The sequence below is a fragment of the Nocardia sp. NPDC058633 genome, assembly GCF_042717045.1.
Taxonomy (GTDB): domain Bacteria; phylum Actinomycetota; class Actinomycetes; order Mycobacteriales; family Mycobacteriaceae; genus Nocardia.
Genome location: NZ_JBHXRA010000011.1, coordinates 1 through 56247, shown reverse-complemented (window position 1 = coordinate 56247; position 56247 = coordinate 1). Strand labels below are relative to the sequence as shown.

57 protein-coding genes are annotated in these 56247 nt (G+C 68.3%); 31 read left to right on the top strand and 26 right to left on the bottom strand.

Features of this window, described 5'->3' with window-relative positions; genetic code table 11:
- Positions 1–111 precede the first annotated feature (111 nt).
- Complete coding sequence (gene glgC, locus ACFWUR_RS16310; RefSeq protein ID WP_378907621.1) at positions 112–1329, top strand: glucose-1-phosphate adenylyltransferase; 1218 nt, start codon at positions 112–114, stop codon at positions 1327–1329.
- 45 nt (positions 1330–1374) lie between these two features.
- Here the strand turns inward: glgC and ACFWUR_RS16305 are convergent, their stop codons facing one another.
- Positions 1375–2007, bottom strand: coding sequence for an O-methyltransferase (locus tag ACFWUR_RS16305; RefSeq protein ID WP_378907618.1), 633 nt, complete (start codon positions 2005–2007; stop codon positions 1375–1377).
- 376 nt (positions 2008–2383) lie between these two features.
- Here ACFWUR_RS16305 and sigE point away from each other — a divergent pair, with 376 nt between their 5' ends.
- The 7 genes from sigE to ACFWUR_RS16270 all read left to right on the top strand — a co-directional run bounded on the left by sigE (position 2384) and on the right by ACFWUR_RS16270 (position 8458).
- A complete protein-coding gene (sigE, locus tag ACFWUR_RS16300) occupies positions 2384–3046 on the top strand; it encodes an RNA polymerase sigma factor SigE (protein WP_378907616.1) in 663 nt (220 codons plus the stop codon).
- Between the two features lie 138 nt (positions 3047–3184).
- Positions 3185–3553, top strand: a complete 369-nt coding sequence (locus ACFWUR_RS16295) for a hypothetical protein (RefSeq protein WP_378907614.1) — start codon at positions 3185–3187, stop codon at positions 3551–3553.
- A 10-nt stretch (positions 3554–3563) separates the two neighbouring features.
- The gene (locus ACFWUR_RS16290) at positions 3564–5114 is read left to right on the top strand and encodes a S1C family serine protease (RefSeq protein WP_378907613.1); all 1551 of its coding nucleotides are present in this window, start codon (positions 3564–3566) and stop codon (positions 5112–5114) included.
- A 33-nt stretch (positions 5115–5147) separates the two neighbouring features.
- Entirely contained in the window at positions 5148–5567 is a 420-nt protein-coding gene (gene tatB, locus ACFWUR_RS16285; protein WP_378907611.1) for a Sec-independent protein translocase protein TatB, read from the top strand.
- Positions 5568–5748: 181 nt separating this feature from the next.
- Complete coding sequence (locus ACFWUR_RS16280; RefSeq protein ID WP_378907608.1) at positions 5749–6606, top strand: hypothetical protein; 858 nt, start codon at positions 5749–5751, stop codon at positions 6604–6606.
- Positions 6607–6722: 116 nt separating this feature from the next.
- Complete coding sequence (locus ACFWUR_RS16275; protein WP_378907605.1) at positions 6723–7289, top strand: hypothetical protein; 567 nt, start codon at positions 6723–6725, stop codon at positions 7287–7289.
- A 95-nt stretch (positions 7290–7384) separates the two neighbouring features.
- Entirely contained in the window at positions 7385–8458 is a 1074-nt protein-coding gene (locus ACFWUR_RS16270) for an XdhC family protein (RefSeq protein ID WP_378908002.1), read from the top strand.
- A 228-nt stretch (positions 8459–8686) separates the two neighbouring features.
- Here ACFWUR_RS16270 and ACFWUR_RS16265 read toward each other — a convergent pair whose 3' ends face one another.
- Genes ACFWUR_RS16265 through ACFWUR_RS16245 form a run of 5 tightly spaced genes read right to left on the bottom strand, consistent with a single transcriptional unit; the run spans position 8687 to position 13631 of the window.
- Entirely contained in the window at positions 8687–9625 is a 939-nt protein-coding gene (locus ACFWUR_RS16265; RefSeq protein WP_378907602.1) for a glucosyl-3-phosphoglycerate synthase, read from the bottom strand.
- Positions 9622–10482, bottom strand: a complete 861-nt coding sequence (gene folP / locus ACFWUR_RS16260) for a dihydropteroate synthase (RefSeq protein ID WP_378907600.1) — start codon at positions 10480–10482, stop codon at positions 9622–9624. Before folP ends, ACFWUR_RS16265 begins: the two co-directional genes overlap by 4 nt.
- Before the next feature lie 22 nt (positions 10483–10504).
- Positions 10505–12271 carry a long-chain-acyl-CoA synthetase gene (locus tag ACFWUR_RS16255; protein WP_378907597.1) on the bottom strand — a complete coding sequence of 589 codons (1767 nt, stop codon included), beginning with the start codon at positions 12269–12271 and terminating at the stop codon, positions 10505–10507.
- Positions 12272–12282: 11 nt separating this feature from the next.
- Positions 12283–12834: a TIGR00730 family Rossman fold protein gene (locus ACFWUR_RS16250; RefSeq protein ID WP_378907595.1), complete on the bottom strand. Its 552-nt coding sequence runs from the start codon at positions 12832–12834 to the stop codon at positions 12283–12285.
- Positions 12831–13631 (bottom strand): TIGR00730 family Rossman fold protein, encoded by an 801-nt coding sequence (locus ACFWUR_RS16245; protein WP_378907593.1) that lies wholly within the window; start codon positions 13629–13631, stop codon positions 12831–12833. The genes ACFWUR_RS16250 and ACFWUR_RS16245 overlap by 4 nt, the downstream gene beginning before the upstream one ends.
- 102 nt (positions 13632–13733) lie before the next feature.
- On the opposite strand from ACFWUR_RS16245, the gene ACFWUR_RS16240 reads away from it, so the two are divergent.
- Positions 13734–14546, top strand: a complete 813-nt coding sequence (locus ACFWUR_RS16240) for a hypothetical protein (RefSeq protein WP_378907591.1) — start codon at positions 13734–13736, stop codon at positions 14544–14546.
- Positions 14547–14571: 25 nt separating this feature from the next.
- Here ACFWUR_RS16240 and dapE read toward each other — a convergent pair whose 3' ends face one another.
- Positions 14572–15666, bottom strand: coding sequence for a succinyl-diaminopimelate desuccinylase (gene dapE, locus ACFWUR_RS16235; RefSeq protein WP_378907589.1), 1095 nt, complete (start codon positions 15664–15666; stop codon positions 14572–14574).
- Positions 15667–15787: 121 nt separating this feature from the next.
- On the opposite strand from dapE, the gene dapD reads away from it, so the two are divergent.
- The 5 genes from dapD to ACFWUR_RS16210 all read left to right on the top strand — a co-directional run bounded on the left by dapD (position 15788) and on the right by ACFWUR_RS16210 (position 20418).
- Positions 15788–16738 (top strand): 2,3,4,5-tetrahydropyridine-2,6-dicarboxylate N-succinyltransferase, encoded by a 951-nt coding sequence (gene dapD, locus ACFWUR_RS16230; protein WP_378907586.1) that lies wholly within the window; start codon positions 15788–15790, stop codon positions 16736–16738.
- 171 nt (positions 16739–16909) lie between these two features.
- Positions 16910–17527: a hypothetical protein gene (locus ACFWUR_RS16225; RefSeq protein ID WP_378907584.1), complete on the top strand. Its 618-nt coding sequence runs from the start codon at positions 16910–16912 to the stop codon at positions 17525–17527.
- Positions 17528–17667: 140 nt separating this feature from the next.
- A complete protein-coding gene (locus tag ACFWUR_RS16220; RefSeq protein ID WP_378907581.1) occupies positions 17668–18747 on the top strand; it encodes an NAD(P)/FAD-dependent oxidoreductase in 1080 nt (359 codons plus the stop codon).
- Positions 18744–19622, top strand: coding sequence for an RNA polymerase sigma-70 factor (locus ACFWUR_RS16215; RefSeq protein ID WP_378907578.1), 879 nt, complete (start codon positions 18744–18746; stop codon positions 19620–19622). Before ACFWUR_RS16220 ends, ACFWUR_RS16215 begins: the two co-directional genes overlap by 4 nt.
- 124 nt (positions 19623–19746) lie before the next feature.
- The gene (locus tag ACFWUR_RS16210; protein WP_378907575.1) at positions 19747–20418 is read left to right on the top strand and encodes a molybdopterin-dependent oxidoreductase; all 672 of its coding nucleotides are present in this window, start codon (positions 19747–19749) and stop codon (positions 20416–20418) included.
- Between the two features lie 34 nt (positions 20419–20452).
- Here the strand turns inward: ACFWUR_RS16210 and ACFWUR_RS16205 are convergent, their stop codons facing one another.
- Positions 20453–21883, bottom strand: a complete 1431-nt coding sequence (locus ACFWUR_RS16205) for an acyl-CoA synthetase (protein ID WP_378907573.1) — start codon at positions 21881–21883, stop codon at positions 20453–20455.
- Between the two features lie 124 nt (positions 21884–22007).
- Between ACFWUR_RS16205 and ACFWUR_RS16200 the strand changes: the two genes are divergently transcribed.
- On the top strand, positions 22008–22865 hold the full coding sequence (locus ACFWUR_RS16200; protein ID WP_378907571.1) for an oxygenase MpaB family protein: 858 nt from the start codon (positions 22008–22010) through the stop codon (positions 22863–22865).
- Positions 22866–22886: 21 nt separating this feature from the next.
- Here ACFWUR_RS16200 and ACFWUR_RS16195 read toward each other — a convergent pair whose 3' ends face one another.
- The 3 genes from ACFWUR_RS16195 to fdxA form a co-directional block, all read right to left on the bottom strand.
- Positions 22887–24608, bottom strand: a complete 1722-nt coding sequence (locus ACFWUR_RS16195) for a protein kinase (protein ID WP_378907999.1) — start codon at positions 24606–24608, stop codon at positions 22887–22889.
- 62 nt (positions 24609–24670) lie between these two features.
- Positions 24671–25756: a succinyldiaminopimelate transaminase gene (dapC, locus tag ACFWUR_RS16190; protein WP_378907568.1), complete on the bottom strand. Its 1086-nt coding sequence runs from the start codon at positions 25754–25756 to the stop codon at positions 24671–24673.
- A gap of 26 nt (positions 25757–25782) precedes the next feature.
- Positions 25783–26106 carry a ferredoxin gene (gene fdxA, locus ACFWUR_RS16185; RefSeq protein ID WP_378907566.1) on the bottom strand — a complete coding sequence of 108 codons (324 nt, stop codon included), beginning with the start codon at positions 26104–26106 and terminating at the stop codon, positions 25783–25785.
- A 293-nt stretch (positions 26107–26399) separates the two neighbouring features.
- On the opposite strand from fdxA, the gene ACFWUR_RS16180 reads away from it, so the two are divergent.
- Genes ACFWUR_RS16180 through ACFWUR_RS16170 form a run of 3 tightly spaced genes read left to right on the top strand, consistent with a single transcriptional unit; the run spans position 26400 to position 28332 of the window.
- Positions 26400–27272 carry an SH3-like domain-containing protein gene (locus ACFWUR_RS16180; RefSeq protein ID WP_378907563.1) on the top strand — a complete coding sequence of 291 codons (873 nt, stop codon included), beginning with the start codon at positions 26400–26402 and terminating at the stop codon, positions 27270–27272.
- The gene (gene scnC / locus ACFWUR_RS16175) at positions 27269–27976 is read left to right on the top strand and encodes a thiocyanate hydrolase subunit gamma (protein ID WP_378907561.1); all 708 of its coding nucleotides are present in this window, start codon (positions 27269–27271) and stop codon (positions 27974–27976) included. The genes ACFWUR_RS16180 and scnC overlap by 4 nt, the downstream gene beginning before the upstream one ends.
- Before the next feature lie 11 nt (positions 27977–27987).
- On the top strand, positions 27988–28332 hold the full coding sequence (locus tag ACFWUR_RS16170; protein WP_378907559.1) for a thiocyanate hydrolase: 345 nt from the start codon (positions 27988–27990) through the stop codon (positions 28330–28332).
- A 2-nt stretch (positions 28333–28334) separates the two neighbouring features.
- Here the strand turns inward: ACFWUR_RS16170 and ACFWUR_RS16165 are convergent, their stop codons facing one another.
- A complete protein-coding gene (locus ACFWUR_RS16165; RefSeq protein ID WP_378907557.1) occupies positions 28335–30935 on the bottom strand; it encodes a bifunctional FO biosynthesis protein CofGH in 2601 nt (866 codons plus the stop codon).
- Positions 30936–31085: 150 nt separating this feature from the next.
- Between ACFWUR_RS16165 and ACFWUR_RS16160 the strand changes: the two genes are divergently transcribed.
- Together ACFWUR_RS16160 and ACFWUR_RS16155 are read left to right on the top strand one after the other, a co-directional pair.
- Complete coding sequence (locus ACFWUR_RS16160; RefSeq protein WP_378907554.1) at positions 31086–31586, top strand: PH domain-containing protein; 501 nt, start codon at positions 31086–31088, stop codon at positions 31584–31586.
- A 38-nt stretch (positions 31587–31624) separates the two neighbouring features.
- Entirely contained in the window at positions 31625–33298 is a 1674-nt protein-coding gene (locus ACFWUR_RS16155) for a PH domain-containing protein (RefSeq protein ID WP_378907996.1), read from the top strand.
- 21 nt (positions 33299–33319) lie between these two features.
- On the opposite strand, the gene ACFWUR_RS16150 is transcribed toward ACFWUR_RS16155, so the two are convergent.
- From ACFWUR_RS16150 to typA, 4 genes are all read right to left on the bottom strand, one after another.
- A complete protein-coding gene (locus tag ACFWUR_RS16150) occupies positions 33320–33739 on the bottom strand; it encodes a hypothetical protein (RefSeq protein WP_378907552.1) in 420 nt (139 codons plus the stop codon).
- Positions 33740–33774: 35 nt separating this feature from the next.
- On the bottom strand, positions 33775–34656 hold the full coding sequence (gene mshB / locus ACFWUR_RS16145) for an N-acetyl-1-D-myo-inositol-2-amino-2-deoxy-alpha-D-glucopyranoside deacetylase (RefSeq protein WP_378907550.1): 882 nt from the start codon (positions 34654–34656) through the stop codon (positions 33775–33777).
- Positions 34657–34711: 55 nt separating this feature from the next.
- Positions 34712–36445 (bottom strand): ABC transporter family substrate-binding protein, encoded by a 1734-nt coding sequence (locus ACFWUR_RS16140; protein WP_378907993.1) that lies wholly within the window; start codon positions 36443–36445, stop codon positions 34712–34714.
- A gap of 416 nt (positions 36446–36861) precedes the next feature.
- Positions 36862–38763 (bottom strand): translational GTPase TypA, encoded by a 1902-nt coding sequence (gene typA, locus ACFWUR_RS16135; RefSeq protein WP_378907548.1) that lies wholly within the window; start codon positions 38761–38763, stop codon positions 36862–36864.
- Between the two features lie 125 nt (positions 38764–38888).
- On the opposite strand from typA, the gene ACFWUR_RS16130 reads away from it, so the two are divergent.
- Both ACFWUR_RS16130 and ACFWUR_RS16125 read left to right on the top strand, forming a co-directional pair.
- Positions 38889–39065 (top strand): hypothetical protein, encoded by a 177-nt coding sequence (locus ACFWUR_RS16130; protein ID WP_378907545.1) that lies wholly within the window; start codon positions 38889–38891, stop codon positions 39063–39065.
- A gap of 73 nt (positions 39066–39138) precedes the next feature.
- A complete protein-coding gene (locus ACFWUR_RS16125) occupies positions 39139–39426 on the top strand; it encodes a 4a-hydroxytetrahydrobiopterin dehydratase (RefSeq protein WP_378907543.1) in 288 nt (95 codons plus the stop codon).
- 3 nt (positions 39427–39429) lie between these two features.
- Here the strand turns inward: ACFWUR_RS16125 and ACFWUR_RS16120 are convergent, their stop codons facing one another.
- On the bottom strand, positions 39430–40686 hold the full coding sequence (locus tag ACFWUR_RS16120; protein WP_378907540.1) for a mannosyltransferase: 1257 nt from the start codon (positions 40684–40686) through the stop codon (positions 39430–39432).
- Between the two features lie 263 nt (positions 40687–40949).
- Between ACFWUR_RS16120 and ACFWUR_RS16115 the strand changes: the two genes are divergently transcribed.
- Complete coding sequence (locus tag ACFWUR_RS16115; RefSeq protein WP_378907538.1) at positions 40950–41729, top strand: hypothetical protein; 780 nt, start codon at positions 40950–40952, stop codon at positions 41727–41729.
- A gap of 99 nt (positions 41730–41828) precedes the next feature.
- Positions 41829–42179, top strand: a complete 351-nt coding sequence (locus ACFWUR_RS16110) for a hypothetical protein (RefSeq protein ID WP_378907536.1) — start codon at positions 41829–41831, stop codon at positions 42177–42179.
- Position 42180: 1 nt separating this feature from the next.
- Here the strand turns inward: ACFWUR_RS16110 and ACFWUR_RS16105 are convergent, their stop codons facing one another.
- The 3 genes from ACFWUR_RS16105 to ACFWUR_RS16095 all read right to left on the bottom strand — a co-directional run bounded on the left by ACFWUR_RS16105 (position 42181) and on the right by ACFWUR_RS16095 (position 44973).
- Entirely contained in the window at positions 42181–42888 is a 708-nt protein-coding gene (locus ACFWUR_RS16105) for a DUF1906 domain-containing protein (RefSeq protein ID WP_378907533.1), read from the bottom strand.
- 163 nt (positions 42889–43051) lie between these two features.
- Positions 43052–44200, bottom strand: coding sequence for a hypothetical protein (locus tag ACFWUR_RS16100; protein ID WP_378907530.1), 1149 nt, complete (start codon positions 44198–44200; stop codon positions 43052–43054).
- A 188-nt stretch (positions 44201–44388) separates the two neighbouring features.
- Positions 44389–44973: a CHAP domain-containing protein gene (locus ACFWUR_RS16095; protein ID WP_378907527.1), complete on the bottom strand. Its 585-nt coding sequence runs from the start codon at positions 44971–44973 to the stop codon at positions 44389–44391.
- 392 nt (positions 44974–45365) lie between these two features.
- Between ACFWUR_RS16095 and ACFWUR_RS16090 the strand changes: the two genes are divergently transcribed.
- The gene (locus ACFWUR_RS16090) at positions 45366–46091 is read left to right on the top strand and encodes a helix-turn-helix domain-containing protein (protein ID WP_378907524.1); all 726 of its coding nucleotides are present in this window, start codon (positions 45366–45368) and stop codon (positions 46089–46091) included.
- Between the two features lies 1 nt (position 46092).
- Here ACFWUR_RS16090 and ACFWUR_RS16085 read toward each other — a convergent pair whose 3' ends face one another.
- Complete coding sequence (locus tag ACFWUR_RS16085; protein ID WP_378907522.1) at positions 46093–47520, bottom strand: MFS transporter; 1428 nt, start codon at positions 47518–47520, stop codon at positions 46093–46095.
- A 74-nt stretch (positions 47521–47594) separates the two neighbouring features.
- Here ACFWUR_RS16085 and ACFWUR_RS16080 point away from each other — a divergent pair, with 74 nt between their 5' ends.
- Together ACFWUR_RS16080 and ACFWUR_RS16075 are read left to right on the top strand one after the other, a co-directional pair.
- The gene (locus tag ACFWUR_RS16080; protein ID WP_378907520.1) at positions 47595–48080 is read left to right on the top strand and encodes a MarR family winged helix-turn-helix transcriptional regulator; all 486 of its coding nucleotides are present in this window, start codon (positions 47595–47597) and stop codon (positions 48078–48080) included.
- A gap of 19 nt (positions 48081–48099) precedes the next feature.
- The gene (locus ACFWUR_RS16075) at positions 48100–48423 is read left to right on the top strand and encodes a hypothetical protein (RefSeq protein ID WP_378907518.1); all 324 of its coding nucleotides are present in this window, start codon (positions 48100–48102) and stop codon (positions 48421–48423) included.
- On the opposite strand, the gene ACFWUR_RS16070 is transcribed toward ACFWUR_RS16075, so the two are convergent.
- Both ACFWUR_RS16070 and ACFWUR_RS16065 read right to left on the bottom strand, forming a co-directional pair.
- Positions 48420–48710, bottom strand: coding sequence for a hypothetical protein (locus ACFWUR_RS16070; RefSeq protein WP_378907516.1), 291 nt, complete (start codon positions 48708–48710; stop codon positions 48420–48422). The genes ACFWUR_RS16075 and ACFWUR_RS16070 overlap by 4 nt on opposite strands.
- A gap of 307 nt (positions 48711–49017) precedes the next feature.
- Complete coding sequence (locus ACFWUR_RS16065; protein ID WP_378907514.1) at positions 49018–49971, bottom strand: DoxX family protein; 954 nt, start codon at positions 49969–49971, stop codon at positions 49018–49020.
- Between the two features lie 121 nt (positions 49972–50092).
- Between ACFWUR_RS16065 and ACFWUR_RS16060 the strand changes: the two genes are divergently transcribed.
- Positions 50093–50692, top strand: coding sequence for a class I SAM-dependent methyltransferase (locus ACFWUR_RS16060; protein ID WP_378907512.1), 600 nt, complete (start codon positions 50093–50095; stop codon positions 50690–50692).
- Positions 50693–50787: 95 nt separating this feature from the next.
- On the opposite strand, the gene ACFWUR_RS16055 is transcribed toward ACFWUR_RS16060, so the two are convergent.
- Positions 50788–51744 carry an alpha/beta fold hydrolase gene (locus ACFWUR_RS16055; protein ID WP_378907510.1) on the bottom strand — a complete coding sequence of 319 codons (957 nt, stop codon included), beginning with the start codon at positions 51742–51744 and terminating at the stop codon, positions 50788–50790.
- Between the two features lie 299 nt (positions 51745–52043).
- Between ACFWUR_RS16055 and ACFWUR_RS16050 the strand changes: the two genes are divergently transcribed.
- Complete coding sequence (locus ACFWUR_RS16050; protein WP_378907508.1) at positions 52044–52511, top strand: hypothetical protein; 468 nt, start codon at positions 52044–52046, stop codon at positions 52509–52511.
- 24 nt (positions 52512–52535) lie between these two features.
- Here ACFWUR_RS16050 and ychF read toward each other — a convergent pair whose 3' ends face one another.
- The gene (gene ychF, locus ACFWUR_RS16045; RefSeq protein WP_378907990.1) at positions 52536–53615 is read right to left on the bottom strand and encodes a redox-regulated ATPase YchF; all 1080 of its coding nucleotides are present in this window, start codon (positions 53613–53615) and stop codon (positions 52536–52538) included.
- 103 nt (positions 53616–53718) lie between these two features.
- A complete protein-coding gene (locus ACFWUR_RS16040) occupies positions 53719–54639 on the bottom strand; it encodes a zinc-binding alcohol dehydrogenase family protein (protein ID WP_378907506.1) in 921 nt (306 codons plus the stop codon).
- 233 nt (positions 54640–54872) lie between these two features.
- On the opposite strand from ACFWUR_RS16040, the gene ACFWUR_RS16035 reads away from it, so the two are divergent.
- Entirely contained in the window at positions 54873–55715 is an 843-nt protein-coding gene (locus ACFWUR_RS16035) for a helix-turn-helix domain-containing protein (protein ID WP_378907504.1), read from the top strand.
- Between the two features lie 4 nt (positions 55716–55719).
- Complete coding sequence (locus tag ACFWUR_RS16030) at positions 55720–56130, top strand: VOC family protein (protein WP_378907502.1); 411 nt, start codon at positions 55720–55722, stop codon at positions 56128–56130.
- Positions 56131–56247: the final 117 nt, after the last annotated feature.

Sequence of the window (56247 nt, the reverse complement as noted above, 5' to 3'; positions counted from 1 at the left end):
GCGGTCGCGCCGGCGTCTGCTCGCTGTCGGTGCCATCACTCACTGGTCCAAATTAGACCCTCGGGTCGACATGGGCCACCGCGACGTCGCTGGCCCTGTACTTTGAGCAGGGTGAGGAGCCAGCCGCACGTACTCGGGATCGTGCTCGCCGGTGGCGAGGGCAAACGACTGTTTCCGCTCACGGCCGACCGCGCCAAGCCCGCGGTTCCGTTCGGTGGCGCGTACCGACTGATCGATTTCGTGTTGAGCAACCTCGTGAACGCGGGATACCTGCGTCTGTGCGTGCTCACCCAGTACAAGTCGCATTCGCTGGATCGCCACATCTCCCAGACCTGGCGACTGTCCGGTTTCACCGGCGAATACATCACCCCGGTGCCCGCCCAGCAGCGCCTCGGACCGCGCTGGTACACCGGCAGCGCCGACGCGATCATGCAGTCGCTCAACCTGATCTACGACGAGGACCCCGACTACATCGTGGTGTTCGGCGCCGACCACGTGTACCGGATGGACCCGGAGCAGATGGTGGCCAGCCATATCGCTTCCGGCGCCGGCGTCACCGTCGCCGGGATCCGGGTGCCGCGGGCCGAAGCGAGCGCGTTCGGCTGCATCGACACCGACGAGTCCGGCAAGATCACCCAGTTCCTGGAGAAGCCCGCGCATCCGCCGGGCACTCCCGACGACCCGAACGTGACCTTCGCGTCGATGGGCAACTACGTGTTCACCACGCGCGTGCTGGTCGACGCCATCCGCGCCGACGCCGCGAACTCCGACTCCGACCACGACATGGGCGGCGACATCATCCCGGCGCTGGTCGCCGACGGCAAGGCCGCCGTGTACGACTTCGCCGACAACGATGTCCCCGGCGCCACCGAACGCGACCGCGGGTACTGGCGCGACGTCGGCACCATCGACGCCTTCTACGAGGCGCACATGGACCTGGTTTCGGTGCACCCCGTGTTCAACCTCTACAACAGGCACTGGCAGATCCGCGGCGCCGCCGAGAACCTGCCGCCCGCGAAATTCGCCCAGGGCGGGCTCGCCCAGGAATCGATCGTCGGAGCCGGGTCGATCCTGTCGGCGGCCACGGTCCGCAATTCGGTACTGAGTTCGAACGTGGTGATCGAGGACGGTGCCACGGTCGAGGGCAGTGTGCTGATGCCAGGGGTGCGGATCGGACGTGGCGCGGTGGTGCGCCACGCGATCCTGGACAAGAACGTGGTGGTGGGCGAGGGCGAGATCATCGGCCTCGACCTCGACCGTGACCGGGAGCGTTTCGCGGTCAGCAACGGCGGTGTGGTGACCGTCGGCAAGGGCATCTGGGTCGGCTGAGTCTTCTGCGGCCGGTGCCGCGGGGTTCTCGGCCTGTTGCCTCGATCAGCAGCGCGACGCGCAGAGCAGCCCGTCGCCGATCGGGATCAGCACACTGGTGAGCTCGGGGTTCTCCGCGATCGCACGGGTCGCCGCGCGCACTGCCTGCGTGGCCGGGTCGCGCTGGGCCGGATCGGGGACTCGCCCGCCGAGGAGCGCGTTGTTGAGGATGAACGCACCGCCCTCGCGCAGCAACCGCACACCCTGTTCGACGTAGTTGGGGTGTTCCATCGGTGCCGCGTCGATGAAGACCAGGTCGTAGGAGCCGTCGGCGAGCCGGGGCAACACGTCCAGTGCTCGCCCGTTGATCAATCTGGTGCGCGACGGCGCGATCTCGGCGGCCCGGAAGGCCTCCTTGGCCGCACGCTGATGCTCGGGCTCGGAGTCGATCGTCGTCAACGTGCCGTCCTCGCGCATCCCGTCGAGCAGCCACAACCCACTGACGCCTGCCCCGGTGCCCACCTCGACGACCGAGCGGGCGCCCAGCATCTGCGCGTACATGCTCAGCAGCGCACCGACGGCCGCGGGTACCGGTGCGGCGCCCAATTCGGTGGCCCGCTCACGCGCTTCGAGAAGGACCTCGTCCTCTACGACGGACTCCTCCACATAGGCCAGGTTCCGCTCCACGTTCGATGCCACAGCTATGAGGCTAAGCCACCGAGCGGGTCTGTGTATTCAGCAAAGGGACGGATCAGGCACTGTGTCGCACAGATCTCGAACAATTGCCGAAAGTTTGCGGATCGGTCACAATGGGCCCCGAACTGCTGGTTCTCCGTTGCCGACGAGACCGGTATCGAATCCGATCAGGATTCTCAGGTCACACTCAGGATCTCCACACCTGACCCATATCAGGGCAGGAAATAGTTGGCCTACGCAAGGCCAGCCGATCGCGGCGGGTACGAGGCTCGGGAACAACCGCACACAGTTGCTGGTTGATTGTCGATAAGCAAGGTTCGCTGACCCGGACCGGCCAGGTTTCGTGCCAGCGGTCCCGAGTAGGAGGTGTCCCATCCCGATGGTAGACACGGCGCGTCCAGACGCCACCGACCAGACTCTGCCCGCCGACCTCATCGCGGCAGACGCCGCAGAACTCGACGCCGATCTCACCGGCACCGCCGCATTCGACGCGACCGGTGATCGCGCCACCATGCCCTCCTGGGACGAACTGGTCCGCGAACACGCCGACCGCGTCTACCGCCTGGCCTACCGCCTCTCCGGCGACGCCCAGGACGCCGAAGACCTCACCCAGGACACCTTCATCCGGGTGTTCCGCTCGCTGCAGAACTACCAGCCCGGCACCTTCGAAGGCTGGCTGCACCGCATCACCACCAACCTGTTCCTCGACATGGTCCGCCGCCGCAACCGCATCCGCATGGAAGCGCTGCCGGAGGACTACGACCGGGTGCCCGCCGAAGGGCCTACCCCCGAAGACGCCTACCACGACTCCCGCCTCGACCCCGACCTGCAGAAAGCACTCGATTCGCTGGCGCCGGAATTTCGCGCCGCCGTGGTCCTGTGCGACATCGAGGGTCTGTCCTACGAGGAGATCGGCGCCACGCTCGGCGTGAAACTGGGCACGGTGCGCAGCCGGATTCATCGCGGGCGTCAGGCACTGCGCGAGTACCTTGCGCATAATGGAAGTGAGCAGCGGTACTCCGCTGAAGCCCACACAGTGTGACGGGTCATCGACGTCACCGGGCGACTCGGTTGACGTCGGTCGGAAGGAAGAACTCCGCGTGAGCGAGCGAAGCGAGCGGCAGATGCGTCCAGCCGTGACCACGGTCATGCCGGAACCGAGCGTCGGCGAGGTGCGAGCATGAGCGTGGACCCCCATGCCGCGGGTCGCCCGCCGCGCTTTCAGCCCACCGAGCACCTGGCCAGCGAGGCGGTCGCGGCGTTCGTCGACGGCGAACTACGCATGAACGCCTATCTGCGTGCCGCCCAGCATCTTTCGGTCTGCCCCGAATGCGCGGCCGAGGTCGACGCCCAGCAGCAGGCGCGCATCGCGCTGCGCCGGGCCGCCGAGGTCGCGATTCCGCGCAGCCTGCACGACAGCCTCTCGCGTATCCCGCTGGCCGACCTCCCCGGCAACGCACCCGAGCCGCAGCGCCGTAACGAGGCTTTTCTCGGGTTCATCACAGATTCCTTCACCGCGACCCGGTGGACAACGTGGCGGCGCAAGTAGAGTCTGCGACGTGACAGGCGAATCGACGAATTCCGGATCGGCCGAGCACTCGGATTCGGGGGCTGAATCACCGAAGAACACGCCGGGGGGCACCCTGCGCCCTTCCGACGCACCCAGCCTCGGGCCGCGCCCGGTCTACCGGCCGCACATCGACAGCCACACCGCGCGCGCGTTCCGCCGCCCGAACGGCCAAGCCGGTTCGTTCGCACCGCACGATCCGCAGCGCGCGGCTGCCAAGGGCGCCGGCGACGGAATCGTCCAGCGGCCGCCGGACGGTGTACTCGCCGAGGCGTTCGCCCGGCCCGAAGGCTCTTCGGATCTGCTCCAACGGGAACCCGGCTCCGACCGGGCCGAGACAGTCGTCGCGGGCCCGGTGGATCCGTGGCGTGATCCCGACGCGGCGGCCCGCCTCGGGGCGCCCGCCGTCGACACTCCCCCGCCCGCCCGGCTGCCTGTCGCCGACAAGCTGAGCGCTCGCGAGGTGCTGTTCGGTTCGCGGGTGGCGCCCAAGGCACTGGCGATGCTGGCCGTGCTGGCACTCGGCATCGCCGTCGTGGGCGGACTTGTCGGGCGCGTCACCGCCGAGACAGCGTCCACGCTCACCTCACGCAAGGTGACCCTGGATCAGAGCGCCGGGCTGGAGACGCCCCGCAGCCAGATCGCCGCCGTCGCCAATGCCGTACTGCCCTCGGTGGTCTCGATCCGGGTCACCGTCGGCGACAACGGCGCGACCGGTTCGGGCGTGGTGATCGACGGCGGCGGTTACGTCGTCACCAACAACCACGTGATCTCGATGGCCGCGACCGACAAGTCCGACCGGGCCGCCATCCAGGTGCAGTTCTCCGACGGCACCCGGGTCCCGTCGGAGATCGTCGGGCGCGACCCCAAGACCGACCTGGCGGTGCTCAAGGTCGACGCGAAGAACCTCACCGTGGCCAATCTCGGCAAGTCCGCCGACGTGCAGGTCGGCGACGACGTCCTGGCGGTCGGTTCGCCTCTCGGCCTGAGCAAGACCGTCACCTCCGGCATCGTCAGCGCCCTGCACCGCCCCGTGAAGCTGGCGGGCGAGGGCAGCGATACCAACGCGGTCATCGACGCCGTCCAGACCGACGCCGCGATCAACCCGGGCAACTCCGGTGGCGCGCTGGTCGACATGCAGGGCCGGGTGATCGGCATCAACACCGCCATCCGCAGCGAGACCGGCGGTTCGGTCGGCCTCGGCTTCGCCATCCCGGTCGACGTGATGACCACCGTCACCCAGACCCTGATCCGCGACGGCCAGATGCACCACCCGGTGATCGGCCTGAGCGCGCGCACCAAGACCGTGGCCAACGAGGTGATGAGCGGTGCCGCCGTGGCCGATGTGACGCCGGGCAGCCCCGCCGCCAAGGCGGGCATCGTCGAGGGCGACGTCATCGTGAGGATCGGCGACCGGGAGGTCACCGGGCCCGACGAGTTGGTCGTCGCCGTGCAGGCCCGCAAGATCGGCGAGACGGTGAACGTGCAGTTGATCCGCGATGGCAGGCAGGTGGACGTACCGGTCACCCTGGAATCCGACTGACCTGTGGGCGCGTACGCCGGGTAGCCTGGATCCGTGTTCAGCAGCATCGGGTGGAGCGAGATGATGATCCTGCTCGTCGCCGCCCTCGTGATCCTCGGTCCGGAGCGTCTGCCCGGAGCCGTCCGCTGGACCACGGGCGCGCTGCGCCAGGCGCGCGACTACGCCAGTGGGGCCACCTCGCAGCTGAAGCAGGAACTCGGACCGGACTTCGACGACCTGCGCAAGCCGCTGGCCGAGCTGAACGAGTTGCGCGGCATGAGCCCGCGGGCCGTGGTCACCAAGCACCTGCTCGGCGGTGACGATTCGGTGCTGCGCGATCTGGAGAGCGCGGTACCCGACAAGAAGCAACTGTTCGGCACCAACAGCGGCATGCCCGGCACCCCGTCGGCACCGGCGCCGCAGAAGTCGCTGGAGCGCAACGAGCGCCCACCGGTCGACTACGACGCGACCTAGACCGCCGAACACACCGCACGGTCGGCATTTGCTACGAGATCGCGCGCACCCGGCACTGCGGCAGCGACCTCGCGCCTCTGTGATTTGCCGACAATCCACGTCCGAGATCGTTGTCTCACAAGACAGTTCGATGTCAACTGTTATAGACACGAAATGGTGTCGAGCTGTCTAGACTTCGCACATGTCGGCCGATGACGTGGCACGAGTTTTCGCGATCGAGGACAAGGTCGAGAGACTCAAAGCAGCCACCGACGGGGTGGCGGCTGCTCAGCAGACCATCAACGAACTAACCAGGATCCGGCGAGCCGTGATCCGCGAACTCCATGCCGACGGCTGGACGTTCGCCCGGATCGGCGCCGCCGCCGGATTGTCGCGTGCGCGCATTCACCAGGTGAGCACCCAGGGCCCCGTTCCCGAAGGACTGTTCTTCGGCCACGGCACACTGACCGTACTCGCCCCCGAGGTCCGTTCGGGTCGGCTGCTCGGCGCACCCGATCCCCAGGCCGCCCAGCGCTTGGCCGAGCTGCTCCGCCAGCTCGGCTTCGCGGCGAACGTCGAGACGTTCATGCCCGGTCGGCCGATCGACCTCAATCGCGACGGGCTGGTGATCCTCGGCGGCCCCGAGCTGTCCCCCAGCCTGCGTCAGCTGGTGGTGGCCGATCCGCGCCTGCGCCGGACCGTCACCAGAGCGGGCGATACCCGGCGCGGTATCGAGGACAGAGCCGCGCGCCGCGTCTACCGGCCCGGTGGCACCGAACCGCACGACATCGCCTACCTGGCCCGGCTGCCCCGGCCCGACCGCCGCGGCACCCTCTTGCTGATCGACGGCCTGCATCCGCCCGGCTCACTGGGTGCGATCCGATTGCTGGCGACTCGATTGGCGACCCTGCACGAGCGCGCGAGCAGCCATTTGTTCTCGGTTCTCATCGCGGTCCGGTACGACCGCGCCACCGGCGAACCGGTCGACGCGGATTTACTCACCCCGGTATACCGCCATGAAACCGACCCCAAGTTGGTTACGACCCGGGTTCGTCCGTAAGTAGATCTAAACTTGCACTACTTCGTGATCTGCATCACTGTACTGTTATGGATCACAAGTCGTCCGCGATGGTTAGATTGCTAGCGAGTAACCGAGTGTGAGTAGGTGAGCATCACATGTTCTCGTCTCCTGAGGCCAGCGCATGCCGGGTTCTGCCCGTGCACGCGGCAGGCCATCCCCGGCCTGTTCCGCCCGCCGATGCGGAGCCGACCACCGGCGACGTCATCGTCACAACCCATCGCGTGACCTACAGCGATCGCCTGAAGGTCTTCATCGGGCCACACGAGGACGTGGACAGCTTCCTGCGCCCTTTGCGCCGGATGGACGGTCACCAGCGCTACGCGCTCGATCTGACCGTGTTACCCGAACCGGTGCCCGCCACCGAGGTCACCACGACGGTGAGTTCCACGCGCGGCGATCTCTCACTCGGCTGCGCCGGTTCCGCCGACGCGATGACGCTGCAACTGCGCACGACCGTCGATCACGTCACCCGACGCTTCACCCTCGGCCTCCCCGGTGGACGGCTCGGGCTGCCGACGGTCTACCTCCCGCACGGCGACGACGAGACCTACATCTATCCCGAAGAGGTGTTCACCGCCGACAGCGCGGCGGCGATCTTCCGGGACTTCTTCCATACCGGTGCCTTGCGCACCGGACTGCAGCAGCGCGAGATCCTCGACTGAGCACTCCCGCTCGACGCCCGGACATGCTCGAAGATAGCTAGGCTGGCAACACGATCACAGCGCCTCGACGGTGATCGTGGAGAGGCCGGTGCGTGATGCGTGATCTGCTCGGGCAGATGCTCGAACTGCTCCCCGACCGAGCTCTCGCGCTGGCCAGAATCGTCGACCGGACCGGGGCGGGTCCGCGCGAGACCGGTGCCGCGATGGCGGTGACCGCCCACGGGCGGGTGCTCGGTTCGCTGTCCGGCGGCTGCGTCGAATCGGCGGTGCTCACCACCGCCGGTCAGGTTCTGCTCGACGGCCACGCGCACCTCGAGCGTTTCGCCGCCGCCGACGACCTCGCCGTCGGCCTACCGTGCGGGGGCGAGATCGAGGTGTTCGTCGAACGACTCGACCACAGCGACCTCCCCGCCCTGCGCGCGCTCGACAGCGCACTCCGAGCCCACCACCCGGTCGCCTACGCCACCACCCTAGAGTCCACCCCCGACCGAAAACTGTTGCGTCCTGGCGACTGTCGGCCATGGCGCGGCCTCGATCGCGACGCCGCCGCCCTGCTCGACGCAGGCCACAGCGGTCTCATCGGCGCCCAGGAGTGCACCCCGGCCCAGGCCGACCGCCCCCGGACCTTCGTGCAGGTCTTCCGCTCCCCCGCCCGCATGATCCTGGCCGGCGCCAACGACTACACCCGAGCCGTGACCGTGGCCGCGGCGAACCTCGGCTACCACGTCACCGTCGTCGATGCCCGCGAAACCTTCACCACCCCGGCCCGTTTCCCGGTCGCCGACGAGGTGGTGGTCGATTGGCCCCACCGCTACCTCGACTCCGAACACACCGCAGGCCGCATCGACGATCGCACGGTCGTCTGCGTCCTCACCCACGACCCCAAATTCGATGTCCCCCTGCTGGTCTCGGCCCTCCGCCTGACCGCGGTCGGTTTCCTCGGCGCCCTCGGCTCGCGCCGGGCACACGCCGACCGCACCCGCCGCCTCCGCGAAGCGGGCCTCACCGACCGCGAAATCGCCCGCATCCGAAGCCCACTCGGCCTCGATCTCGCCGCCCACACCCCCGAGGAAACCGCGATTTCGATCCTGGCCCAAGTCCTCGCCGACCGCGCGAACGCCTCGGCCCGCCCCTTGTCCACCCTGTCGGGCCCCATCCACCCCCGGTAGCGCACGCCGACTTCGGCACCGACCGCGCAGCGGGGGGATCGACTCATGCGTAGCTGCGGTCGAGCGCCGACCTGCTGACCGAGCCGACTGCTGTCCGGGCGATGCCGCACGAACCGGCGACGGCCGGTCGGTGCTGCTGGTCCGCGCCGTTTCGCTCAGCGCGACACCAGGAAGGACGGAGCGGGCGCCGCACCGGTCGAGGGACCGAGGCGGCGCCCTGTGCGATGTCTAGGCCGCGACTTGTTCCGGCCGCAGGGTTTTCATCGGGGGGCGGTCCTCGAGCGAGACAGTGGTCGTATGGGCGATGAATTCGCCTTCGATCAAAGGGAACTGGGTGAGGGGTGCACCCGAGTCCGGGACACCGCTGCGTCGCAGGGCGGTGCCCAGGATCTGGCGGCTCATGACGCCGAGGTCGGCGAGGGGGCGGTTGCGGTGGGTGCGCACGCCGAGGTTGACCTGGGCGATGGCGTCCAGGCCCATCGCGTCGTAGGTGTCGAGAAGCAGCCCGATCTCGACGCCGTAGCCGGGAGCGAAGGGGACCGAGGTGAGCAGTTGCCGCGTGCCCGCGTATTCGCCGCCGAGGGGCTGCAGGACCTGCGCCAGTTCGGGGCGAAGGGCGGCCAGCAGGGGCCGGGCGACGAGTTCGGTGACGCGCCCGCCTCCGTTGGCGTCGACGGACTCGCCCTGACGGAGCGGGCGACGGTAGTAGGCCTTGGACAGGTGGGTGCCCTGCATCATCAGCAGTGGCCCGAGCAGCTTGGGCACGAAGTCGGGGTCGGGGTCGATCAGGTCGGAGTCGACGAAGGCGATCAGGTCGCCGGTGGTGGCCGCCAGCGATCGCCACAGCACTTCGCCCTTGCCGGGAACCGGCTCCAGTTCGGGGACGGCGTCCTCGCGCGAGACCACCTCGGCGCCGGCCGCGCGTGCGCGTTCGGCGGTGGCGTCGGTGGACCCGGAGTCCAGCACGACCAGTTCGTCGACGAGCGTGCCGAGCAGCGGCCGGATACTGGCCACGACATCGGCGACGGTGTCCTGTTCGTTCAGCGCGGGCAGCACCACCGAAACGGTGCGGCCCGCCTTGGCGGCGACGAGTTCGCCGACCGTCCAGTCAGGGGTGTCCCATGTGTGGGTGGTGGCCCAGGCGGGCTCGCGGTGTTGGATTTTCATGCCAGACCTCGCAGAGTTCGTGCGGGGGGCCGGATGCCCTGGATCGCGGCGATCATGTCCACGACCCGCCGGGTTTCGGCGACTTCGTGGACCCGGAAGATCCGAGCGCCTCTGGCTGCCGACCACGCGGTTGCCGCCAGTGTGCCCTCGACCCTTTCGGTAAGACCGACACCTAGAGTCTCCCCGATAAAATCCTTGTTACTCAGTGCCATCAGTACTGGCCATCCGGTTTTTACAAGACCGTCGATTCCGCGCAACAACTCGAGCCCGTGATAGGTGTTTTTTCCGAAATCGTGAGTGGGATCGATCACGATGCCATCGGCTCGCACGCCCGCGGCCGCGGCGTTATCGGCCGCGGCGACGACGGTGGCGGTCACCTCGGCCACCACGTCGGCGTAGCGAACCCGGTGCGGACGGGTGCGCGGTACGGCGCCGCCGGTGTGGCTACAGACGATGCCCGCTCCCGTTTCGGCGGCGACGTGCACGAGGTCGGGGTCGGCGCCTGCCCAGGTGTCGTTGATCAGGTCGGCCCCGACCGCGACCGCCGCCCGCGCCACCTCGCCCCGCCAGGTGTCCACACTGATCAACAGGTCCGGATACTTCGCCCGGATCGCCGCGACGAACGGCACCACCCGGCGCGTTTCCTCGGCCGCGTCGACGGTGCTGCCCGGCCCCGCCTTCACCCCGCCGATGTCGACCAGGTCGGCGCCCTCGTCGACCGCGCGCGTCACCCGTGCCATCGCGGCCTCGTCGCTGAACGTGGCGCCGCGATCGTAGAACGAGTCCGGCGTGCGATTGACGATGGCCATCACCAACGCGCGATCGGTCGCCACCTCGCGCCCACACAGAGTCCTCATACGAATTCAGACATTACGGGTGCTACCTCGGCGCCTTACCGGCGGCAACGTCAGCCGCGTAGTCGTCGTAGGCGGGAACATAGCCCTCCGTCGGACCGGACAGCACATACAGTCGGCTGTCGGGATCGGGCGCGTAACCCTGCTTGCGCAATTCCACCTTCCGGCTCTTGAACGTGGACGTCTGCTCGAGCTCGCGCACCACCCGCACGAACAGCGGGACCGCGTACAACGGCAGCCGCTCGTAGGCGTTCGCGGCCAACGCTTTCCCGTCGAACGAAGCCTCGGCGGCCAACGTGATCGCCGCCATGCCCGCTTTACCGTCGGTGCCGGGAATATCGACACCGTAGACAACGGCCTGCTCGACGCGCTCATCGTGTCCGAGCGCGCCTTCGACCTGCGTGGTCGCCACGTTCTCGCCCTTCCACCGGAAGGTGTCGCCGAGTCGGTCGACGAACGCGATGTGCCAGAAATGCTGGTCGCGGACGAGGTCGCCGGTGTCGAACCAGCAGTCGCCCTTCTTGAAGCCGTCGCGCACCAGCTTGGATTCGGAGGCCTTCGCGTCGGTGTAGCCGTCGAAGGGCTGGCGGTTGTTCACCTTCGCCAGCAGCAGCCCGACCCCGCCGGAGCGCACCCGGCGCAGCTTCCCGTCGCGACCGCGCCGGGCGTGGCCGGTCTCGTCGTCGTATTCGACGACCGCGTACGGCAGCGGGCACAGCCCGGCGGTCCGGTCGACACCGAAGGCGTTGACGAATGCCAGCGGCGCCTCGCTGGACCCGTAGAACTCGACCACCCGACCGATCCCGAACCGGCGACGGAACTCGTCCCACAGCTCGGGCCGCAGCCCGTTGCCGACGGCCAGCCGGACCCGATTGCCCTGCTCCGCGGGCCGCACCGGCTGGTTGATCAGGTAGCGGCACAGCTCACCGATGTAGATGAACGCGGTGGCCCGTTCGCGCGCGATCTCGTCCCAGAACCCCGACGCCGAGAACTTGCGGCCGAGCACATAGGTGGACTCGCCGGCGAGCACCGCCGACAGCGCGACCGTCAACGCGTTGTTGTGATAGAGCGGCAGGCAGCAGTACAGGGCGTCGTCGGCGCGCAGCCGCACGCCGAGTCCGCCGAGCCCGGACATGCTCTTTGTCCAGCGCTGGTGGGTCATCACACTGGCCTTGGGCAGGCCGGTGGTGCCGGAGGTGAAGATCAAGAAGGCGCGCTCGCCTGCCCGCACCCGCGCGCACACGGCGGGATCGGCATCGGGTGCGGTGCGGGCGGATTCGGCCAGTTCCTCGGCGGTGAGCACGTCGCGCGCGGGCTCGGGCAGCGATCGCAGCGCTTCGTCGCATTCCTCGCCGACGATGTTGAGCACGCTGTCGAGCAGGCCGATGCTGTGGGCGAGCACCTGATCGCGCTGGTTGTAGTTGAGCAGTCCGACCGTGGCGCCGAGCTTGAGCACGGCCAACACCGTGAACAGGGTTTCGGGCCGGTTGGTCATCAGCACACCGACAACGTCACCGCGCGACACCCCGCGCGCGGACAACACCGCGGCGTACCGGTTCACCTCGCTGTTGGCGGCCCGGTAGGTGTAGGAGCGGCCTTCGAAACGCAGGAAAACCCGGTCGGGTCGGCGGTGCGCGACCCGTTGGAAGTACAGCCCGATCGAGGCTTTGTCCTTGGGCCCCACCAGCATTCCGCGCGCGTTGCGCAGCATGCCGGGGGCATCGAGTGCCATTCCGGGCAGGGCTTTGGCCAGGTCGAACACACTGACCGTGTCACGGGCGTCTCTACTCACGTCGATCTCTCCTACTGTGCGGCCGGGGCCGGTTCCAGCGCGGCGAACGCGGCGGGCAGGTCGGCGGCCACGATGAGTCGCTCGCGTGCTCGTCGCGGCACAATTGTGCGCTCGGACAGTTCATCGATCCAGCGGAACAGGCCGTCGTAGAAGCCGTTCGCGTTCAGCAGCACAACGGGTTTGGCGTGTTCGCCGAGGTAGCCGCCGGTCCAGGTCTCGAACAGTTCCTCTAGCGTCCCGATGCCGCCGGGCAGGGTGAGGAACGCGTCGGCCCGCGCTTCCATCAGTTGCTTGCGCTGGCGCATGGTGTCGGTGACGAGCAGTTCGTCGGCGTCGACATCGGCGACTTCCTTGTGCACCAGGTGTTTCGGGATCACCCCGATCGTATGGGCGCCGCCCGCCCTGGCTGCGGTGGCGACCGCGCCCATCATCGACACATGACCACCACCGGAGACCAATTGCCACCCGCGCCGGGCGATTTCGGTGCCCACGCGCGCGGCGAGGCTGATCAGGTCGGGATCGGTGGTGCTGGCGGAGCAGTACACGCACACGGAGTAGCTCACCACTGGTCCTCGGTGCCGAGGCGCTCGATGTTCGCGTGGTCGCCGGTTTCGCCCTGGATGATCCGCACGACGTCTTCGACGCTGTCGGTGAGCTGGATCAGGTCGAGATCTTCGGGCGAGATCTTGCCCGAGCCCGCCAGGGAGCTGCGCATCCAGTCGACCAGGCCCGACCAGTATTCGGTGCCGAACAAGATGATCGGGAAGCGGGTGATCTTGCGGGTCTGCACCAGGGTGAGTGCCTCGAACAGTTCGTCGAGCGTGCCGAAACCGCCGGGTAGGCAGACGAAGGCCTGGGAGTACTTCACGAACATCGTCTTGCGCACGAAGAAGTACCGGAAGTTGATCCCCAGGTCCACCCACTCGTTGAGCCCCTGCTCGAACGGCAGCTCGATCCCGAGCCCGATGGAGTAGCCGCCCACCTCCGAGCACCCGCGATTGGCGGCTTCCATCGCACCGGGCCCGCCGCCGGTGATCACCGCGAAACCGGCCTCGCTGAGCGCGGCGCCGATCGCCCGGCCCGCCTCGTACTCGGGATGGTCGGGGCCCGTGCGCGCCGAGCCGAAAACTGTCACCGCGGGTGGGATCTCGGCGAGCGCGCCGAAGCCCTCGACGAACTCGGCCTGGATCCGCAGCACCCGCCACGGATCGGTGTGCACCCAGTCGCTGTCCTGCCGCGTGTCGAGCAGGTTCCGGTCGGCGGTTCGCACTCCGGGCTTACGTTCCCGGCGGAACATCACCGGTCCACGAAACTTCGGTTTGACCTTCCCAACCTGTTCATCAGCGGAATCGGTAGACATGCCCCCAACCTACTGTGTTGGATTCCGAGGACGGGCGCGCACTTGGGGGATCGGCTGAGCCACGGCCGTCGCGAGGCACCCGATCGAGCCGAAGGAGTTCTGGTGTCCACTGCGGTCGCACCACGTTCCGGTCGCGTTCTCGGCGCGCTCGTCGCCCTGGCCGGTGCGCTGGTCATCGCGTTCGTTGTCGCGCCGCGCCCGCTGGCGAACCGGGTGGGCGCCCACTTCCGCGACGAGGACGATCTCGCGCAAGCGTTTCGCACGGCCTTCATCGAGTATTGGCAGACCGGGAGTCGAGAATTCACCTCCGACCTGGCGGAGGTGGTCGACTACTGGTTTCGCTACCACCTCGTCAAAGCGGTGCTCGCCGCCATCCTGCTGCTGGTGCTCCTCGCGCTGGCCGTGCTGCTCTGGCGGGCGTTGCTAGCAGCGGGTGAGGCCGGGCTCGGCGCACGGGTGGCTCTCGCGGTGTCCGGGAGCGTAGCCACTGTGCTGGCACTGGGCTCCTCGGTGGCGGTGCTCGCCAACGTGCAGGGCACGGTGGCGCCCTTCGCCTCGCTGCTGCCGATGGTGACGGGCGACGACTCCGCCGGGGTCCGTGCCGAGGTGGACCAGAGGGTGACCGACGGCACCCGGACACCACCCCTGGATGTGATGGTCGACGACTTCGCTCGGTACCACGTCGCGATGGCCGTGCTCGCCGCTGTCACGACCGTCTGCCTACTCGGAGCGTGCGTCCTGCTGTGGCGCGCGTCCGTGCGGGCCCGCGACCGCCGCTCCCGCCGCGTGCTCGTTTCCGCGAGCGTTCTCGTGGGGGTGCCGGCGCTGTTGTCGATCGTTGTCGCCGTCGCGAACACCACCAACGCCGCCGACCCGGTCCCCGGCCTGGCGGCCCTGTTCACCGGCGGTTGGTGAGCGCGAACGCTCGACGGCGTCGGATCTACGGCAGCGACAGATAGGTCCGCAGCATCGCGGTGACGGCGGTGATCTGACTCAGCGGGACGTGCTCGTCGCGTTTGTGGGCGAGGTTGGGATCGCCGGGCCCGAAGTTGACGGCGGGGATGCCGCGGGCGGCGAAGCGGGAGACATCGGTCCAGCCGTACTTGGCGCGCACTCCACCGCCGCCGTGGGCGTTGACCGAGTCGATGAGGGTGCGGGCGGCGGGGGCGGTCAGGCCGGGCAGGGCGCCGGGCGAGGAGTCGGTGACCTCGATGGCGATGTCGAGTCCGTCGAAGACCTCGCGCACGTGCGCGATCGCCTGCTCCACACTGCGGTCGGGCGCGAAACGGAAGTTCACATCCACCTCGGCCACATCGGGCACCACATTGCCGGCGACTCCCCCCGAGACCCGCACGGCCGACAGGCCCTCGCGGTACACGCACCCGTCGATATCGACCTCGCGGGCCTCGTACTCCGACAATCGCGCCAACAGCGGGGCCAGTCCGTGAATCGCGTTCTCCCCCAGCCATGCTCGCGCCGAGTGCGCCCGCACACCCGAGGTGGTCACCCGCACCCGCAGGGTGCCCTGACACCCCGCCTCGATCCAACCCGCCGACGGTTCACCGAGAATGGCCAGATCACCCTCTAGCCATTCCGGCAATTCCCGCTCGATCCGCCCGAGTCCGTTGAACTCCGCGGCGATCTCCTCGCCGTCGTAGAAGATCAGCGTCAGATCGTGAGCCGGATCGGTGATCGTGGCGGCCAGATGTAGGAATACCGCGTCACCGGATTTCATATCGACTGTGCCACAACCGAAAAGCACCGCTTCGCCATCTACTTCGTCGGGTCGGCTCGGCACATTGTTCGCGATCGGCACGGTATCGAGATGTCCCGCCAGAATTACCCGCGTCGGCAGTCCTCGCCGCGTCCGCGCCAGCACCACATTGCCGTACCGCACCACTTCGAACCCGGTGGTCTGCTCTCGGAGCGCCTGCTCGACCAGATCCGCGATCGCGGCCTCGTCGCGCGAGACACTCGGCACGTCGACCAGGGCAGCGGTCAACTGGATGGGATCGGCACGCAAATCGAGAGTCACATCTCGACACTAGTACGGCCGGACCCTCGATCCCGGAGATCCGGGGGCGAAGCAGGGCGCGTGGTCGAACGCACAGGGCCCGCGGAACAACACAACAGCCCGAACGGGCAAAATGGCCTCCGTGAGTATTCAGGGAGCAACTGCAGTCGGAATCGCCAACGTGACCTCGGACGGGACCGTCCTCGATACCTGGTACCCCAGCCCCGCGCTGGGCGAGTTCACCGAGACCGGCTCCCAGCGGCTCGACGCCGCCGATGTGCCCGAGTTCGCCGCGCTCCTCGGCGTGGACGCGGCGCGTGGGGTCGAGGTCGTCGCGGTGCGCACCACGATCGCCGACCTCGCGGCCGCCCCGGTCGACGCGCACGAGGTGTACCTGCGCCTGCACCTGCTCTCGCACCGTCTCGTCCAGCCGCACGGCCTGAACCTCGACGGCCAGTTCGGCCTGCTCAGCAATGTCGTGTGGACCAACCACGGCCCGTGCGCGGTCGACGGCTTCGAGCAGACCCGCCTGAAGCTGCGCGCCCGCGGCCCGGTGACGGTGCTCAGCGTCGACAAGTTCCCGCGCCTGGTCGACTACGTGGTCCCCTCCGGTGTGCGCATCGGTGACGCCGACCGGGTCCGGCTCGGCGCGCACCTCGCCGCCGGTACCACCGTCATGCACGAGGGCTTCGTCAACTTCAACGCGGGCACCCTCGGCAACTCGATGGTCGAGGGTCGCATCTCGGCCGGCGTCGTGGTCGGCGACGGCTCCGATGTCGGTGGCGGCGCCTCCATCATGGGCACCCTGTCCGGCGGCGGCACCCAGGTCATCTCGGTCGGCGAGCGTTCGCTGCTCGGCGCGAACTCCGGGCTCGGCATCTCCCTCGGCAACGACTGCGTGATCGAGGCCGGGCTCTACGTCACCGCGGGTACCAAGGTCACCGGACCCGACGGCACGGTGGTCAAGGCCGCGAGCCTTTCGGGTCAGAACAATCTGCTGTTCCGTCGCAATTCCACCACCGGCGCGGTCGAGGTCGTTTCGCGCAAGGGCACCGGCGTCGAACTCAACGCCGCACTGCACGCCAACGATTGATATCGGCGAATTGCCGGGCCGCGCGGCCCGGCAATTCCCGCCGCTGGAAACAGTTCAGCAAATATTGCGGTTTTATGACATTGAACCCTGATGTGCGACAGCTGAATTCGCACGCTACCGTTCCTATTGCCGTCCGATCCGGGCGGTAATGCACACGGAGGGGTTCGAAGAATGAAGTTCGGAAAGATCACTACTGCTGTTTTCATGGCGGTCGCCGCGGTGGGGATTACCGCGGCCACCGCTCACGGTGGGCCCGCGGTGGCCACCGAGCAGCCCGGCGTAGTGGCTTCGGGGGGCGTGACTTCTGGCGTGACGCACGGGATCAACTACCAGACCACAGTGTCGCCGGCGGACAAGTCCGTCACCTGGGCCGTGGACAGCGGCAAGTTCGCGCTCTCGGCCGACGGCGCCTCGGTGCTGCTGCAGACCGCCGACGGCGTGACGGTCGACCAGGCGCCGCTGCGCTCGGAGGTCGCGGGCCTGCCGATCGCCGTGAACCAGCAGATCAGCGCGGACGGCCGTACCGTCACGCTGACCTCGACCATGACGCCCGAGGATTCCGCGAAGTTGCGCAATGTCGCGGACCTGAAGGACATCAGCTCCTACGACCGGCTCATGGAGCAGGTCAACAAGAACCTGCCGGGCATCGTCATCGGCGGCATCATCGGCGCGTTCTTCCCGTTCCTGTGGCTGTTCACCATCCCGGCCGGAATGGTCATCGGCGGTTATGTGATGGGTGGCCAGGCATTCCTGGACGCCGTGATCGCGTTCGCGACCGGTCAGCCCTGATCTGACATCGCGGTAGGGAAAGGCCTCGTACTTCTGCGGAGTGCGGGGCCTTTCGCTCCGTGACGCACGTCACTGTCACACACGGGCTCCCTGTCGCATCCCATGGTCGTACGCAACGGTCCATGGCACAGGAGGCTCAGATGAACATCGTGGTTATCGGCGCAGGGTACGCGGGCACTGTCGCGGCGAATCGGCTGAGAAAGAAGGCGCCGGACGCGCGGATCACCGTGGTCAACCCGCGGGGCGACTTCATCGAACGGGTTCGCTTGCACGAGCAGATCGCGGGCAGCGGCACCGCGACCCGGCCCCTCGGCGAGATGCTCCGGGACGGCATCGCGATCGAGACCGCGAGCGTGGACAAGATCGGCGACGCAACCGTCACCCTCGACGACGGTCGGAGCCTGGACTTCGACCACGCGATCCTCGCGGCGGGCAGCATCGCGAACCCGCTGCCCGGTGCGATCCCGGTGGGCACCTGGGAGGGCGCCGAGCAGGCACGCGTCGCGCTGGAGGCGCTGTCCACCGGCGCAACCGTGACCGTGATCGGCGGTGGGCTGACCGGGATCGAAACCGTGTCCGAGATCGCCGAAGCCCGCCCCGACCTGCGCGTACGGCTGGCTAGCGATGCGGTCGCGGCCTGGCTCTCGGCCGGTGCGCAGCGCCATATCCGCCGCACGCTCGCCCGGCTGAACGTGGAGATCGTCACCGATCGGATCGTCGAGATCGACGAGACGACGCTGCGACTGGACTCCGGAACCACCCTCGGTTCCGACCTCACCCTCTGGGCGATCGTCTCCGCGGTCCCCGAACTGGCCGCTCGCAGCGGACTCGCCGTGGACGCCCACGGTCGTGCGCTGGTCGACGAGAGCCTGCGTAGCGTCACCGATCCTCGTGTGTTCGCCGTCGGGGACTGCGCGGCCGTTCCCGGCATGCGCATGGCCTGCGCCACGGCAGCACCACAGGGCGCGCACGCGGCCGATACGCTGGCCAGGATGATCGAAGGACGTGAGCCGCGGCCGTTCTCGATGGGGTACGCCGGGCAGGGAATGAGCCTGGGGCGACGCGACGCCGTGCTGCAGGCGACCGATCGCTCGGACAGGGCGGGCCGGTTGTTCTTCGGTGGACGTCTTGCCGCCCGCACCAAGGAACTCGTCAGCCGCTACGCCGCCTATGCCGCCCGCACCGGCAACAGCGTGTGGATGAGAGGCCCGAAGCGGTGACCCGGGCTCACGAGGACACCTTCACCGAGAACCGGCGACTGCTGTTCTCGATCGCCTACGAGATCCTCGGCTCGGTGGTCGACACCGAGGACGTCCTGCACGACAGCTACCTGCGCTGGCGCGGAGTCGACCTGGCGCTGATCGAGAACCCGCGCGCCTACCTCGCGCAGATCGTCACGCGGCAGGCGCTGGGTGTGCTGCGGTCCGCAGCGGGCAGACGCGAGACCTACATCGGGCCGTGGCTGCCCGAACCGCTGGCCACCGAGGCCGAGGGCGGGGTCGAGCATGTGCTCACCGGCGAGGCGGTGAGCACCGCGATGCTGCTCGTGCTGGAAACCCTCACGCCGGTGCAGCGCGCGGTGTTCGTGCTGCGCGAGGTGTTCGCGTTCGACTACGCAGAAATCGCGGCCGCGGTGGACAAATCCGAAGCCGCTGTGCGGCAGCTGAACCGGCGCGCTCGCGACCGGGTGCACGCGGCGCGCCACACCGCCATCGCGACTCCCGCCCAGGCCCGGTCGGTGGTCGAGAGGTTCGCGATCGCGGCAGCCACCGGGAATGTGCAAGCGCTGATGGACGTGCTCGCGCCCGAGGTGGTGTTCCTCGGTGACGGCGGTGGTGTGGTGAACGCGGTCCGCAGGCCCGTGCGTGGCCAGGACAAGGTGGCCCGGCTGGTCATCGGGTTGCTCACCAAGGGGCAGCGGCTCGGTGCGGTGGGCACGCACTTCGGCGTCTACAACGCGATGCCCTCGATCCTGGCGACCGTCGACGGTGTGCTCGACCAGGTGACCTCCATCGAGGTCACCGACGGTCGGATCACCGCGATCTACTCCATGCGCAACCCCGAAAAGCTCAGTGCTGTGCGGGTTCCCGAGTGAGCACCCCCGGGGTGATCCGGTCGGGTGGGCGAGCACACAGGCCGCGACAGCAGACGCCTCTCGACCTCGCGCTGTCCGCACGCTACGCTTCTATCTATACGTAACCGTATAACGGAGGTTCGGCATGGCACTTCCCCCTGGTCAGCGGGCGATCGACGGCTTCCCCCGGTTCGGCACACACCTCCATCACCCACCGCCACCGGTTCCCGCGAATCCGGTGATCGAGGTCGGCGGGGCGCTGACGGAGCCGTTCACGCTCTCCATGACCGACCTCGCCCAGCTGCCGCGCCTGGAGTTGAAAGCAGACTTCCACTGCGTGGCCGGGTGGACTGCCACCGACCTGCTGTGGTCGGGCGTCGCGTTGGCCACGCTCTATCGCCTGCGGGTGGAACCGCTGCTCGCGCCGGGTGTTTCGATCAGCCACGTCGTGTTCGCAGGCCTCGACGGGTACCAGTCGATCGCGTTGATCGACGACGCGCTGGCCGAGGACGTGCTCATCGCCGACCGGCTCGACGGGCAGCCGCTCACCAGCGACCACGGCGCTCCGCTTCGACTGGTGAGCCCCGGTCAATACGGGTTCGTCAACACAAAGCACCTGTGCCGCATCGAATTCCGCACCACGCCGCCCGTCGACCCGGACAAGTGGTCACCGCTCGCGGCGCACCAGCGGGCACGCGCCTGGAAGGAGGAGCGTCATCGTTACCTGCCGGGACGCGTGGTCCGCCCGATCTACCACACGCTGATCGGGCCGATCCGCCGGATGAGCGCCCGCGGGAGCACCGACCGAACTCCGTGAGCCCGCACGCCGACACCGTGCCGGACGGCTCGCCTCAGTCCCCCAGCAGCTTCTTCTGCACCTTGCCCATCGCGTTACGCGGGAGCGCGTCGACGAAGCGGACTTCCCGCGGGCGTTTGTGGGCCGAAAGCTGTTCGCCCACATAGGCGGTCAGTTCGACACCGAGTGCGTCGGAACCGCCGTCGCGCGCAACGACGAAGGCCACGATCCGCTGACCGAGATCGTCGTCGGGCAGCCCGACCACGGCGACCTCGGCGACCGCCGGATGCCCGAGCAGCGCAGTCTCGATTTCTCCCGCGCCGATGCGGTACCCGCCGGATTTGATGAGGTCGATCGACTCGCGCCCGACGATGCGATGGAACCCGTCGGCATCGATCACAGCCACGTCACCGGTGCGGAACCAGCCGTCCTCGGTCCAGTCCCGCGCGGTGGCCTCCGGCCGATTCAGATACCCGTCGAACAGCATCGGTCCGCGAACCTGCAGGCCACCGATACTCACACCGTCGTGCGCGACGGGCTCGCCGGCTTCGTCGCGCAGCCTGGTCTCCACCCCGCGCACCGCGGTGCCGACCCAGCCCGGCCTGCGCTCGCCGTCGGCGCGGGTGGACAGCGTGATCATCGTTTCGCTCATCCCGTAGCGCTCCACCGGCGCCTGCCCGGTGAGCTCGGCCAGCTTCTCGAACACCGGCACCGGCAGCGGCGCGCTGCCCGAGACCAGCAGCCGCGCCTTCCCGAGTTCTTTCGCCAGTTCAGGCTTTTCGACCACCCGCGACCACACGGTCGGCACGCCGAAGTACAGGGTGCCGCCCGCCGCGGCGTAGGCCTCGGGTGTCGGCTTGCCGGTGTGGATCACCGGACTACCGACCCGCAGCGGGCCGAGCAGCCCGAGGATCAGCCCGTGCACGTGGAACAGCGGAAGTCCGTGTACCAGGGTGTCTTTCCACGTCCACTCCCACGCCTCGGCCAGCGCGTCGAGCCCCGCGGCGATCGCACCGCGGCTGAGCATCACGCCCTTGGGCGGCCCCGTGGTACCCGAGGTGTAGAGGATGAAGGCGATCGCCGTCGGGTCGGGTTCGGGGTAGGTGTGCCACGACCGCGCGTGCAGCCGCACCGGCACCACCGGCAGATCCGCGTCCGCCGGCGCCGGGCCCAGCCAGGCCTGCGCACCGGAATCGCGCAGGATGTGCTCGCGCTCGGCGGCACCGGCGTCCGGCGGCACCGGAACCACGGTCACACCCGCGATCAGGCAACCGACCACGGCGATCACGGTGCGCAAGGTCGGTTCGGCCAGCACCGCGACACGGTCGGCGCGGGCGATGCGTTCGGCCACCGAGGTTGCCGAACCCAGCAGATCACTGCGCGAGACGGTGGCATCATCGATAGTGACGGCGTCGGGAATGTCATCCCCGGCGGCGACGGCGGCCGGATTCAGCGAAGCGAGAAGCAGCGGCGGACCATAGAGCATTCGTCAACGCTAACGCGACACGATTCGACGCTCGCCGCCGCCGTTCCGTTGACACCCCGGCGACAGAGTGAGACATTCAACCAACAACTCTCTCAAGTTCTCTTTGATGAAAACGGGGTCAACGATGACCATCCTGTCGCGCTCGCGTTCGCGTTCGCAGAAGTCCGGACCGGCACCTTTCGACATTCGCGACTACATCGACGGAGCCGCGGCCTTCTACGGCGCGACGGCCAATGTGATCATGCAGCTCAGCCTGCCTCCGGTCGGCTACGGCGTCGCGGAATCGACAGTGCACAGCGGCAGCATCATGGTGCACCCGGTGAAACGCACCCGGACCACGCTCACCTACCTGGCGGTGGCGCTGATGGGCACCGACGCCGACCGCGCCGCCTACCGCACCGCGATCAACGGCGTGCACCGCCACGTCCACTCCACCGCCGACAGCCCCGTGAAGTACAACGCCTTCGACAAGGACCTGCAGTTGTGGGTGGCGGCGTGCCTGTACTGGGGTTCGGTGGACTTGGTGGCGCGCCTGTTCGGCCCCACCGACGACACCACCGCCGACACCTTCTACGGCTACGCCCATCGCCTCGGCACCACCCTCCAGGTCCCCAGGGAGATGTGGCCCGCCGACCGCGCCGCCTTCGATGTCTACTGGACCACCCACCTCGCCCAGACCACCGTCGACTCCACCATCAAGGCCTACTTCGACGACCTGCTGGACCTGAAAATGCTCCACCCGCTCCTGCGCCCGGGCTTGGCCCGCTTCCACCGCTGGTTCACCACCGGGCTGCTCCCCCAGCACCTGCGCGACGAACTCGACCTGCCCTGGACCTCCGCCGACGAGCGCACCCTGAACCGCCTGATGCGCGCCACCGGCAACGTGTCGGTCCGGCTACCCCGCCCGATCCGCAACTTCCCGTTCAACGTGGCCCTCGCCGACATGCGCCGCCGTCAGCGCCGGGGCAAGCCATTGGTCTAGACGCCGCGGGGCGCACCCACGTCAGAAGGGGGCTTGCCGCCACCAGTCGTCGCGGGCCTGCTCGAAGGAATGCCCCGGCCACGACACCTCGACCACCGAGTTCGCGCTGAACACGTTGCCGCGCTGCCTGGCCGCGAGCGTGAACGGCGCGGCGGGGTCGCGCGGGCGATAGGCGGCCAGGCTCGTGTGGTGCAGCTCGCGCTGGGCGTCTTCGGTGGTGTGCCGGGTGAGGTAGGCGTCCACGTCGGCGGCATTCGGGTATTCGGTGTACCAGGCGATGAGACCGTCGGCGTCGGTGCAGGTGATCTGCCGCAGTGGCGCCGGGTCGCCCGGCAGCACCACCAACGACGGTGTCGCGAAACAGCTCGCGTCCCGCCAGCCGCGCCCGGTCGGCCCCGACGCGATCAACTCGGTGAACCCCGACGCGACCGACCCGTGCGCTCCCCAGGTCGGCGGCGGCGCAACCCGATTGGGCCGGACGAACTTCCAGTAGATCGCGCCGACGCCCACCACGCCGACCCCGGCGACCATCGCGAGCACGAGCAGGCTCACCGCCAGTACCCGCCATCGCGACGAGACAGCCCGCGGTGGCTGCCGACCTGACGGCCCACGGCCGAGGTGTCCCGGCAACGAGACATGATCGGACGCGGGCGGTGTGGCTCCAGGGCGCGCAACAGGCTCGGCCCCGAGCCGTCCCCGTCCAGGGCTCCCGGCTGCGGCCGGTGACGCGGGGTACGGCGGGGAGGCGACGAGGGTGGGGTTCATCGAACTCGCATCGGCATTCGCCTGCCGGTGTTCCCGGTCGGACAGCAGCCCCGCCCCCGGACTGATCGCCACCCGGCCGACGACCCCCATGGAACTACGGCTGTCGCCGTTGTGCGCGGTCCCACGGGTCACTGATGCCGCCTGCGCGATCGCCTCCGACGCCGCGAGCGCGAATTCCGCACAGCTGCCGTATCTCTCGTCGGGGTCCTTGGCCAGCACCGTGGCGATGACCGCGTCGATACCGGGCGGCAGATCACCGATCACCGCGGACGCGCGCGGGGCAGGCTTCGTCAGATGGGCGGCGACGACCGCGCCGGGATTGTCCGCGGGAAAGGGGCTTTCGCCGGTGAGCAGGGCGAACAGGGTGCAGCCCAGGGAGTACTGATCGGAGCGGTGGTCGACCGGCGCACCCGAGAGTTGTTCCGGGGACGCGTAAGCGAGGGTGGCGAGGAAGGCGCCGGTGCGGGTGAGCTGGCGGGCGTCGCCGCGTAGCCGGGCGATACCGAAGTCGGTGAGCAGCACGCGGTCACCGGAGCGGGTGGGGGTCAGCAAGATGTTGGCGGGCTTCACATCTCGGTGCAGCACGCCGCGATCGTGGGCGTAGTCCAGCGCTTCGGCAGTCTGGGTGATGATGCCCACCGCTCGCGCCGGATCCATCGGCTCGCGGCGGAACACCGCCGCGTCGGTGCCGTCGACGTACTGCATGGAGATCCACATCAGCCCGTCTTCGACTCCGCGATCGAGCACCGACACGATGCCGGGATGGTCCAGGTGCGCCGACACATCGGCCTCACGCTCGAATCTGCCGCGCACCTCGTGATCCGAATACAGTTCGCGATTGAGCAGTTTCAGCGCGACCCGACGCGGCAGACGCGGATGCGCCGCCAGATAGACGGTGCCCATTCCGCCCCGGCCGAGCAGCCGGTCGATTCGATACCCCGCGAACACCGCGCCCGCCTCGAACTCCACCCCGTGCATTTCGTGCAAGCCTTTCGATCCCGTGTCGCGTCACCCGCCCGACGCCCGGGGTTGTGTTCAGCTCAGGACAGGCGTTCGGCAGCCTGGGCGACGCGCTCGTCGGTGGCGGTCAGTGCGATGCGCACGTGTTCCGGCGAACGGGGACCGTAGAAATCGCCGGGGGCGGCAAGGATTCCGCGTTCGGCGAGCCAGTCGAGGGTCACCCGGCAGGGTTCGCCGCGGGTGGCCCACAGATACAGCCCGGCTTCGGAGAAGTCGATGCGAAAACCCGCCTGCCGCAAAGCATTTCGGAGAATCTCACGGCGGGCGCGGTAGCGCTCGCGCTGCTCGGCCTCGTGCACGTCGTCGCTGAGCGCGGCGGTCATCGCGGCCTGGATCGGGAACGGCATGATCATGCCGGAGTGCTTGCGCACCTCGAGCAGTTCGGCCACCAATTCCGGGTCACCGGCGAGGAAACCGGCGCGGTAGCTGGCCAGGTTCGACGTCTTCGACAGGGAGTGGATAGCCAGCAGGCCGGTGTGGTCGCCGTCGCAGACGCGCGGGTCGAGGATCGACACGGCCTCGCCCTCCCAGGTGAGACCCAGGTAGCACTCGTCGGAGGCGACGATCGCGCCGCGCTCGCGAGCGAAGGCCACCACCTTGCGCAGGTGCTCGACGGGCAGCACCTTGCCGGTGGGATTCGAGGGCGAGTTCACGAAGATCAGCGCCGGATTCTGCGGACCGATCTGGGTGAGACCGTCCGCGCGCCACGGCTTCGCGCCCGCCAGCAGCGCGCCGACCTCGTAGGTCGGGTAGGCGATCTCGGGGATCACCACCAGATCGTTCGGGCCGACACCGAGCAGGCGCGGCAGCCCGGCGATGAGTTCCTTGGTGCCGATCACCGGGAGCACCGCCGCCGGGTCGACACCGGTGACGCCGAATCTGCGCGCCAACGCGGCGACGGCGGCGGAGCGCAGCTCAGGGGTGCCGTGCGTGGTCGGATAACCCGGAACGGCCGCCACCGAACTCAGCGCGGCCCGGATCACCGGATCGACCGGGTCCACCGGCGTACCGACGGACAGATCGACCAGACCACCGGGATGAGCGGCCGCCTTCTGTTTCACCGCGGCGATGGTGTCCCACGGGAAATCAGGCAGCAGGCTGCTCACACGGCTTCGGGTAGGCACCCCTGCGCTCACTCTTCGGCCATCGGGGGCAGCGCCTTGATGAAGGCGGGGTCGTAATCGACCACACCGACCTTGGTCGCGCCGCCGGGGGATCCCAGCTCGTTGAAGAAGTCGACGTTGGCGTTGATGTAACCGCTCCACTGGTCCGGAGTGTCGTCCTCGTAGAAGATCGCCTCCACGGGGCAGACCGGCTCACACGCACCACAGTCCACGCACTCGTCGGGTTGGATGTAGAGCATGCGACCGCCCTCGTAGATGCAATCCACGGGGCATTCCTCGATGCACGCCTTGTCCTTCACGTCAACGCACGGTTCAGCGATGATGTACGGCACTGCCGTTCTCCTAGTCTGTCCTCACCTGCGGTGGTACTCCGCCCACGCAACCCTAGCGTGATCCCGACCCCAGGCCCAGGTCAGCCTGCCCTAACCGGTACGGGTCACACCCTTGCCGACCCGGTCCACGCGCCGCGGACCCGTCCGGATCGCCCGGTCGACCGACAGTCGGCGAGGGGGACCGGGTTTCACCCTTTACCTGCGCAACGCGGAGGCCTAAATTTGATCTCGGAAATCGTTGCACACAGCGGATCCCCTCGCGTCACGGAGACCGCGCGACGAAGGGAACCGTTATGAGTACAGCGCAGGAGCGTGCGGCGGCGCTGGATCTGGTAGCCCGGCTGAAATCGTCATATCCCGAGCTTCCGGACGCGCCGACGCCGGATCTGATCGATCACCACCGCCTGTGGGCATATCTGAAAACCGACCACGATGTGGGCGGTGAGCCCGACGTCGCGATGGTGTACGAGAACAAGCAGTACGAGATGTGGGAGCACTACACCTATGTGATCTGCGAGGTGCTCGCCTGGCGTGGGATCTGGCTCTCCGAGGAGCGCCGCCGCATCGGCAACGTCGATCTCGGGCGCGCGATGTATCTCGGGCTGCCGTATTACGGCAGATGGCTGCTCGCCGTCGCGCGGGTCCTGGCCGAGAAGCACCACATCGGCCTGACCGAACTGAGTGAACGAATGGTCGAGGTCAAGGCACGCTACGAGGGCGGTCTGGCCGGGAAGACGTTGACGGCCGAGCCGAAGTTCGAGGGCGACGGCTCGCGGGTCGAGCGCAATCGTCATCACCTCGCGGCGGTGGGCAAGGGCGATCCGCAGGTGTTCGCCGGCGCGGCGGGCCGGGCGCGCTTCGAGGTCGGCGACCTCGTCGTGGTCCGGGAACTGCCCGCGCTGTTCTACACCCGCACGCCGGAGTACGTGCGCGGCGCGGTGGGCCAGATCGCCGCGCTCGCCTACGAGAGTCCGGCACCCGAGGACGAGACGTGGGATCGGCCGGACGCGCAGCCCGAGTGGTTCTACGTCGTCGAGTTCCACCTGTCGACGCTGTGGCACGGCTACACCGGGATCGGCACCGACCTCTTACGCACCGAGATCCCCGAACGCTGGCTCGAACCCGCCACCCAGTCCGATCATCTTGCCCAGAAGGGGAGTTCATGACCGGCCATGATCACGACCACGAACACGAACGCACAGTTGCTCCGATGGTCGACGAGGTCACCGATTTCGAAGTGCTCGAGATCGCGTTGCGCGAGCTGTGTATCGAGAAGGGCATCTTCACCGCCGAGGAACACCGGCGGTTCACCGAATTCGCCGAACAGATCGGTCCCACACCCGCTGTCCACCTGGTGGCCAGAGCCTGGCTCGATCCCGACTTCAAGGCGCTCGCGCTCGCCGAACCGATGACCGCGAGCAAGGAGGTCGGGGTGGATTGGCTCGAGCCCACCGGCTTCGGCACACCGAGCGACTTCACCGCGTTCTCCATTCTCGAAGACACCCCCACGCTGCACCACGTGATCGTGTGCGCGCTGTGTTCGTGCTATCCACGACCGATTCTGGGCAACTCCCCCGAGTGGTATCGCACGCCGAATTACCGGCGTCGCATGGTGCGCTGGCCACGCCAGGTGCTCTCCGAGTTCGGACTCGATCTACCGGCGGATGTCGCGGTGCGCGTGCAGGATTCGAACCAGAAGCATCGGTTCATGGTGATGCCGCAGCGGCCCGCGGGCACCGACGACTGGAACGAGGACCAGCTCGCCGAGATCATCACCCGCGACTGCTTGATCGGGGTCGCGCTGCCCAAGCCGGGCGTGACCACGAATGTCGTCACCCACACCCGACCGGCCATCCACCCGGCGACCTAGGAGCGGAACCGATGAGCACCCACGACATCGCCACGCTGCGAGCCATCGTCGACCGCGACCAGGTGTGGCCGCGCATGGCCGCCGCCTACGGAGTCGCCAACCTTGTGCCGCCGTGGAAGACCAGCCTCGACGGTCTCTGCGACGCGCTCGATCACGCGCACTGCGCGGCGCCGATCCCGAATTTCCAGGACCGGCGCGACGACGAGGACTCGCTGTCGGCGACCGTGTATCCCAGCCTGCCCTACCCCGAGAACCAGCTCGTCGCCCTGGCACATTCACTCCTGACGCGCGGCATCATCGACGAGAAGGAGCTGCGGGAGCGGCTCGCCAGCGTTCGGGCCCGGCTGGAAGCCTGAACTCAGCCGATCGAGAGCGGCAGCGGCACCGGCTTGGCATCCACCCGACCGTATGTCGTGGTGCGCTCACGCACCGGGCGCGCGATCCCCGCCGCGATCTCGGTGAGCTCGGCGACGGTCTTGGCCGAACCGTGTTGGGAGCCCGCCATCCGGGAGATCGTTTCCTCCATCAAGGTGCCGCCGAGATCGTTGGCGCCGCCGGAGAGCATGGCCTGGGTGCCCAGGGTCCCCAGCTTCACCCAGCTGGTCTGGATGTTGTGGATACGACCGTGCAGCATGATGCGGGCCAGCGCGTGGACCGCACGGTTGTCACGGTTGGTCGGACCGGGTCGGGCCGCGCCCGCCAGGTAGAGCGGAGCGCTCTGGTGCACGAACGGGAGCGGAACGAACTCGGTGAACCCACCCGTCTCGTCCTGGATGCCGCGCAGGACACGCAGGTGTCCGACCCAGTGCTTCGGGTTGTCCACATGGCCGTACATCATCGTCGAGCTCGACGGGATGCCCAGTTCGTGGGCGGTCGTGATGACCTCGATCCAGGCGGAAGTGGGGAGCTTGCCCTTGGTGAGCACCCAGCGCACCTCGTCGTCGAGGATTTCCGCGGCCGTTCCGGGGATCGAGCCCAATCCGGCCTCTTTCAGCGCCGAGAGCCAGTCGTGAATGCTCTGGCCCCCGCGCGAGGCGCCGTTGACGATTTCCATCGGGCTGAACGCGTGCACATGCATCGACGGAACGCGCGCCTTGATCGCCCGGACCAGGTCGGCGTAGCCGGTAACGGGAAGTTCGGGGTCGATACCGCCCTGCATGCAGATCTCGGTGGCGCCGTCGACGTGTGCTTCCCACGCGCGATCGGCGACCTCGTCGGTGCTGAGGGTGAAGGCGTCGGCATCGCCCTTGCGCTGGGCGAAAGCGCAGAAGCGACAGCCGGTGTAGCAGATATTGGTGAAGTTGATGTTGCGGTTGACGACGTAGGTGACCTCGTCGCCGGAAACCTCGCGCCGCAGCGAATCAGCCAGTGCGGCAACGGCTTCCATATTCGCGCCGTCGGCGGTGGCGAGCGCGAGATATTGGTCGTCGGTGAGTCCCGCCGGGTCGTTCTCGGCGGCGCGCAGGGCGTCGAGCACCTCGGAGTCGAGGCGCTCGGGTGCGATGACGGCCAGGTCGCGGGCGTGCTCGCGGATCGTCTCCCAGTCGCCGAACGCCCCGACCACCTCTTGCCCGAGCCCGGAATCACTGCGGCTGTCGGTGTTTCGGCCCTCGGTGTCGATAGCGGTGTTCAGGTCGACGCGGCCGACAGAGTCCCATGACTCGTCGGGTTCCTGCCAGGGCAGCCCGACCGGCATGGCATCAGGCCTGGCCAACCCGGTCGCGGGGTCGGTGAGCGCGTCGACGTGCGCACCGATGCGCGGGTCGATCCACGGGTGGCCCGCGCGCACGTATTTCGGGTGCGCCGAGGTACGTTCGACGAGGGTGAACCCGGCCGCCTCGGTGATCTCGCGCAGCGTATCGAGGTTCGGCCACGGGCGTTCGGGGTTGACATGGTCGACAGTCACCGGCGACACCCCGCCCCAGTCGTCGATTCCCGCCTCGATCAGCGCCCGGCAATCACTGTGCGACACCAGGTTCGGTGGCGCCTGCACCGGAACGTCGGGGCCGAGCAGCAATCTCGTCACCGCGACCGTGGCCAGGAATTCCGCCACCCCGGCGTCGGGCACATCACGCATGGCGGTGTCGTCCTTGGCCCGGAAGTTCTGCACGATCACTTCCTGGATGTGCCCGAATTCCCGGTGCTGCTTGCGAATCGCCATGATCGACTCGGCGCGCTCGGTGAGATTCTCGCCGATGCCGACCAGAATGCCGGTGGTGTAGGGCACCGAGAGCCTGCCCGCGTCGGTGATCGAACGCAGCCGGACCGCGGGATCCTTGTCGGGGCTGCCGTAATGGCATTCGCCCTTGTCGGTGAACAGCCTGGTGGCCGTGGTTTCGAGCATCATGCCCATGGACTGGGCCACCGGCTTGAGGCGCGAGATCTCGTTCCAGCTCATCACCCCGGGATTCAGATGGGGCAGCAGACCGGTCTCCTCGAGCACGAGGATGGAGACGGCGCGCAGGTAGTCGAGGGTGGAGTCGTAGCCGCGTTCGTCGAGCCACTGAGCGGCCTCGGGCCAGCGGTCCTCCGGCCGGTCACCGAGGGTGAACAGCGCTTCCTTGCAGCCCAGTGCGGCACCCTGTCGGGCGATCTCGAGCACCTCGTCGGGTTCGAGGAACATGCCCTTGCCCTCGGCGCGCAGCTTGCCCGGCACGGTGACGAACGTGCAGTAGTGGCATTTGTCCCGACACAGCTTGGTGAGCGGAATGAACACATTGCGCGAGTAGCTGATGGTGCGTGGACGCCCCGCCGACTCCAGACCCGCGTCCCGAACCCTGGCCGCGCTCGCGCACAGGTCGACGAGGTCGTCGCCGGTCGCGTGCAGCAGGACGGTGGCTTCGTCGACATTCAAGGTGACGCCGTCACGGGCCCGGCGCAGTGCTCGACGCATCGCGGCGGGACTCGGCGGCGGCATCGGAACGCTCGGCTTCGGAAGATCGCTCACCCCGTCGATCATGCGCTACTTCTCTCCCGGACGTGTGGTCGGCTGCTCACGGGCCCGCGGCGGGCGCGGCGTGGTCGTCCTTGTCCGGCGACAACCTCCCCCGTGACCGCACATATTCCCGACGGGGTGAACTCGTCGCGCGCGCATGGAACCATGGGCAGCATGTCGCTGCCACGCTCCACCATCCTGGCCGAACCGGCCTGGCGTCCGAGTCCCAAGGCCAAGCTGCTGTGGGCATCGGAGAACGCGATATCGGTGGTGGTTCTGTTCGTCGCGCTCGCGGTGTGGGCGGTGTTCGACGGGGACCGTCGTGGGTGGCAGGTGCTCGTCGGACTGGTGCTCGTAGCGCTCGCGGTGGTCGCCGTCGTGGTGGTTCCCCGGTGGCGGTACGCGGTGCATCGTTGGGAGGTCACCGACGAGGCCGTGTACACGCGGGTGGGATGGCTGGATCAGGAGTCGCGGGTGGCGCCGATCTCGCGCGTGCAGACCGTGGACACCGAGCGGGGGCCGCTGGAACGGATGCTGGGGCTGGCGACTGTCACGGTGACCACCGCGTCGTCGGCGGGGGCGGTGAAGATCGGTGCGCTCGATCTGGCGGTGGCCGAGGAAACGGTGCTGCGATTGACCGCTGTCGCCGCGCAACATCGCGGAGACGCGACGTGACCCAGCCCGAGACCGACTGGCAGCGCCTGGATCCGCGCATGCTGCTGGTGTATCCGGTCACCGAGATCGTGAAATACATTCCGGTATTGCTCGGCACAGTCATTGTCGGCACCACCAGCGGCAACCCGCTGTGGAGTTTGATTCCGGTGACGCTGGTCGCCGCGTTCGGTGTCGCACGGTGGTTCACCACCTCCTACCGGATCGATGCCGACCACGTGCAGTTGCGCAGCGGGATCGTGCAGCGCCGGAAGTTGTCGGTGCCGCGTCCGCGGATTCGGTCGGTGGATGTGGAAGCTGATCTGCTGCACCGGGTTCTGGGTTTGGCGGTGCTGGCGATCGGCACCGGGAAGCAGACCGACAAGGGCGAGGAATTCAAGCTCGACGCGCTCGATACCAGCCAGATTCCGGCCCTGCGCGCCGCATTGCTGTCGCACACTGCGCAACACGCGCCCGCGTATGTCGATGCCGTTGGGATGTCGCATGTTTCGTCACCGGAGGCGAGCACGGAGCCGGGGGTAGAGATCGGGCACTGGCAACCGGCCTGGGTGCGGTACGCGCCGTTGTCGCTGACCGGGCTCGCCATCTTCGCGCCGATCCTGGGTCTCGCGGCTCAGTACGGATTCATCGAGGTGATCTCGAACAGCGCTGTGGTGCGCGAACTCGGCGACGACAGCACGGCCGGCGTCGCCCTGGTCGTCGTGGCGCTGACGGTGCTGTCGCTTGTCCTGGTGAGCCTGGCCGCGTGCGCCCAGTACCTCGCCACCTGGTTCGGCCTGCGTGTGCACGACAACGGCGCCACGCTGCACCTGCGCCACGGACTGTTCACCACCCGCCAGATCACCCTCGATCTGGCGCGCTTCCGCGGCGCCACCCTCAGCGAACCGCTCCTGCTGCGCGCCGCCAACGCCGCCCAGCTGGAGATGATCATGACCGGCGAGAACCCCCGCCAGAAGATCCTCCCCCAGGCCCCACGCACCGCCGTCGAACGCACCCTCGACGAACTCCTGCGCACCCGCCGCCGACCCCACGCGGACGCAGCGGGGAGCACCACGCCGGTCTCGGCATGGGCACGAGGCGACGAGTCCACACCGGCCGACTCCGAGCACGACCACTCGCCTGGTCTGGCAGCGATCTCGCTCGACAATGCCGCGACAGCGCCGAGTTCATCGCCCCGGGCCGGTGCCTCGACCGCCCACGGTCCGACCGAATCGCCGACACCGCAGCCGATCACCGGTGCCACCCTCGGCACCATCGACTTGTACCGGCACGGCCCCGCCGCCCGCCGACGCCGTTACACCCGGGCCACGTGGCCTGTCGGAGCGGTGGTCGTCGCCATGGTGGCCGTCGTGCTCGCCGGCGGTCACGTCCCCTCGTGGACCTGGACGTTCCCGGTGGTCTTCGCCCTCGCGACGGCCGCACTCGCCGAAGACCGCTACCGGGGCCTCGGGCACCGCGTGTTGCCCGGCACCACCGGACCGACCTGGCTGATCACCCGCCGAGGCAGCCTCGATCGCAATCGCGACTGCCTCGAAGCGCCGGGGGTCATCGGATGGACAGTGCGCCAGAGCTTCTGGCAGCGCCGCGCCGGGCTCGCCACCGTCGTCGCGGCCACCGCGGCGGGCAAGAAGGCCTACCTCGTGGTCGACATCCCGATCGACCAGGCCGCCACCCTGATCGAAGCGGTGACACCGGGCCGACTCGGCACACGCTGACCGAGGCGACAGTCCGGCGAGCTACTGGCTCACGTTCGAGCGGTAATACAGGTATCCCGCCGGCGCGAGCACACCGCACGCGAGCAGCAGCAGGGTACGGCCGTCGCTGCCGAGCATGACGTCGCCGCCGGGCCCGCGTGAGGCGCACACCAGGAAACCGAAGACCCACACCACGATCGGGGCGAAGGCGAAGCCGATCCGGTCGGTCACCGATTCCATGCCGTAGACCAGGGCCACGTTGATCGGAGCGGCCAGCAGCGCCACCGCCGGAAATGCCACCGAGCCGAGATAGGTGGGCAGGAACAGCACTTCGACGGCCAGGGTGATCAGCGCGTCGACGAACAGCAGCGCGACGATGAGTCCCGAGAGCAGCGGATCCGGCAGGCCTGGCATACGCGAGATCCGCAGCACGGCGGTGGGCTGATCGTGATCGGTCACCATGGGCGTGAGTCTATTCGGCACAGGCCGGGCAATGCTCAGGCGAGACCGGCGAACAGGTCGTGCTCGAAACCGTCGGCACCCACCTCACCGCGCGCACCCCGGACCAGTGTGAACTGTTCCTCCGGCAGCACCGGCAGCGCGATATTGTTCGACAGGGCGAATTCCCGGCCACTCGGCGCGACGGTGACCTGGGTGGCGTGCGCGCGCATGGCGGCGCGCTTGGCCGCGACCACATTCGAGACGTCGACCACGGTGGTCACCCCGCTCGTGGACATGGCCGCCAACTCGGCCTCGACCGGCAATCGCCAGCCCGCGGGCAGCGCGCCGGGCAGTTCGTCGACCGTGCGGCGGGCCAGCGCGGCGGTGTGCTGGCGCAACAGGTCGCCGTCGGTGACGGTCCAGTAGAACTTCGGGACATCCCAGCCCTGCTCGCCGGCCGCCGCGACCGCCGCGGTGGTGATCTCGTGCGCGCGGATGTGGTCGGGATGGCCGTAGCCGCCGCGCGGGTCGTAGGTGACCACCACCCGGGGCCGCAGCTCGAGGATCACCGCGACCAGCTCGTCGACCGCGGCCGTGCCGGAGTTCACGAAAGCGCGAGGGTGCTCCGCCGACGGCGTGCCCGCCATCCCGGAATCGCGCCACCGACCGGGGCCACCGAGGAACCACGGCTCGGTCACGCCCAGCGCGGACAGCGCGGCGGTGAGTTCGCCGATGCGGTATCCGCCGAGCTGGTCGGCTTCGGCGGCGACCAGGCGGGACCACCGTTCGCCGATGACCTCACCCTCCTCGCCGAGCGTGCACGTCACCACGGTCACCGGGACCCCACGGCTGCGGTAATGGGCGATAGTGCCGCCCGTGGTGAGGGTTTCGTCGTCGGGGTGCGCGTGGACGAGGAGCAGTCCGCCGGTTTCGGTCATCGTGCCCACCGCCGTTCACCTGGTATCCGGATGACCGGCGACCGGTCGGGGTTCGTCACGGGATCCTCCGCCACTGCGCGGTATCGCCGAAGATGCCGACCTGGATCGCACCCGAGAGCGAGACCCCGTCGACGCGCGGACCGGCCGCCGCGACGACGTTGTCCTGCATGATCGGCAGCACCGTGGCGAGCTCCCACAGTCGCGGCTCGGCTTCGGCCAGTACCCGAGGCACCTCGACACCGCGCAGGGCCTCATCGATCGAGAACTGCAGTCCCGGATCGCACACGCCGCCGATATTGCTGGGCGCCTTGCGATAGGCCTCGGCCGCGACCAGCGCGGGACCTTCGACACCGGCCGGTTCGACCGGCGGACATCCGTAGCGGGAAGCCAGTGCGGTGCCCGGATCCCCGCCCGCCAATTCCCAGCCGACGATGGCGTCGATCGAGGACTCGGTCAGGTATTTGCCGTACAGCTCTTCGGCGGCCAGCCCGCGCACGGTGGCTTCGATTCCGGCACTGCGCAATTGGTCGGCGGCGGTGTTGGCGACGGCCAGCGCCGACGCGTCCTCGCTGACAGCGCCGATCCGCACCGACAGCCCCTTGCCGTTGCGCGCCAGCGAACGCGGCTGCGGTGCGGGCGAGGTGGGCGAACCGGTCTGCGGCGTCTCCGGCGCGCGGCCGAAACCGGCCTCGGCCAGCAGCGCGAACGCTTCGTCGGCGGCCATCCGCGGCGGCGCGGTAGGCACGTAGTCGGGGCTCGACGGCGGAAGTACTTGCGCGCGTGCCGGTTCCACCCACCCACCGGTCTGCGCGCCGACGGTGGCCAGCAGGGCCGGGTCGAGCAACGCGAGCACCGCCTTGCGGACCCGGACGTCGGCGAGGTCGCCGGAGCGACCGTTGAGCGCGAGTTGCAGTTCGCGCGCCTGCGGCATGATCGTGGTCCGCACCGAGGGGATCGCGGCCAGTTGCGCCTGGGTCGCCACGCCGCCGTGCACGAGGGCCATCTGCGCGTCGCCGGTGCGCAGCGACTCGGCCAGCTGCGACGGCGTGCCGCCACGACGGAACAGGATCTGATCCGGGGCGGCCGGGGTGCCCCAGAAGCGGTCGTTGCGTTCGAGCAGTATCTCGTCGCGCCCTCGGTCGACCGACTTGATGGTGAAGTTGCCGCCCGACACCGGGATCTCCTCGACCAGGGCGCTGGTGAACCCGCCCGGCGAATCCTTCACCAGATGCGAGGGCAGCAGATTCGAGAACAGTTCGCGCCAGGCCGGATACGGCTGGGTCAGCGTCACGGTGACCGTCTTGCCGCCACCGGAGGACGCCACATCCGAGATCAGCCGGTAGCCGGCCGGGTCCACCACGCCGGGCTGGCTGATCATCTGCTGCCACAGGAACCGGAAATCCTCGGCCGCGATGGGAGCTCCGTCGGACCAGTTGGCCTGGTTGCGCAAGGTGTAGGTGATGGTGAAGGGTTCCTGGGCCGTCACATCGGCCGACACGATCAGCGAGGCGTCGGGCACCCAGTCGACCAGCCCGGAATGCACCGGACTCGGCGCGGCCCGGAACGGGCTCGGCAACACCATCGAGCTCACCGCGCTGGTCGCGGGCGACTGATCCGAGCGCAGATGCGGATTGAAGCCGATCCCGATGTCGTCGATCGCGACGACCACGGTGTTCTTACCCGGCTTGGCCTGGGTGGTCTTCGGTGAGTCGGTGCTCTCGATCGGTGGCGGCGGATTCGCCGTGCAACCGGCCAAGACCGCCGTCGAGGCAATCATCGCCAGCACCATCGCGCGCCACCCTGCGCGCTGCCCCAGACTCACCTTGCGCACTCTACTGTGTCTTTTGGCGGCCGGCGCCGCGGGGTTGGGCCCTCGTAACCTCGGCCTTCCCTCCCTCCGGGCACTCCTTCCTGTGTTTTTTGGCGGCTGGCGCCGCTGGGTCGGGCCCTCGTGACCTCGGTCTTCCCTCCCTCCGGGCACTCCTTCGTCGCACCCTCCACTCAGTCCAGACCGAGGCGGGCCCAACCTGGCGGCCGGCGCCGCTGGGTTGGGCCCTCGTAACCTCGATCTTCCCTCCCTCCGGGCACTCCTTCGTCGCACCCTCCACTCAGTCCAGACCGAGGCGGGCCCAACCCTTGCAGACGCTCGCAAACCAAAAGTGGGGCGGTGCCGAAGCACCGCCCCACAATTGATTACGCCTTGGTTCAGTTCGCGGCGGCCTTGTCGCGGGCCTTGCGACGCGACAGGTCGCGCGCGCGCTCGTTGGCGCCGAGCACGAGCTTGCGGACGCGAATCACCTCGGGGGTGACCTCCACACACTCGTCTTCGGTGCAGAACTCCATCGCCAGCTCGAGATCGAGGTGCAGCGGCTTGGCCATGGTCTCGAAGGTGTCCGCGTTGGCGCTGCGCATATTGGTCAGCTTCTTCTCGCGGGTCACGTTGATATCGAGGTCCTCGGCACGCGGGTTGATGCCGACGACCATGCCCTCGTAGGTGTCGGCGCCCGGCTCTACGAAGAACTGACCACGGTCGGCCAGCTGGATCATCGCGAACGGGGTGACCGAACCGGCACGGTCCGAAACCAGCGAACCGGTGTGGCGGCCGCGGATCTCACCGGCCCACGGCGCGTAGCCGTGGGAGACAGCGTTGGCGATGCCGGTGCCGCGGGTATCGGTGAGGAACACGGTGCGGAAACCGATCAGGCCACGCGAGGGCACGATGAACTCCATGCGCACCCAACCGGCGGCGTGGTTGCTCATCTGCACCATCTTGCCCTTGCGGGCGGCCAGCAGCTGGGTGACAGCACCCAGGTACTCGTCGGGGCAGTCGATGGTCAGCTCTTCGAACGGCTCGTGCGTCTTGCCGTCGACCTGCTTGGTGACCACCTGCGGCTTGCCGACGGTCAACTCGAAGCCTTCGCGACGCATCTGCTCGACCAGGATGGCCAGCGCCAGCTCACCACGACCCTGCACCTCCCAGGCATCGGGACGGCCGATGTCGAGCACGCGCAGCGACACGTTGCCGATCAGTTCCTGATCCAGGCGCGACTTGAGCATGCGGGCGGTGAGCTTGTGGCCCGACACCCGGCCGACCAGCGGCGAGGTGTTGGTGCCGATGACCACCGAGATGGCCGGCTCGTCGACGGTGATGCGCGGCAGCGCGATCGGGTTCTCCGGATCGGCGAGGGTATCGCCGATCATGATCTCCGGGATACCGGCGATGGCGACGATGTCACCGGCCTCGGCGACCTCGCCGGGCTGACGCTCGACACCGATCGTCTGCAGCAGCTCGGTGATCTTGACCGTCTTGGCGCCGTCGGCGTTGATCCAGGTGACGTTCTGGCCCTTGCGCAGCTCGCCCGCGTAGATGCGGACCAGGGCCAGGCGACCGAGGAACGCCGAGGCGTCGAGGTTGGTGACGTGAGCCTGCAGCGGCGCGTCCTTGTTGCTCTTGGGCGCCGGGATGTAGTCCATCAGCACCTCGAACAGGGCGTCGAGGTTCTCGGCGTCGGGAGCGGAACCGTTTTCCGGCGCGACCTTCGACGCCTTGCCCTCACGGCCCGAGGCGTAGAGGACCGGCAGGTCCAGCGCGAGCTCGGCGGCTTCGGCGGCCTCGTCGTCGAGGTCGGAGGCCAGGTCGAGCAGCAGGTCGTGCGACTCGGAGACGACCTCGGCGATGCGGGCGTCGGGGCGGTCGGTCTTGTTCACGACCAGGATCACCGGCAGCTTGGCGGCCAGCGCCTTGCGCAGCACGAAGCGGGTCTGGGGCAGCGGGCCCTCGGACGCGTCGACGAGCAGCACGACACCGTCGACCATGGACAGGCCGCGTTCGACCTCGCCACCGAAGTCGGCGTGGCCGGGGGTGTCGATCACGTTGATGACGGTGAGAGAACCGTCGGGGTTGTGGCGATGGACGGCGGTGTTCTTCGCGAGAATGGTGATGCCCTTCTCGCGCTCGAGATCGCCGGAGTCCATGACTCGGTCGACCAGTTCGGCTCGCTCAGCGAACGCGCCCGACTGACGAAGCATGGCGTCGACCAGCGTCGTCTTGCCGTGGTCGACGTGGGCCACGATGGCGACGTTGCGAAAATCGCGTGAAGACGACACGCCTGGATCCTCCTGCTGTTGGGGTGTTTGGCGCGCATTCATCTGGCATCGCGGCCTGTTACAGCCTACCGGTACTCCGGTGGCGGTCTCGTGTCAGCCTTTGTACTTAGGTTACGCTAACTCGCATGGGCAAGGTGAAGGCGAAGAAGGTCTCGAGCCTGAAGCCGAAGAAAAAGTGCTGCAGGAAGAAGACGCGCTGCTTCAAATGCCCTGTCGTCATCATGCGGATGAAGAAGGCAGAGGCGGCTGGAATGTGCGGTAAAGATCTCAAAAAGGCCTTGAAGCTGGCACGCGCCAAATGAGCTGAGCGTAGCGTCGCCTCCGCTCGGCCGTGCAGTGCTGTGCGTCGGCGTCCATGAGGCGTACAACCGAGGTATGGGTACCCCATTGCTCTCCGCCCCCGAGCTCACCATCGCCCTGGCCACACTGCCGCAGTGGTCCCGCGACGGTGACGCGATCACCCGCACGGTGCAGGCACCGAGCTTCCTCGCCGGAATCGAGACGGTCCGCAAGGTCGCCACGGCGGCCGAGGCGGCCGATCATCATCCCGATATCGATATCCGTTGGCGCACACTGCGTTTCACACTGAGTACGCATTCGGCCGGTGGGCTCACCTCGCTCGACACAGCGATGGCGCACACCATCGACGGCATCGTCGACTGATCGTCAGCTCGCGGGCACCTCGGCCGTGCGACGGCCGGGGAGTTGCGCGCGCAGGGTGTCGCGGCCGTGCCAGATCAGCCAGCCGAGCAGGACGAACACGCCGATCACATCGACCGCGCCGAGCCAGGCCAGCGGCCACGGGCGCGGAATGGTCCAGATCGTCGGCTGCGCGAACGAGAGCACCCACGGCACGCCGACCAGCATCGTCAACACCCAGAACCCGGCGATGATCCGCGCGACCCGCTCGGCCCGCAACGGGCCGTAGAGCAGCCACAACGCGGTGGGGATCAGCCACACCCAGTGGTGCGACCAGGAGATCGGCGAGATCATCAGCCCGAACAGCTGCACCAGCACCAGGGTGCCGAGTCGGTCGTCGGAGTCGAGGGTGCGCCACGCGAGCAAAGCCAGCACGGCGGTGACACCCACCGCGGCGAGCCACCACGGCCCGGATTGCACGTCGTGGCCGACGATGCGGCTCAGGGCGCCGCGCAGCGACTGGTTCCAGACCGAGCCCACCGGACCTATCCGGTCGGCGTCACCGAGCAGCGTGCCGAAATAGCGCTTCGCCTCGTGGGCGTTGATGACAAAACTCACAGCGACGGTCAGCCCGAAGGCCGCCGCCGACCACAGCACCGTCGCCCAGCGCCGCCGGGCCACGAAGTACAGGCCGGTGATGGCCGGGGTCAGCTTGATACCCGCGATCACGCCGACGAGGGTGCCCGAGATCCACCACCGCGCGCTGCGCACGGCCAGCATCGCGCCGAGCACCAGGAACACATTGACCTGGCCGTAGTCGATCGTGGTCCGTACCGGCTCCAGCCACACGCCGAGCGCGGTCCAGCCGACGGCCGCGGTGATCCACCGCGTCTGCTTCGCCTTCTCCGCGCCGAGCAGCAGTTCGAAGCTGATCCGGATCACGCCGTAGAGCGCGGCGACGGTGGCCAGCATCCAGCCGACCGCCACCAGGGTGAACGGCAGATAGTGCAGCGGGAAGAACACCAGTGCGGCGAACGGCGGATAGGTGAACGGCAGCGGGAAGTCCGGCGTCACCTCCGAGTAGGTGAAGTCGTAGAGCCGGTCGGTCAGCAGCGCGGCCGAGCCGTCCACATAGACGTGGAGGTCGACGACGTTGAGTCCGTTCGGGGCGAACAGCATCCAGGCCAGCCTGGCGAGCACGGACAGTCCGAGCAGCGCGAGAGCCCATCGGAGGTGTCGGTTCAAGGCCAGGCTTTCGGTCGGATGGGTGGCGTCGAGCGCCATTTCGCGGTGCTCCGCTACTTTAACCGGGTGCCGCCCGCCCCCCGCGCGCACCGGCACCGACGACACCATGGGTAACATTTGCATCAACATCCCCAGGTGTAACGCCGCTCAGGGCTAGCGTCGATGAACATGGTTTCGGCCGGTGATCCGCTCAGGGCCCGGCGGCTGTACAACACGGCGGCGTTGTCCTTAGAGTGACCCCCGACATGTTGGGCTCGACAACCCTCGCCCATCGCACCACCGAGGTAAGGACGGCTAGACAAGTGCTTCGTAGCCGAGGATCGCGGATCGCAACGACCGCTCTCGCCATCGCTGCCTGCGCCATGCTGGCCGCGCCGGCATCGACCATCGCCGCGCCCGCCCCCGCCCCACAGGCGGCGCCGAACAGCGTCCCCATGGTGCCGGAAGGCGTCCCGGTCGACGCGCTGGCCGCCTTCGCCCCCGCCGTAGCGGGCCTGATCGCAGGCCCGGCCGACGTGGCCAGCCCACAGACCGCCCTGCTCGATCAGGCGCGCACCCTGCTGGCCACGCTGAACCTGCCGCCCGCCATCAAGGCCACCCTCGAGCGGATCATCACCTTCCTCGACGGCAGCGGCGGCGGCGGTCCCGACCTCCCGCAGGACGGCCCGGCCATCGCGCAGTTCCTGTACCCGACCATCGGCAAGGGCTGCATCGGTGACGGCGCCGATTCGGTCGGCACCGCGCTCGCGGTCGCCGGTCCGGCGCAGCTGCCCCCGCCCGGACCCGCCGCCGGGCAGGCCGGTTTCGTGTTCACCGCGCTCGGCACCAAGGCCCCGACCGGCGAGCAGAACCCGCCGATGACGGTGCAGTGGCTCAACCTCGACACCCGTCAGTCCGCGATCCAGACGCTCACCGACGAGGCCAAGATCAACCCCGGCGGTCCGGCCACCCTGTCGGCCGTCGCGAACACCGGCCACGGCCGCGTCGTCGCGGTGATCTCGGGTTCGCTCACCACCGCCGCCGAGGGCGCCGCACCGCGCACCTGCACGTTCATGCCGACCCTTGGCTTCTTCACCGTCTAGGTAGAGCATCCACTGAGCCCGGTTCGTTCCTCGAGAACGGATCGGGCTCAGTTGTTTTCGACTGTTCCCGCGAGCATCGCGATGTGGTAGACCGAGACGATGGCGACCACGCATGGATCTTCTCGCAACGTTCGGTCGACTCGCAGCAGCCGCTCGATTCTCTCCTACCGATCCGAGGGGTCGATCCTGTCGATCGGATCGGCCTATTCGGTGCTGTCCATCGGTAGCGTCGGGTCGGTGTTGTCCATCGGCTCGATCGGGTCGTTCGGGTCGGCGATCTCGTCGGGCTCGTTCGTCAGCCTGGGTTCGGCGCTGTCGGGGCTGTCACGCTGGTCGCTGCTGTCCTGGCTCGGCAACCATGCCGCACCCGACACCAGGACACCGCTGTGCGTGATGCCCGACGACGAACCCGACCTGCGTCACGGGTCGACGTGCCACTGCCAGACCTGATTCACCACTGGCCGTAGTCGGAGGCGAGTACCCGGTTCAGGTCGACGCCGACGCCGTCGATCGAGCGCTTGTCGATCTCGAACTGGTGCAGGTGTGCGGCGCCGTGCACGAAACCTCGCTCGGTGCCCCAATTGTGTTGCCAGAACCAGGAACCGAGGCCCGCGTCGAGTGCGCGGTCGATGGTGGGGGCGTTGGCGTAGATACCGACGAGTTCGGGTCCGAGCACCGACTGCCAGCCCTCGATGTAGGGCGCGATCATCTCGTCGAACTCTTGCTGGGACGGGTTGTCGTCGATGGAGGCGTAGATCGGCGCGGTGTCGGGTCCACCCGCGGCCACGTGAATGGCCCAGCCGCGCTCGGCGTGTTCCTTGCCCGCTTCGAGGCCACCGCGCCAGTCGGCCGTCGGCCCCTTGCCGAACTGGTAGTTCGACACGATCGACAGACCGTGGGCCCACAGGTCCTCGACCTCGGCGGCGAGCAGCGGTTTGCCTCCCATCCACTCCGCTCCGGGCCTGCGATCGGAGACGTAGCGGATCACCCCGATGTGGCCTTCGGCCGCGATCGACGCGGCGGAGGGAACCCCCGCGGCGTAGTCGACCATGGTGCCGAAGGATTGGGCGCGGGCCGGTGCGGCGGCGAGGCCGACACCGATCGTGGCCGCGGCGGCGACGCCGAAGAACTTTCGCCGGTTCACCGGAACAGAACGCATCGCAGGACTCCTTCGCACAACCCGACCATCAACCGGCAAGCGAGCCCGGCGCGCCGTCCTCGAAATTCGTGCGCCGGGAGTCTAGAACGTGCGACTCATTGCACCACAGCCCCAGGCGAACCGCCAGAACCAAGGGCAACATTCGCCCCACGAGTCACAGGAGTCAGGCCGCGCCGTCGATCGCCGCGCCCACATCGATGGTGCGGCCGGTCGGATCGGCCAGTTCGGTGCTCACCACCGCGACGACCTGTGCCACGACCTGCTTCTTGATCCCGGCCAGCCGGGCCAGGGTCGCCGCGCGCAGGCCCTTCGCGGTGAATTCCATCGAGATGTCCTCGAGCGCGGGCGGGGGCACCTCGATCACGATCTGCAGCGGCTCGGCGGCCCTGGCCGTGAGCACCAGCGGAATCTCCAGATCGGCGCGGTAGTGATTGGCCTTGAGCACGTCGACGGTGATGTCGAGCCCCACCGGCAGCGTCATATCGAAGATCCGCAGATCACCCGGCTCACCGAGGCCACGGTCGATCACCCGCGGCTGCTCGATCGCGCCGCGCACGGTCACCGTGGCCGCGCCACGCGGACCCTCGGCCAGCGGCCCCACCTCGATCTCGCTGCCGGCCATCTGAGCGACCACGCCGTGGACGCGGTCCCTGGTGACGATGGTCGTGAAGAACCGCAGGCCGAATTCCCGGTAGTCGATCCATTCGAAGACGGTGTCGTTGCGATGCGGTGAGCGGTAACCGTCCAGGATCGCCTCGATGTCGAAGACCCGCTCCGAGCGGACCTTCGGGTCGCCGACGATGGCGTTCACCCGGTTGGCGACCTCGCGCTGCACCAGGCCCGCGATCGGGTCGAGCAGCATCTCCCACGCACCGTCGACGGCCTCGGCACGCAAGGTGAAGCTGACATCCTTGGCCGTCACCGGCGCGACGTCGATCAACACCAGCAGCGGGGCCGCGGTGCGCGCATGCAGCGTCAGCCCGATCTCCACCACAGCGGCCAGGCGCAGTTTCTGCCCGCCGAGAACCAGCTTCACGGCCAGGGTCAGCGGGATCCGCACGTCGAAGCTCAGCGCGTCGCCGGGAGTGCGGGTGACCACCGGGGTCCCCAGCGCGCCCTCGGCGACGAAACCGGCCAGCCCGGCGGGACCGAGCGAGAACGGCCCGACCTTCACACCGCGCCCGGTCATCCCCGATACCGCGGCCGTGATGCGCTCTTCGGTCACCGCGTAGGTGACGAACCGTTCGCCGAAATCGGCGTACTCGATCCACGTCGGGTCACGACGTGGCTTCTCGTCCACCTTCTCACGCACATCGAACACGGTACGTGACGGCGACGAACTCGCTGCTGGTGGCACAACTCCCCCGTCCTGCCGATGAGGGGGAAGCAGGACGGAGGAGCCGGCGACGGCGCTGCCGGGCGCCGCGAGATCCATGGTACGGGTAGCCGCGTGGTACCGCCGTCCAGGATCCTGGCAGTTGTCTTGAGCGACAATCGATTTCAGAATCGCCCATAACCGACCAGGTCGCCGGTTTCGGCCGGCGTGATGGTACGAACCCGAACCCCGCCCATCTCGTTGCCGCCGATGGTGGTGATCGTGTCACCCTCGGCTTTCAGCACGATGTTGGTGTGCTGGCCGAGCGGACTGTCGGGGCCGTAGAGCACCACGTCACCGGTGCGCGGGCGATAACCGACGTCGGCACGGGTGAATCGGCCGACCTGCTGGTAATACTCCTGCAGCGTGTACACGCCCGGGATGCGCCAGGATCCGGAGTTCGGATTCGCCAGCGGCCTGCCCGCTTCGCGCATCGTCCAGCTGACGAAATCGGCGCACCAGGCCTCCTGCACACCCTCGGCGTACTTCGGGCCGTCGCCGGGTCGCTCGTACTCGCGGCGCAACACGTCGACGAGCACGATCTGCTGCTCGTCGAGGCTTTCACTGTCGAGCACGGGGAACTGGTCGCCCCAATCGTGCTGCCACCACACCAGTCCGACGGCGATCACCGTCGCCGCCGCCAGCATCCCGGAAATCCCGACGACCCAGGACGTGCGTCGTCGGTGTCGTTCGGCTCGGATCTGCGTCATCGCCCCCCGCTCTCGTTCATCCTTCTGCCCTATTGGACGAATCGCGCGGGCTTTCGGTTCCCGATCACGTGTGTTTTCCGAAGCGGACAGGCGAGCACCGGATGGACCCCTGCGCCACCCGGGTATCAACCCGGCAATCGCTCTCGGCGCGCGAGGCGAACGCGCGCCGTCCCCTCCGGCGACATTCGTCCGCGCAGAGGTGGTGTCGAACACGTTCCGCTCCGGAAAACACTGGCCCGACCAGCACGAAGGCCGATAGTCGGCCCTGGGCGCGGCGGCCGGGCAGCCACGCGACAACCCGCCCGGCTGACATGAGTTTTGCGAAACCTTTACCCTCGGTCAAGCTAGACGACTGTCCCAATTTGTACCGGCAACCGAAACAGGAGCCCATTGTGGAAGACCCGCACGCGTCGATCTCGCGATACCTGCGCGAACGCCGCGAATCGTCGGGCCTGACCAGAGCGGCACTAGGCGAGACGGCAGGCGTCTCGCCCGCCCTCATCCAGAAGATCGAGCAGGGCACGCGCACACCGACACTGGAGGCTCTGACCGCCCTGTTCGACGCGCTCGACGTGCCCGAGGTGTTTCGCGACCACCTGATCTCACTGTCGGTCGCCCAGCGCTACGACTCGACACCCTCCCTCGTCCGCCCCGCCGACCAGGTGCTGATCGACGGGATCACCCATCCGGCCAGCCTGCAACTGCATCCGGTGTTCGAGGTCCTGGCCACCAACGCCGCGTGGCGGCTGTTCTTCCCCGGCCTGGAAACGGGCGAGTCGATGCTGGCGTGGATGTTGCTCGACCCGCGCGCGAGGACCGCCCTGGTCGATTGGGAGCAGCAAGTTCACCTGTGCGTCTACGCGTTTCGCGTGATGGGCCCCGGGTTGGCATCGCGGGCGCAGATCGCCGAGATCGTCGGAACGTGCTCACAGGCTCGGGAATGGGAGAAATTCTGGACCACCGAACCCCAGGCCACGCAAGGACCCGACGGTCCGGTGGTGCATCTGCGCGATCCGCGCACCGGTGCGCCGACCCCGATGGCGGTGCACTCCCTCGGCGCGGCTCTGGTGCCGCGCCGGGACTGGTCGCTGGTGGTGTACTCGCCGATCGCGGACTGACTCAGTCGGCCTTCTTCTTCCCCATGGGGATGCACATGGTCAAGGCGATGGCGGCGACCGCGCCCGCCATCGCTATGAAGAACGCGGTGTGGAACGCCGAACGGGTCGGCACCATGTGCGGGCCGAGCTGCATCGTCATGTGCGCGAGCACGACACCCATCACCGCCGCCGAGGTCGAGGTGCCGATGGATCGCATCAGCGAGTTGAGTCCGTTGGCCGCGCCGGTCTCGCTCAGCGGCACCGCGCCCATGATCAGCGCGGGCATCGCCGCGTACGCCAGGCCGACGCCACCGGCGACGATGACCGCCGACAGCATGATCTGCCACACGGTGTCCATCATGACGACCGCGCACAGGTAGCCGAGCCCGATCACCGCCGAGCCGAGCGCCAGCGTGAACTTCGGGCCCTTCTTCGCCGACAGCCTTGCCGACACCGGCGAGAGCAGCATCATCACCAGACCGGTCGGCGCCATCGCCAGTCCCGCGACCACCATCGACAGGCCGAACCCGTAGCCGGTCTGCTCGGGGGCCATGAGCAGCTGCGGGAACGTCAGCGACATGCCGTAGAGCGAGAAGCCGACCGCGATGGAAGCCATATTGGTGAACAGCACGCGCGGGCGAGCCGACACACGCAGGTCGACCAGCGGCGCGGACCGGCGCAGTTCGTAGGCGCCCCAGCCGAGGAAACTCACCAGCGACAGACCGAACAGCGCGAGGATCGAACCGCTCGCCCAGCCCCAGTCGGCGCCCTTGGTGATGCCGATCAGCAACGCGAGCAGCGCGATCGACAGCCCGATCGCACCACCGAAATCGAAACGCGAGGGCGTGCGCACCGGCGACTCCGGCACGAACACGAACACCAGCACCGCGCACAGCAGGCCGAGCCCGGCCGCGGTCCAGAACAGCATGTGCCAGTTCGAGTTCTGCGCGATCAGCGCCGAGAACGGCATGCCCACGGCACCGCCGACGCCGAGGGTCGCGCTCATCACCGCCATCGCGCCGCCGACCTTCTCGGGCGGGAGTTCGTCGCGCATGATGCTGATCCCCAGCGGGATCGCGCCCACCGCGATGCCCTGCAACGACCGCCCGATCACCTCGGGGACCAGCGAGTTCGCGGTCGCGCAGATCACCGAACCGACGATCATGAAGCCGAGATTGCTGACCAGGACGCGCCGCTTGCCGAACATGTCGCCGAGTCGTCCGGCGATCGGCGTCGAGACCGCGCCGGCCAGCAGGGTGGCGGTGACCACCCAGGAGGCGTTGGACGCGGTGGTGTTCAGCAGCGACGGCAGCGACGGAATGATCGGGGTGACCAGCGTCTGCATCAGCGAGACGACGATGCCGACCGTGCTGAGCACCGCGATCAGCACGGCCGGGGCCGGGCCACGGGTTTCGGGGGTGGCCGATGAGGCCTCGGCAGTGACGGACACAAATATGGACGGTACACAGCATGTGCATAGTACACAATTTGGCCACGAGGTAACCGAGGCGACATAGTTGACATATGTCCGATTCCGGCGCCGCCGACGACACCCCCTTCAGCCGCCTGGTGTTCGAGCTGAACCTGATCTCGCGGCACTTCCCCACGACCACCCGCAGGCGCCCCGGCTTCCTGCTCGACCGTTCGGCGTTCCTCATCTTGACCAGGCTCGATCTCGGCGAACCGTTGAGCCTGCGCGAGCTGTCGGAGGCGTTCCAGCTCGACATCTCCACCATCAACCGCCAGGTCGGTGCGATGTTGAAACAGGAACTCGTGCAACGAGTTCCCGATCCCGACGGCGGCGTGGCACGCAAGATCAAGACCACCGCCGACGGCAAGGCCGCGCTCGCGGCGGACCGGCGCCATCGCAGCAGCGACATCGGCAAGGTCGTGGCCGACTGGGACGCCGACGATGTCACCGAGCTCAGCAGGCTGATGCGCAAGTTCAATCGCTCGGTCGAACAGCTCGAACAAAACCCGTGGCCCAGACCCCCACGCGGCGAGGGCTGATCGCGCTAAGCTCCGCCGCGTGGTCACTCACCGGTCTACCCGCCCGAGCTGGCTTTCCTGGGACAACTACTTCGTCGGTGTCGGCGGACTCGTCCTCGGCCTGTGCTTCGGCACCTGCGCCGCGCTGATCGCCGGCCCCGGAAACAATCTCGCGGCAATCGCGCTCGTCGCGCTCGCCGTGCTCTGCATCCTGCCCGCGCTGCTGCGCGCGCTCGGCGAACTCAGCGTGTGGGTGCGGCTGGCGATCCTGCTGATCGGCTTCGCGCTGCTGTTGCCCGCTATCCTGCTCAGCGGCGAGGTGCGCGACTGGGCGGCCGAGCGTTGGGAAAAGACCTGGAACTAGACGTTGCGCATCGGGATCGACAGCAGCATGCGCAGGGTGTTGTGGATGAACTGCGCCGACTGCCACGTGAGGTAGGCGCCGGTAGCGGTCGCCGGATCGACCGACGCCGAGCCGGACGCCGAGCCCGTTGCCAAGTTCGCGGAACCGCTGGCCGAACCCGAAGCCGATCCCGAGCCGGGAAGTGCCGCAGCGGTTCCCGCCGAACCGAGCAGTCCGATCAGCACCGTTGCCCCCACTACGGCGGCCCGAACGGCGAACGGATTGGACGTTTCACGACCGGACAACATCAGATGATTCCCACTCTGTCGAAAAGCATTGCGAATGCCCAGTATTCACATCAGAACTCACCGCCGAACCCAATTCGCCGGGATTGCCCCGAAGTTCGGTCTGCGCGGTGAGTTCGTCGGTATGCCCGACCCCGAAACTATGGTGCGCCACAGCAGGTCGGGTCGCCAGACCACGATTCTCGGGGCATACGCGTACCGGACGACCGGTTCGGCTCGGGCGCCCGACACGACAACGCCGGGGCTCGCCACCTCGCAGTGGCTGAACCCCGGCGTTCGCCGAGTTCCCGGCTCGACCGAGCAGCTCGCCCTATCGCCTCGACCACCGGCGAACCGGAGCTGGGCTCACCTCACGCTCGCGGGCCGCTGCCGCCAGCTCCGAACTCCGCTCGCGAGCGGCGTCGACCAGATACGTGCCTCGTTCGCGGGCGGCGCCTGCCAGTTCGGGCGCCTTCTCCTTGGCCGCCTCGGCGAGCTGGGCACTGCGCGTACGCGCCGCCTCGGCCACTTCGGGACCGCGATCCTTGGCCACCTCGACCAAGTGGGCGCCACGGTTGCGCACGGCCTCGGCCACTCCGGGGCCACGGTCCTTGGCCACCTCGACCAGGTGAGCGCTGCGGTTGCGCACCGCGTCGGCCAGCTGCGGCCCACGTTCCCGGGCGATCTCGGCCAGCTGCGAACCGCGCTCGTTCGCGACCTCCGCCAGGTGCGCGCCCTGATCATGGGCGACATCGGCGAGCTGCGCGCCACGCACCTTGGCCGCGGCCGCGATGGCAGCGCCTTCGGCCGCGAGGCGAGGCTCCTCCCGTGAGAACGCCCGTCGTGCCCGCCAGCCCAGCGACGGCTTGCCCTCGGTATCGGCCGCGGCGATCATCAACCCGCCGAGCAGTCCGAGATCCTTCAGGAACCCCACCCGCTTGGTCGCCTTCCGGTCGGGGTCGTTCTCGGCCCAGAAGTCCTGTTCGGTGACGGTCCCCGGCACGACCGTCGCGGCCAGCACGAGCGCCGCGGGCCGCGGTGCGCGCCCACTGGCCAGCAGCAACCCACCGACAACCTGCGCCGCGGAGTTGATCCGGACGAATTGACTCGGATCGTCGGGCACCCGGGCTGCCAGCGCGTCGGGCAGACCGGCCCGGCCCTTGTCGGCCAGTGCGTTCGCGGCGGCTTCGCGCGGCTTCTGATTCATCAACCCGTTCACCCCGGCGGCCACGAATGTGGTCCCCAGCAGTGCGCGGGCAATGCGTCGAACAGGCTTGATCGGCATCGTCGATCCCTTCGTGTCTACGACTGGGAAAACGGCTCCCTACATTCGACTACCCGGGTCTTCCCATCACAAACGATGGACCAGACCGGGCATGCCCTGTGCAGTGACTACCGTCGGTCGGATGCCCGACAACACCGTCCAAGCCGCCTACACCGCCATCCACGACGTCTATATCGACCTCTTCGGCTCCCCCACCGACCTGCCCCCCGAGGACACCGCCTTCGCCCTCACCCACCTGGCTCCCGGCCCCGTGCTCGACCTCGGCTGCGGCCCCGGCCACTTCACCAAATTCCTCACCGACGTGGGCATCCCCACCACCGGCATAGACCTGGTCCCCGAATTCATCACCCACGCGCGGTCGAACTACCCCGACATCGCCTTCGAACTCGGCTCGATCCGCACCCTCGACACCCCCGCCGAATCCGTCCCCGGCCTCCTGGCCTGGTTCTCCCTCATCCACATGGACCCCGCCGACCTGCCCACCGTGCTGGCGGAGTTCCACCGCGTGCTCACCCCCGGCGGCCGCCTGGTGATCGGCTTCTTCGAATCCACCGACGCCGTCGAACCCTTCCCCCACAAAGTGACCACCGCCTACCGCTGGCCCACCGACCGTCTCGCCGAAACCCTGCACACGGCCGGCTTCACCGAGCTGGCCCGACTGCACCACCCCGCATCCGGAGACACCCGCCCCCACGCGGCCCTCGCCGTCATCAAAGCGTGAATCCGATCCGCCCGCAGACACCTCAGCCGCCACCGGCGCGGTCCAGGACGTAGGACCAGGGCTGACACCTCACCCGCATCGCGGTCGGTGGGAACTCAGGCCGCGAGTGCCAGCTGGGCGCGCACGGGGCGGTCGGTGCGGGCCGCCCGGCCGACCAGGCGGGCGATGGCCTGCGCGACCTGCGCGGGCTGCTCGAGAATCACCGAGTGGCCTGCACCGTCGATCTGGACGAAGTCCGCGTAATCGACAGCGGCGGCCATCGCGACGGAATGCGAGGGCGGTGTCATCAGGTCGGCGGAGCCGCACAGGATCATGGTGGGGATGGTCGAGAGCGCGGGCAGGGCATCGGTGCGGTCGAAGGTCTTGAAGGCGCTCAGGAAGGTGGCCATGGTCACGATCGAGGTCGCGTTGTGCATCGCCTCGGCCAACGCCAGCACGCGCTGGCTCACCTTGCGGTCACCGAACTCGGCAGTGCGCACGACCGGGGCGAAAACCTTGCAGGCCAACACCTTCGCGTGCTGCATCAGGCGCGGTGCGCGTCGAACGGCCGCCTGGAACACGGAGATGATCGGGTTGCGCAGCAGCCGCCCGAACCCGGCGTCGGCGAGTCCGCTCGCGGCGGTGGCGACGAGTCCGACGCCGACGATGCGGGTCCCGACCTCGTGCCGGTACTGGTCGGTGTAGGTCAGCACGGTCATGCCACCCATCGAGTGCCCGACCAGCACGACCGGGCCGGTCGGGGCGACAACAGCGAGCACGTCGTGCAGATCACGACCGAGCTGCTCGATGTTGTAGGTCTGCCTGGACGCCGCGGCGGAGTCACCGTGCCCACGATGGTCGTAGCAGACGACCTTGGCACCGGAGTGCTCGCGCAGCAGCGCGTCCCGCACATCCGTCCACGACTCGGTCCGCAGGCAATGCCCATGAATCAAGACAACCGTCATGTCCGCGTGCCGTGCCCCGTACTCACGAACCGCCAGCTCCACCCCGTCACCGGTCGACACCGAGACACGACGCTGCGCCGAGTGGGCGGTTGTGCTGATGATCGACATCGGATCCTCCGGTTCGCGTCTGCGGTGACAGGTTCAACTCTCCACCGAAACGGGTGCCACCAGCAGGTCCCCGAGTGCTGAGGCCGCTCCCCCGAGGGTGAGCAGAACACCACCTTGGGTGTCACGAGCCGCTGAAGCTCGAAGTGCTCGACTACCGCGAGTTGCCCTCGTCGCTCACTCCGAGGTGGCGAACTCCCACCCCTGAGGGGACAGCCGACCACCCCTCGGGTCCATGGCTCACCGCCGCCCTCCTGCGTTGAATTGCCTCCAGAACCAGCCGATCAACCGTAGGAGCACCGATGCCCAAGCCACCCACCGTCAAGAAGATCGCCGCGACAACCCTGCTCGTCACCGGCCTCGCCGCCCTCACCGCCACCGTCGCTCCCACCGCGAGCGCGACCAACGGCGTCGACGGAAGCATCACCAGCCCCTCCGCCGGATCGGTAACCCTGAGCTGGCGCATCTACGTCCCCGCAGGCAACACCGCAACGTGCGACATGACCGTAGAGAACAGCGCCAACACCGCGGGCACCTACCGAGAATTCGAATACTCCGCCATCGGCGGCTCACCCAATCACCAGGGGCGATGGATCAGCAGCTCACTCCAGGCGTCAGCACCCGCGGGCAGCACCGCCCATGGCGATGTCTACTGCACATTCTTGAACGCCAACGGCCAAGCAACCGTCGGAGGATGGCAGGGCAGCACAAAGGTCAGGCTCGCAGTCAAGGATGCCCCGATGATCCCACCCGGCGGCACAGTGGGCTGAGCAACTCCGCGGCGGCCTGAAACCTCACACGTTGAAGCGGAACTCGACGACGTCGCCGTCGACCATGATGTAGTCCTTACCTTCCATACGGACCTTGCCCGCGGCCTTGGCGGCTGCCATGGAACCCGCGTCGACCAGGTCGTCGAAGGCGACGATTTCGGCCTTGATGAAGCCGCGTTCGAAGTCGGTGTGGATGACGCCGGCGGCCTTGGGGGCGGTGTCGCCCTGGTGGATGGTCCAGGCTCGGGATTCCTTGGGGCCTGCGGTGAGGTAGGTCTGCAGGCCGAGGGTGTGGAAGCCGGCGCGGGCAAGGGCGTGCAGGCCGGGTTCGGTCTGGCCGATGGATTCCAGGAGTTCCAGGGCGGATTCGTCGTCGAGTTCGAGGAGTTCGGCTTCCACCTTGGCATCGAGGAAGACGGCGTCGGCGGGGGCGACGGAGGCCTTCAGCTCGGCGACCTTCGCCTCGTCGGTGAGGACGGATTCGTCGGCGTTGAAGACGTAGAGGAACGGCTTGATGGTGAGCAGGGAGAGCTCACGGAGCAGTTCGGCGTCGATCTTCTTGCCTGCGGCGAAGAGGGTGGTGCCCTCGTTCAGGAACCCTTCGGCGGTCTTGGCCGCGTCGAGCAGTGGCTTGCGGTCCTTCTTGACCCTGGCTTCCTTCTCGAGGCGCGGGATGGCCTTCTCGAGGGTCTGCAGGTCGGCGAGGATGAGCTCGGTTTCGATGACCTCGATGTCGGCGGCGGCGTCGACCTTGCCGTCGACGTGGATCACGTCGTCGTCGGCGAACACGCGCACCACCTGGCAGATCGCGTCGGCCTCACGGATGTTGGCGAGGAACTTGTTGCCAAGGCCCGCGCCCTCGGAGGCGCCCTTCACGATGCCGGCGATGTCGACGAACGACACCACGGCGGGCACGATCTTCTCGGAGCCGAAGATCTCGGCGAGCTTGTTCAGTCGCGGGTCGGGCAGCGGGACCACGCCGACGTTGGGCTCGATGGTCGCGAACGGGTAGTTCGCGGCCAGCACGTCGTTCTTGGTCAGCGCGTTGAACAGCGTCGACTTTCCGACGTTGGGCAGGCCGACGATTCCGAGGGTGAGGCTCACTGGGTTCATCTTGCCGCACCTGCGGCGCGGCGGGTTCGCGGCCCCCTTGTGGCCCGCTGGTCAGGCGCCCGACCAGCGGGGCCGGGCCCTCACCAAGTGTCGATCAGGGGACGAGGACGACCTTGCCCAGGTTGGCGCGCTGTTCGATGACCGCGTGTGCGGCGGCGGCATCGTCGAGCGCGAACTCGGCGTGCACGACCGGGTGCAGCAGCCCGGAGGCGTAGTACTGCCACACCTCTTGGCGCAGGTCCTCGTAGCGGGCCGGGTCGCGCTGGGCGAGACGGCCGATCCGAAAGCCGGTGAGGGATTTGCCGCCGGCGAGAAGGTCTTCGGTGTCGATGAGTCCGCTGCCGGTGCCGTAGGTGACCGCGCGGCCACCTTCGGCGAGTCCGGCGAGGGTTCTGTCGAGGCCGGTGCCGCCGACGCCGTCGAGGGCGTAGTCGGCCTGTTTGCCGCAGTGCAGTTCGCCGTAGGTGAAGACCTCGTCGGCGCCGAGTTCGCGCACGAAGTCGGCCTTCGACGCGTCGGAGACCGCGCCGACGACCCAGCTCGCTCCACGCACTCGCGCCAACTGCACGGCGAGGTGGCCGACACCGCCGGCGGCGGCGGTGACCAGCGCGGTTTCGCCCTCGCGCGGGGCGGCGGTGTCGAGGGCGCCGAGGGCCACGAGCCCGCTGCGCATCAGCGCCACGGCGTCGACCGAGGAGGCGCCGTCGGGAATGGCGGACGCCTGGTCGACGGCGAGCACGACGTACTCGGCGTAGGCGTCGGAGGTGCACAGCCCGACGACGCGGTACCCGACGCTGTAACCGTCGACCCCGTCACCGACCCCGACGACCTCGCCGGCGACTTCGGCGCGCATCTGCGTGACAGGCGCGGCGCTGATCCGCCGGATGGCCGACAATGTGACCCCGATGGCCTCGACCCGGACCAGCAGCTCACCGGCGCCGGGTACCGGCACCTCGGCCGCGACGACCTCGAGCATCTCCGAACCACTGCTGCGTTCGTACTGAACCCGCCGCATGACACCTCCTACAGTTTTGAGCGAAGGCGCAAGATTAACCGGCTGACCTCGTGTTTCCACAGGCCGTGAGCTCGCGAGTGCGAAATCTCACCGCCTCCACCGCGCGGCGGAGAGCACCTTCACGACCGGGTTACCCCGCAGCCACGTCCGGGACGCGTGGCCAATCCCACACCGCGCCCCGGTGGCGGTACGAGGCCTCGCGGCAGACTCGGGTTCGGGCGTAGCGTTGCCCTATGGAGGCGACCACGCAGGTGGTGACCGCGGCCCCCGCGCCGGTGCTGGCAGCGTTCATCGACCGGTACGTGGGCTATCGGCTCGCGGGTTTCGAACCCGGTGTGCACCGGGGCCTGCCGTCACGGCACATGACGTTCATCGTCGCCGTCGGCCCGACCATCGATGTCGTCGAGCAGACCGACCCGCACCAGGCTCCCGGCAGTTACCGCTGTGTGGTGAGCGGCTTGCAAGCGAGCCCAGCGATGATCGCGCACAACGGTTTCCAGGAAGGCGTGGCGATCGAGCTCACTCCGCTGGGTTGCCGGGTGCTGTTCGGCATGCCCGCGAGCGAACTGTGGGATACCTCGATCGAATGTTCGCAAGCGCAAAGCATTCTCGGCGATCAGCTCGCCGATGCAGTTCAATCGCAACCGGATTGGCCGAGCCGGTTCGCCGCGTGCGACCGAGCGCTGACCGCCGCGGCCCGAACCGAAAGCCTCGCCGCTCCCGAATTGTCCTGGGCCTGGAACGCTCTGGTGCGAACCGGTGGCACCTGCTCGATCACCCCGCTTGCCGATCGGATCGGCTGGACCCGCCAGCACCTGACCCGCAAGTTCACCGCCGAGTTCGGCGCGAGCCCCAAGCTGGCCGCGCGGATCATCCGGTTCGAGCGGGCCAAGCGCATGCTCACCGGCACCCCGTCCTATATCTCCATCGCCCAGATCGCGACGACCTGCGGCTACTACGACCAAGCCCACCTCAACCGCGACTTCGCCGAACTGGCCGGCATCGCCCCCACCGCCTGGCTGGCCGAGGAGATTCCATCCGTCCAAGACCCGAACGCCGACGAAGCGCGAGGCTGAACACATGGACGCAACAGCCGATACCCCGACCAACATCTGGCCCTGCCTCGCCTTCGACGACGCCCGCGCCATGATCGAATTCCTCACCACCGCTTTCGGTTTCGAAGCAACCGCGGTCTACGCCAGGGAAGACGACGACTCCGTCGTCGAACACGGCGAACTGCGCTGGCCGGGCGGCGGCGGCATCATGTTCGGCTCCACCGGCCGCGACGACACCCCCTTCGGCACCCGCCCACCGGGCGTCGCCAACATCTACCTGGTCACCGACACCCCCGACGCGCTCTACGACCGGGCAAAGGCCGCGGGCGCGACAATCATCCGCGACCTCCGCGACGAGGACTACGGCTCCCGCGGCTTCAGCACCGCCGACCCGGAAGGCAACCTCTGGAGCTTCGGCACCTACACCGGCGAATAGCACCTAACGCGCCCCATCGCCCCGACCTCGAGGAGGGGCCGCCGCGCAGCGGCGGTTCGCGGCCGTCCCGCTGTTCAGGTGCCGTTGCGTAGGCGACGAAGGAGCAAGCAACGGCAC

Coding starts and splice junctions, on each gene's coding strand:
- ACFWUR_RS16040 (WP_378907506.1), bottom strand. CDS start 54,639: ATGCGGCGGGTTCAGTACGAACGCAGCAGTGGTTCGGAGATGCTCGAG.
- ACFWUR_RS16200 (WP_378907571.1), top strand. CDS start 22,008: ATGACCATCCTGTCGCGCTCGCGTTCGCGTTCGCAGAAGTCCGGACCG.
- ACFWUR_RS16195 (WP_378907999.1), bottom strand. CDS start 24,608: ATGCACGGGGTGGAGTTCGAGGCGGGCGCGGTGTTCGCGGGGTATCGA.
- ACFWUR_RS16140 (WP_378907993.1), bottom strand. CDS start 36,445: ATGGTGCTGGCGATGATTGCCTCGACGGCGGTCTTGGCCGGTTGCACG.
- ACFWUR_RS16050 (WP_378907508.1), top strand. CDS start 52,044: ATGCCCAAGCCACCCACCGTCAAGAAGATCGCCGCGACAACCCTGCTC.
- ACFWUR_RS16160 (WP_378907554.1), top strand. CDS start 31,086: ATGTCGCTGCCACGCTCCACCATCCTGGCCGAACCGGCCTGGCGTCCG.
- ACFWUR_RS16170 (WP_378907559.1), top strand. CDS start 27,988: ATGAGCACCCACGACATCGCCACGCTGCGAGCCATCGTCGACCGCGAC.
- ACFWUR_RS16130 (WP_378907545.1), top strand. CDS start 38,889: ATGGGCAAGGTGAAGGCGAAGAAGGTCTCGAGCCTGAAGCCGAAGAAA.
- ACFWUR_RS16030 (WP_378907502.1), top strand. CDS start 55,720: ATGGACGCAACAGCCGATACCCCGACCAACATCTGGCCCTGCCTCGCC.
- ACFWUR_RS16095 (WP_378907527.1), bottom strand. CDS start 44,973: ATGACGCAGATCCGAGCCGAACGACACCGACGACGCACGTCCTGGGTC.
- ACFWUR_RS16265 (WP_378907602.1), bottom strand. CDS start 9,625: ATGAAAATCCAACACCGCGAGCCCGCCTGGGCCACCACCCACACATGG.
- ACFWUR_RS16035 (WP_378907504.1), top strand. CDS start 54,873: ATGGAGGCGACCACGCAGGTGGTGACCGCGGCCCCCGCGCCGGTGCTG.
- folP (WP_378907600.1), bottom strand. CDS start 10,482: ATGAGGACTCTGTGTGGGCGCGAGGTGGCGACCGATCGCGCGTTGGTG.
- ACFWUR_RS16110 (WP_378907536.1), top strand. CDS start 41,829: ATGGCGACCACGCATGGATCTTCTCGCAACGTTCGGTCGACTCGCAGC.
- ACFWUR_RS16125 (WP_378907543.1), top strand. CDS start 39,139: ATGGGTACCCCATTGCTCTCCGCCCCCGAGCTCACCATCGCCCTGGCC.
- ACFWUR_RS16225 (WP_378907584.1), top strand. CDS start 16,910: ATGAAGTTCGGAAAGATCACTACTGCTGTTTTCATGGCGGTCGCCGCG.
- ACFWUR_RS16210 (WP_378907575.1), top strand. CDS start 19,747: ATGGCACTTCCCCCTGGTCAGCGGGCGATCGACGGCTTCCCCCGGTTC.
- ACFWUR_RS16150 (WP_378907552.1), bottom strand. CDS start 33,739: ATGGTGACCGATCACGATCAGCCCACCGCCGTGCTGCGGATCTCGCGT.
- mshB (WP_378907550.1), bottom strand. CDS start 34,656: ATGACCGAAACCGGCGGACTGCTCCTCGTCCACGCGCACCCCGACGAC.
- ACFWUR_RS16080 (WP_378907520.1), top strand. CDS start 47,595: ATGTCCGATTCCGGCGCCGCCGACGACACCCCCTTCAGCCGCCTGGTG.
- ACFWUR_RS16275 (WP_378907605.1), top strand. CDS start 6,723: ATGTTCTCGTCTCCTGAGGCCAGCGCATGCCGGGTTCTGCCCGTGCAC.
- ACFWUR_RS16065 (WP_378907514.1), bottom strand. CDS start 49,971: ATGCCGATCAAGCCTGTTCGACGCATTGCCCGCGCACTGCTGGGGACC.
- ACFWUR_RS16295 (WP_378907614.1), top strand. CDS start 3,185: ATGAGCGTGGACCCCCATGCCGCGGGTCGCCCGCCGCGCTTTCAGCCC.
- sigE (WP_378907616.1), top strand. CDS start 2,384: ATGGTAGACACGGCGCGTCCAGACGCCACCGACCAGACTCTGCCCGCC.
- ACFWUR_RS16060 (WP_378907512.1), top strand. CDS start 50,093: ATGCCCGACAACACCGTCCAAGCCGCCTACACCGCCATCCACGACGTC.
- ACFWUR_RS16280 (WP_378907608.1), top strand. CDS start 5,749: ATGTCGGCCGATGACGTGGCACGAGTTTTCGCGATCGAGGACAAGGTC.
- ACFWUR_RS16220 (WP_378907581.1), top strand. CDS start 17,668: ATGAACATCGTGGTTATCGGCGCAGGGTACGCGGGCACTGTCGCGGCG.
- ACFWUR_RS16070 (WP_378907516.1), bottom strand. CDS start 48,710: ATGTTGTCCGGTCGTGAAACGTCCAATCCGTTCGCCGTTCGGGCCGCC.
- ACFWUR_RS16205 (WP_378907573.1), bottom strand. CDS start 21,883: ATGCTCTATGGTCCGCCGCTGCTTCTCGCTTCGCTGAATCCGGCCGCC.
- ACFWUR_RS16155 (WP_378907996.1), top strand. CDS start 31,625: ATGCTGCTGGTGTATCCGGTCACCGAGATCGTGAAATACATTCCGGTA.
- ACFWUR_RS16055 (WP_378907510.1), bottom strand. CDS start 51,744: ATGTCGATCATCAGCACAACCGCCCACTCGGCGCAGCGTCGTGTCTCG.
- ACFWUR_RS16105 (WP_378907533.1), bottom strand. CDS start 42,888: ATGCGTTCTGTTCCGGTGAACCGGCGAAAGTTCTTCGGCGTCGCCGCC.
- scnC (WP_378907561.1), top strand. CDS start 27,269: ATGACCGGCCATGATCACGACCACGAACACGAACGCACAGTTGCTCCG.
- ACFWUR_RS16270 (WP_378908002.1), top strand. CDS start 7,385: ATGCGTGATCTGCTCGGGCAGATGCTCGAACTGCTCCCCGACCGAGCT.
- ACFWUR_RS16245 (WP_378907593.1), bottom strand. CDS start 13,631: ATGTCTACCGATTCCGCTGATGAACAGGTTGGGAAGGTCAAACCGAAG.
- ACFWUR_RS16120 (WP_378907540.1), bottom strand. CDS start 40,686: ATGGCGCTCGACGCCACCCATCCGACCGAAAGCCTGGCCTTGAACCGA.
- ACFWUR_RS16180 (WP_378907563.1), top strand. CDS start 26,400: ATGAGTACAGCGCAGGAGCGTGCGGCGGCGCTGGATCTGGTAGCCCGG.
- ACFWUR_RS16165 (WP_378907557.1), bottom strand. CDS start 30,935: ATGATCGACGGGGTGAGCGATCTTCCGAAGCCGAGCGTTCCGATGCCG.